The following is a 57,671-nucleotide window of genomic DNA, read 5'->3' on the forward strand; positions in this document are numbered from 1 at the left end:
GGCTTCCACGCGCAGGTCATAGGGCATGACAAACCATCGCCGCATCGCTTGAGGAAGCAGGTACCAGTAATCATGCTCGGCAGTAATTTTGCGGGCGTTGGAAGAGCGCTTGCTGATGGTGAGCTCATCGGCGCGGATGTCATTGAAATGGCGGGCCTCGAATGCCCCTGACAGAAGCGACAAGCAGTTCCGGTAGTCATTCAGGTCGACGAACGCATCCGAGCCATCCATGACCACCAAACCAGGAAGCGGCGGCTGGTCCAGACCTTTTATCAGCCTTCCCAGGGATATCCCCGAAGCGCTATACAGCACTGCTTGGTTTCCAACACGAATGTGCGCGTCGATGGCAGCAAGTACCAGGCGCTTTATCAGCGCGGAACCGCTGCCGATATCACGGATCCAAACGCACGCTGGAACCATGAGTGTCCTGCACTCGTTCAGATTCGCCTGTTCTATTGCCTGTGTGAGGTCGCCATCGGAACGGACAACGTGGATATCGCTGCAGCCCACCTCCATTGCTCGAGCCTTCATCCAGCCAAGCAGGGCACTCCGGCGGTAGTTGACCTCGCCGAACCGCCGATGCCCGATCAGGTCACTGACGGGGGGTGATGCCGTCTGGCGATCGTCAATGACAAGGTGCAACGTCATGCTTGTTCTCCGGAATAGCGCTTCTGCCTATGCTCAATGCGGTAGCTGGTCTGCCTAGAGCGGCGCCGTGCCAGCGAGCTGTAAAGGCAATAGATGCTCGATGGAATGGTTGCCGTGGCGAGAGTCAGGGTGACTACGTTCCAGTAGCCTGCGTGCCAAGGTGAGAATGCCGACTGCAGCAGGACGGATTCGAACATATCGATGAAGCCCGCGAGCTGACCAGGTGCAGGGTCGACGTTCATGGCGATAAGGTAGAACGCAGTGAAATCAAGGATCCAGATTCCAATGGTCACCAGGAGCAGAAGAAGGACGCGGCCGCCCATCATCTGCCGGAATGCGCTGAAGGCTGCCTCGAATGTATTAAGCAAGGTCAATGCATGCAGTCCACGCACGCTGCTGGAGCCAACCAGGATGAGCTGACGAAGTTCTGTGGAAGTTGCGCGACTGGTGAGATAGGCGGCAAGTGCAAACAGAAGCACGGTTAGAAGCACCGCAGCGAGCAGGCCGATTGCTGCATCGCTGTATCCGCTCGAAGTCAGAGCCAGAATGGCCAACAACAGGACCGAGGCATCGAGCACCTTTTCGCTGGCATAGGCTGCCAAGCCAGCCGCAGGCTTGCGGGCGAGCCGCATGATGGCCCATGCCCTGGTGAGCTCACCGAGCTTGAATGGAGCCACCGCACTGAGCCAGGTGCTCCATGCATGGGTCGCCGACACATTTGCCAGCGAAGGCTTCTCGAAGATGAAAAACATCACCAGCCGCGACACGCGCAATAAATGAGAGATGGCGTATGCGATCACCGCTACCCAGATTCCAGGGCCAAGGTGGGTGCGAGTCGTCAGCCAGAAGATGGCCAGCCCAAGCGCAGCCGCAGGTAGCACAAGGTCGAGGAGGCGGGGAAATATCCTCACGCCCCCGTCCTCGATTGGTAGATCACCTCGGTCCTGTAATCCGCAGTTACGCGCTGTCGGTGATCCCTGGATAGAAAGGCGCGTGGCCGCAAGGCGAAGGCGCCCAGCAGTGCCAGCACCTTTGATGCCTGGCGGAAAAGTCTGACATTCGAAATCTGGTCGTCCTCCCGCCAAGTGATCGGAAAGAACGTCATGCTGTGGCGCAGGTGGCTGTGAGCCAGCACCATGCAGTAGTTGAAAGTTAGGTCATCCGGGAAGCGCAGATGGAAGCCACCCCTGAAGATTGCAGTACGGTAGCTGTTCAGGCCTGACCCCAGGTCATGCAGCCGCTTGCGAGCCACGAGCGAGAACAGCAGGTTGAACACTTCGTTGCCGAAGGTTCTAAAAGCGGAGTAACCAGGCAGGGTGCTACCGGGCATGAATCGTGCGCCCAGCAGCGCATCCAGATTTACGCTGTCCCCGGACAACACCGGGACAAGATCGGCAATCGACCCCTGATCGTCGCCATGCAGAATCGTTACGCGTTCGAACCCGTTCTCCAAGGCATGCGCGAAGCCCACCTTCTGCGATCCACCCAATCCATAGTTTTCCACGTTGCGGCAGACCTGAATCTCGCAGCTCGTGAACTGACGGGCTGCGTCGCATGCGACCTGAAGCGTCTCGTCGGTGCTCCGGTTGTCGATCACGAGGACACGATCAACAAAGCCAGTCGGGAGCGATTCGAACTGCCTGAGCACACGGGCAATCTGTCGCGCACAGTTATAGGCGGGGATGAAGACAAGGTGTCTGCTCATGCGTCTCTTTCTGATCGCGGCGGGAATAGGTCGTGCAACAGTGTATTTGAATGGCGCCCCGCAAGATGGCGACACCTCTCAGGCAACGGTTCAGGGAAGTTCCGCGCGGGAGCGAACCGAAGGTGCGGTCAATGGCGTCACAGGACGGGAGATATTAACATCACATGAGGGCATCTCCATGATCCTCCGCCCCTGGTTGGCGACCCGTTGGCATGGAAGGCGCGCGACCCGCCTCCCCTGGAATCGCACCTGCCCCGGGTTGGACGATTGCCTTGGCTCGGGGATCCGGATGCCGAGGAGCTATCAGCGCTGTTGGCTCATTTCACTCAGGCCAGACGGAGGCCGGCTGATTGAGTCTCGCAGGCCTGGATCAGGGATTTTCCTTGGCATTGCCGGAATGGAGAAGAAGTCGAGCAACAACGAAGTTGAGGGTCATTGTGAATGGTGTGATGGCAATCTTGAGAAGCGTCTCCGGGCTGCCTGACGTAATGTCGTACAAGCGAGGACCGAACGTGCTCGTCAGCCAAGCCAAGGCGAGCGAAATCAGCATTATGTGAACCGCCTGCCAGGCCAGCCATGCCAGATACTTGAGCCCATCGTGCCCGCCAGCGCCGTCAAAAATCCTCTGGCGGGAAACCAGAAACACGAAGGTTGCCGCGGAGGTATCTGCGATGGCGTTGGCCCATCCCACCGGCAGGTGTACCAGGTGTACCAGCAGCCACAGCAGGCCCACGGCGATTACAAGCCCGGTGCCTGAAACGATGAAGAAGCCTGCGTACTGCTTCAGTAAATTCCGGAAGCCAGCACGGACGCCGGCCAACGGCGTACTTGTCATGGCGCAGTTCCCCGCCGTGCCAGGAAGGCAGGCGCGCGTGCGCGCGCGCCTTCTTCCGCGACCAGCAGAATCCAACTGCCAGCGCACCTCATCAGAGCAATGTCTCCAGCTCCGGCAGGATCGTGAACAGATCCCCCACCAGGCCGATATCCGCAATCTCGAAGATCGGCGCATCGCCGTCTTTGTTGATCGCCACGATCGTGCCGGCATCCTTGATGCCGGTCAGGTGCTGGATGGCACCGCTGATGCCGACAGCCACGTACAGTTCCGGCGCGATGATCTTGCCGGTCTGGCCGACCTGCAGGTCGCTGGGCACATAGCCGGCATCGACGGCGGCGCGCGAGGCACCGACGGCCGCGCCGAGCTTGTCGGCCAGCTGGAAGATGACCTTGAAGTTCTCCTCCGAGCCGACGCCACGGCCACCGGAGACCACGCGCTTGGCGCTCTGCAGGTCCGGGCGGTCGCTGGCACCGGCGGCCAGGCCGATGAAGCGGGTGTGGGTCGGCAGGGCAGCATCGACGCTGGCCGCTTCAATGGCGGCACTGCCGCCCTGGGCGGCTTCCGGCCACGACGCGGCGCGCACGGTGGCGACCACGATCTGGTCGGCCGGGGCTTCCACGGTGATGATCGCGTTGCCAGCGTAGATCGGGCGCTTGAAGGTGTGGCTGCCTTCGACGGTCATCAGGTCGGAGACCTGGTTGACGCCGAGCAGGGCGGCCACGCACGGCATCAGGTCCTTGCCGAAGGTGGTCGACGGGCCGAACACGTGGCTGTAGCCCTTGGCCAGCTGTGCGATCTGCGGCGCCAGGACCTGCGCGATGGCCTGCGCGTTGGCGGCGTTGGCCACGGTCAGGACCTTGGCAACGCCGGCGATCTTCGCGGCTTCAGCGGCGACGGCGGCCGGGTCGGCGGCCAGCACGACCACATCGATGCTGGCGCCGCTGATGGCGGCGGCGGCGCTGACGGTCTTGGCGGTGGCGGCGTTGAGCTTGCCGTCGTGGTGCTCGGCGATGACGAGAATCTTGCTCATTACAGCAACCCCTTCTGCTTGAGTGCGGCAACCAGTTCGGCCGCGTCCTTGACCATCACGCCCTTGCTGCGCTTGGACGGCGCGGCGTACTGGGTGGTCTTGAAGGTGTCGGCGGCTTCAACGCCGAGATCGGCCAGCTGCAGGGTCTCCAGCGGCTTGGCCTTGGCCTTCATGATGTCCGGCAGCTTGATGAAGCGCGGTTCGTTCAGGCGCAGGTCGGTGGTGACCACGGCCGGCAGGTCCACTTCCAGCGTTTCCAGTCCGGCGTCGACTTCGCGGGTCACCGTGGCCTTGCCATCGGCAATGTCCAGCTTGCTGGCGAAGGTCGCCTGCGGACGGCCCCACAGCGTGGCCAGCATCTGACCGGTCTGGTTGGCGTCGTCGTCGATGGCCTGCTTGCCGAGGATCACCAGGTCCGGCTGTTCCTTCTCGATCAGCTTGAGCAGGGTGCGTGCGGCGGTCAGCGGCTGGATGGCCTGGTCGGTGACCACATGGACCGCGCGGTTGGCGCCCATGGCCAGGCCGTTGCGCAGATGCGCCTGGGCATCGGCCGGAGCAATGGTGGCGACCACGACTTCGCTGGCGATGCCCTTGTCGCGCAGGCGCAGGGCTTCTTCCAAGGCGATTTCATCGAAGGGGTTGGGGGACAGCTTGACGCCGTCGGTGACCACGCCGGAACCGTCCGGCTTGACCTGAATGCGGACGTTGTAGTCCACCACGCGCTTGTACGCGACGAGGATTTTCATCTGGTACGGGGTCCTTCAATAACGGAGAGAGCGTCCGGTCCTCGCACAGCAACCGGTTCGGGGGTGGGATCCCGATTCTAGCGGGTGACGGGGCACCATGCGAATGCGTATGGTTTTGCTGCGATGCAGCAGAATCCGCGAGGCCCTGCGTGTTGTTCACGGTGTGAGGGCAGTAGTGAAGGTGCCCCCGATGTATCCTGTTGCGCTGAGTCGGGCTGCCGGGTGCGGCCCACATGGATCATCAACAGGAGAACAGGTAGTGCCCACATGGCTTGTCACCGGCGGTGCCGGATTCATTGGCGGTAACTTTGTTCTCGAAGCGGTCGCCCGTGGCATCAAGGTCATCAACCTCGACGCACTGACCTATGCCGGCAACCTGACGACGCTGTCCAGCTTGGACGGCAACCCGCACCACGTGTTTGTGCAGGGTGACATCGGTGACAGCGCGCTGGTATCCCGCCTGCTGGCCGAACATCGGCCGGATGCGGTGCTGAACTTCGCTGCAGAAAGCCATGTGGACCGTTCGATCGATGGTCCTGGCGCCTTCATCCAGACCAACGTGGTTGGCACCCTGGGCCTGCTGGAAGCGGTACGTGACTACTGGAAGGCCCTGCCGGCCGAGCAGGGCGCGGCGTTTCGCTTCCTGCATGTGTCCACCGACGAGGTGTACGGCACCCTGGGTGAGACCGGCAAGTTCAGCGAAACCACCCCGTATGCGCCGAATTCGCCGTATTCGGCGTCCAAGGCCGCCTCCGACCACCTGGTGCGTGCGTTCCACCACACCTACGGGCTGCCGGTGCTGACCACCAACTGCTCCAACAATTACGGCCCGTACCATTTCCCCGAGAAGCTGATCCCGCTGGTGATCGCCAAGGCGTTGGCCGGCGAGCCGCTGCCGGTGTACGGCGATGGCAAGCAGGTGCGCGACTGGCTGTTCGTGTCCGACCACTGCGAGGCGATCCGTACCGTGCTGGCCAAGGGTCAGGTTGGCGAGACCTACAACGTCGGTGGCAACTCGGAAAAGCAGAACATCGAAGTGGTGCAGGCCATCTGCGCGCTTCTGGACCAGCGTCGCCCGCGTGAGGATGGCCAGCCGCGCAGCAGCCAGATCACCTACGTGGCCGACCGCCCGGGTCATGACCGCCGCTACGCGATCGATGCGTCGAAGCTGAAGAACGACCTGGGCTGGGAGCCGGCCTACACCTTCGAGCAGGGCATCACCTTCACCGTCGACTGGTACCTGGACAACCAGGCATGGGTCAACGGCGTGCTCGACGGCAGCTACCGTCTGCAGCGCATCGGCACTGCGGCCTGAACCCAGGAGACCTCATGACCCAGCGCAAGGGCATCATCCTCGCCGGTGGCTCCGGCACCCGGCTGTATCCGATCACCAAGGGCGTCAGCAAGCAGCTGCTGCCGGTATACGACAAGCCGATGATCTACTATCCGCTCAGCGTGCTGATGCTGGCGGGCATCCGCGAAGTGCTGATCATCAATACTCCCCATGAACAGGCTCTGTTCCAGCAGCTGCTGGGCGATGGCTCGCAATGGGGCATGGACATCCAGTACGCAGTGCAGCCCAGCCCCGATGGGCTGGCGCAGGCCTATCTGATCGGTCGCGACTTCGTGGCCGGCAAGCCGAGCTGCCTGGTGCTGGGAGACAACATCTTCCACGGGACCGGCCTGCGCGAGGTGCTCAGGCGTGCCGACCAGCGGGATGCAGGTGCCACGGTGTTCGGTTACTGGGTGAATGATCCGGAACGCTATGGCGTGGCCGAGTTCAACAAGGATGGCAGAGTGATCGATCTGGTCGAGAAGCCCGAGAATCCGCGTTCGAACTATGCTGTGACCGGCCTGTATTTCTATGATGGAAAAGCCAGCGAGTACGCGGCCGAGTTGAAGCCTTCGCCGCGCGGCGAGCTGGAAATCACCGATCTCAACAAGCGCTATCTGGCAGAGAGCAACCTGCACCTTGAAGCACTGGGTCGCGGCTACGCCTGGCTGGATACGGGTACCCATCAGTCGTTGCTGGAAGCCTCGAACTTCATCGAGACCATCCAGACCCGGCAGGGCCTGCAAGTGTGCTGCCCTGAAGAGATCGCCTTCGGGCAGGGCTGGATCGATGCGGCCAAGCTTGAGGAACTGGCTGCACCATTGAGCAAGAATGGCTATGGCCAGTATCTGGTCAAGCTGTTGCAGCGTGGTGTCGTGCCGTGAAAGTCATCGAGACGAGTCTGGCTGGATGCAAAGTGATCGAGCCGAACGTGTTCGGCGATGCCCGCGGATTTTTCTTTGAAACATGGAATGCCGACCGGTTCGCTGAGGCGGGGCTGGAGGGCGGCTTCGTACAAAGCAATGTTTCGTCGTCGAGCAAGGGCGTGCTGCGTGGCCTCCATTACCAGTGGCCGCGCCCGCAGGGCAAGCTGATCTCGGTGCTGCAGGGTGAAGTTTATGACGTCGCGGTGGACATCCGCCGCGGCTCGCCGACCTTCGGACGCTGGGAAGCGGTGATCCTGAGCGCCGAAAACAAGCGGCAGTTCTGGATTCCAGAAGGGTTCGCGCACGGCTTCGCTGTGCTTTCTGATACGGCGCTGTTCAACTATCTGTGCACCGATGTCTACGTAAAGGAGGCCGATGCTGGCGTACGCTGGAACGATGCCGATATCGCCGTGGATTGGCCGGTCAGTGCACCGACGTTGTCGGCCAAGGACGAGAACGCGCCGTTCCTGAAGGACATCGCTGAGGACCGCCTGCCGGTCTACACCCCATGACGGTGCTGGTCTTCGGCGGCAACGGCCAGGTCGGTCAGGAACTGCTGCGCGCTTTGGCACCACTGGGTACGGTGGTGCCAACCACGCGCAGTGGCCGGTTGCCAGATGGCCGTGCCTGCGAAACGGCCGATTTCAGCCAGCCCGACAGTCTGCCGGCGCTGCTGGACCGCCTGCAGCCGTCGATCGTGGTCAATGCTGCGGCCTACACGGCTGTGGATCGTGCCGAGCAGGACGCAGAGGCCGCCTTCGCTGCCAATGCGCAGGCGCCGGGTGTGATCGCACGATGGTGTGCGGCGCATGGCGTGCCGTTCGTGCATTACTCCACCGACTATGTGTTCGATGGTCAGGGTTCCGCGCCGTACCGCGAAGATGAGTCGACTGCACCGCTGGGTGTATATGGCACCAGCAAGCGAGATGGTGAGGATGCCGTACGCGCGGCCGGTGGCCGCCACCTGATCTTCCGCACGGCCTGGGTCTATGCCTCGCACGGCGCGAATTTCCTGCGCACCATGCTGCGCGTAGGTGCCGAGCGTGATGCGTTGCGGGTAGTGGCCGACCAGATCGGTACGCCGACCCCGGCCGCGCTGATCGCCGATGTTACCGCGCAGGCGCTGCAGCATCCGGATCAGCTGTCTGGTACCTGGCACCTTACCGCCAATGGCCAGACCAGCTGGCATGGGTTCGCCGAGGCGATCTTCGCCGAAGCGTTGGCCACCGGCGTACTGGTCAAGGTGCCGACCGTCGAGGCGATTCCCAGTTCCGAGTATCCGACCCCGGCCAAGCGTCCAGCCTGGTCGGTGCTGGACAACCGCAAGCTGCAGCAGGATTTCGGCATCGTGCTGCCGACCTGGCAGGACGGCCTGAAGCGGGTGATGGCGGAGATTGCCTGACCCGGTAGGCGACGTGCCGACCAACGGTCGGCACCCGCCCCGACCAACAGTCGGCACCCACCAGCGGGCGCCGCGTCAGTTGCGCCCGTACGTGTCCTCGAACCGCACGATGTCATCCTCGCCCAGGTAGCTGCCCGACTGCACTTCGATCAGCTCCAGTGGCAGCTTGCCGGGATTGCGCAGGCGATGGGTCACGCCCAGCGGGATGTAGGTGCTCTGGTTCTCGCTGAGCAGGATCACCTCGTTGCCGCGGGTCACCTCGGCGGTGCCGCTGACCACGATCCAGTGCTCGGCGCGGTGGTGATGCATCTGCAGGCTGAGCGTGCCGCCGGGCTTGACCGTGATCCGCTTGACCTGGAAGCGCTCGCCGTTGTCGATCGAGTCGTAGGCACCCCAGGGGCGGTACACCTTGCGGTGCCAGGTCGCCTCGCTGCGGCCTTCGGCCTTCAGCTTGGCCACCACGGTCTTGACCTCCTGCATGCGGTCAGCCTTGCCGACCAGCACCGCATCGTCGGTCTCGACCACGACCACATCATCCAGCCCGACCAGTGCGACCAGGCGCTGGGCATAGGCATAGGTGTTGCGGCAATCGATGGCGATCACATCACCCTGGTGGGCATTGCCGTCGCCATCCTGCTGCGAGACATCGCGCAGTGCGGTCCACGAGCCGACATCGTTCCAGCCGGCATCGAGCGGGATCACCACCGCGTCGGCGGTCTTTTCCATCACCGCGTAGTCGATCGAGTCCGAGGGCACGGCGGTGAAGGCGTCCTTGTCCAAGCGCGTGAAGTCCGCATCGCGGCGAGCCTGCTGCCAGGCCTGGCGGCTGCTGGCCAGCATTTCCGGCTGGAAGCGTTCCAGCTCCCGCAGATAGCGCGACGCCTTGAACAGGAACATGCCGCTGTTCCAGTAGTACTGACCGCTGCTGACGTAGCCGGTGGCGGTCTCCAGGTCGGGCTTCTCGACGAAACGTTCGACCGCGCGCACGCCCTGTCCATCAGCGGCCTTGATATAGCCATAACCGGTTTCCGGGCCGGTCGGGACGATGCCAAAGGTCACCAGCTTGCCGGCGTCGGCGGCACTTGCTGCGGCCTGCACTGCACTGCGGAAGGCCGCTTCGTCGGTGATCACATGGTCGGAGGGCAGCACCAGCAGCAGCGCGTCGGTACCGCCACGGGTGGCCTCCAGCGCGGCTACGGCAATCGCCGGTGCAGTGTTGCGGCCCACCGGTTCCAGGATGATCGCGGCCGCCTCGGCCCCGACCTGCTGCAGCTGTTCGGCGGCAACGAAGCGGTGTTCCTCGTTGGCAATCACCAGCGGACCACGCGCCGCCAGTGGGGCGACGCGTTGCCAGGTGGCCTGCAGCATCGTCAGCTCGCCGGCCAGTGGCAGGAACTGCTTCGGGTAGGCCTCGCGCGAAAGCGGCCACAGGCGGGTACCGGATCCGCCGGACAGGATGACGGGCTGGATGCTGCTCATGCGGGCCTCGGTTACTGCTGGATGAGACGGGAGAGTTCGTCGGTACGCGCCTGCATCAGCGACGCGTCACCACGCGCTTCGACGTTCAGGCGCAGCAGCGGCTCGGTATTGGAGCTGCGCAGGTTGAAGCGCCAGTTGCCGAAGTCGGCACTGATGCCGTCGGTGTGGTCCAGCCTGGGCGATTGCGCGGCGAAGTGTTCCATCACGCGCGCGACGGCGGCCTTGGCATCGGCCACCTTGAAGTTGATCTCGCCGCTGCACGGGTAGGCTGCCATGCGGTCTTCGACCCAGTCGGCCAGCGAACGGCCGCTCCCGGAAACCAGCTGGGCGATCAGCAGCCACGGGATCATGCCCGAGTCGGCATAGGCGAACTCGCGGAAATAGTGGTGCGCGCTCATCTCGCCGCCGTACACCGCGTCTTCGGCACGCATCTTTTCCTTGATGAAGGCGTGGCCGCTCTTGCACTGCACTGGCACGCCACCGGCCTGCTCGACCATGTCCACGGTGTTCCAGACCAGGCGCGGGTCATGCACGATCTTGCCGCCGGGATGGCGCGCCAGGATCGCCTTGGCCAGCAGGCCGACCAGGTAGTAGCCCTCGATGAAGCGGCCGCTGTGGTCGAAGAAGAAGCAGCGATCGAAGTCACCGTCCCACGCGATGCCGAAATCGGCGCCATGTTCGCGTACGGCGTCGGCGGTGGCGGCGCGGTTCTCCGGCAGCAGCGGATTGGGAATGCCATTGGGGAAGCTGCCGTCCGGCTCGTGGCAGATGCGGATGAACTCGAACGGCAGGTGCGGTGCCAACAGGTCAACGATGGCGCCGGCGCCGCCATTGCCCGCATTGACCACCAGCTTCAGCGGCTTCAGCTTGCCGGCATCGACATAGCTCAGCAGGTGCTGGATGTAGGCGCTCTTGTCATGCTGGGCGACCTGGCCGGCACGCGGCGGCTGGGCCTCGGCGGTGTCGGCGGCCACTGCATCGGAAATCGCGAACAGGCCGGTATCGGAGCTGATCGGCCGTGCGTTTTCCTTGACCAGCTTCATGCCGTTGTAATCCATCGGGTTGTGGCTGGCGGTGACCATCACGCCGCCGGCTGCGTTCAGGTGGTCGGTCTGGAAATAGACTTCCTCGGTGCCGCACAGGCCGATGTCGATCACTTCCCGCCCGGTACCGCGCAGGCCGGCCGCCAGCGCGTCCTGCAGCGCCGGGCTGGTCAGGCGCACGTCGTGGCCTAGGACCACCGGGCCCGGCGCGAGCTGCGCAGCCAGGGCCACGCCGATGCGGCGAGCCAGGTCTTCGTTCAGTTCCTCGGGCACGCGGCCACGGATGTCATAGGCCTTGAAGGCGGGCAGGGGCATCGAAGCAGTCCATCCGGATAGAGAAACCTGATTATAGCGGGAGGGTCTGCAAACGGCCGGTGAGTCAGGGACGCCCGGCCGGTAGCGCCGACATGGGAGTGGGGCGGGCCGATTCCCCGTCGATGGGCCATGGCCAGCAGGCAGTTCGCATACAATTGCGCGCTGACGACCGAGGACATGGCCCGCGTGGCCATCGCCGATTGGCCTGCTGTTCCAGAAGGATCGAGGTTTGCTTTGAAATTCACTCACGATCAGAAACGCGTGCTGGTGACCGGTGGCGCGGGCTTCCTCGGGTCGCATCTGTGCGATCGGCTCATCGCGGGCGGCCATGACGTCCTCTGCGTGGACAACTTCTACACCGGTAGCAAGGCGAACGTGGATGGGCTGCTGGGCCACCCACGGTTCGAGCTCATGCGCCATGACGTGACGTTCCCGCTCTATGTGGAAGTGGACCGGATCTTCAACCTGGCCTGCCCGGCGTCACCGATCCACTATCAGCAGGACCCGGTGCAGACCACCAAGACCAGCGTGCATGGCGCGATCAACATGCTCGGCCTGGCCAAGCGTCTGCGCGCGCGCATCCTGCAGGCCAGCACCAGTGAGGTGTACGGCGATCCGGAAATCCATCCGCAGGTAGAAGGCTACTGGGGCCGGGTCAACCCGATCGGCATCCGCAGCTGCTATGACGAGGGCAAGCGTTGCGCCGAAACGCTGTTCTTCGACTACTGGCGCCAGCACCAGCTGGAGATCAAGGTCATGCGCATCTTCAACACGTATGGCCCGCGCATGCATCCCAATGATGGCCGGGTGGTCAGCAACTTCATCGTGCAGGGGCTGAAGGGCGAGCCGATCACCATCTATGGTGATGGCAGCCAGACGCGCAGCTTCTGCTATGTCGATGACCTGATCGAAGGCATGTTGCGGCTGATGGACTCGCCAGCTGATCTCACCGGTCCGATCAATATCGGCAATCCGTCCGAGTACACCATGCTGGAACTGGCCGAGACCGTGCTCCGCCTCGTCGGTGGCAGGTCGAAGATCGAGTACCGCCCGCTGCCCTTGGATGATCCACGCCAACGCCAGCCGGATATCAGCCTGGCCAAAGCGGATCTGGGCTGGGAGCCCAAGGTCGGCCTGGAGGACGGCCTGAAGGAGACCATCGCCTATTTCCGCCATCGCTTGCAGGCCTGAGGTGGCGACGATGCGCAAGATCGTGGTGATGCCGGTCTACGAGGATCTGGAAGCCTCCTCGAAGCTGTTTGTCGAGCTCGCCCGCACCCAGGGCCCGGACACCTATGTGGTGGCCGTGGACGACGGCTCGGTGCGGCAGCCATTGCCGATCAGCGCCATTGAGGCTTCGGGGTTGGAGGGCGTGGTGATCCGCCTGCGTCGCAATGTCGGGCATCAGCGTGCGATCGCCATCGGCCTGGGCTATGTGGCCGAACACTTCGATGGCAATGACATTGTCGTGGTGATGGATTCCGATGGCGAGGATACGCCGGAGAGCATCACCGAACTGGTGGCGGGCCTGGATTCGGCCGATGTCGACGTGGTGGTGGCCAGTCGTCGCAGCCGGGTCGAATCGCTGAAGTTCAAGTCGTTCTACATTGTCTACAAGCTGCTGTTCTCGCTGCTCAGCGGGCGCCAGATCAGCTTCGGCAACTTCATGGCGGCGAAGATGCCGGCGGTGCGCCGGTTGGCATCGATGCAGGAGCTGTGGATCCACGTTGCCGCCTGCGTGCTGGGCTCGAAGCTGCGCGTGCAGACCTGTGCGCTGGATCGTGGTCCGCGCTACGCCGGTCGCAGCAAGATGAATTTCGTCGGCCTGGCCCTGCACGGATTCCGTGCACTGATGGTGTTTGCCGAGGACGTGCTGGTACGCGTGGGCATCGCCTGCACCATGGTGGCGGCACTGTCGATCATCGGCGGCATCGTCGCCACCGGGCTGAAGATGCTGGGCTTTGCATCGCAGGGCTGGTTCTCGCTGGCATTCGGCATCCTGGTGCTGGTGTTCCTGCAGACCGCGGCACTGACGCTGATCATCCTGATGTTGTCGGGGATGATGCGCGGCGGTGGTGTCATGAGCGTGGGCAGCTATCGCGAGTTCGTCGACGAGGTCCTGCATGCCGGCCGCCGCAGTGGCTAAGGATGCGCTGGGCGGACAGGCCGTCCGCTACGTGATCAATGGCCTGCTCGCCACCGCAGTGCACTATGGAGTGCTGCACTTCAACATTGAGGTGCTGCACATCCCGTTGGCCGCGGTGGCCAATGCGATTGCAGCGGTCTTCGGCATCACCGTATCGTTCCTCGGCAGCCGCTACTTCGTTTTCCATGGCAGGCAGGGCAGCCTGGCGCGGCAGGGCTCGCTGTTCCTGCTGATCTACGCGGCGATCGCCGTGCTGCATGCGCTGGTGATGTACGTCTGGGCCGATCGATGGGGTCTGGACTATCGCATCGGATTCGTATTGGCCACGGGGATGCAGATGGCTTTCAGCTTCGTTGCCAACAAATTCCTGGTGTTCAAATGAACAAGTATCTGCGTGCCGCGCTGGCAACCCTGGCGTTCATTGCCACCCTGCTGCTGGTCTACTACGTCCACATGCGCCAGTTCCGCGTGAACGTGGTGCTGTATGCCAGCATCCTCGACGCGGTGATCGCCGTGGTGGTGGTGTTTGCGGGCCTGTACGCGTTGAAGTGGTTCAGGGATTTCAGCCGCCTGGAGCTGATCCAGCTGGCGGCCATCTGGTTGCTGGGAGGCTATGTGTTCGCGATCTCGGTCCCGACCGTCATCGACCGCTCGCTGTCCTTCTACATCCTGGAGAAGCTGCAACAGCGTGGTGGTGGGATACGTGAAGACGCGTTCCGCCAGGTGTTCACTGAAGAGTACGTCCGCGAGCATCACCTGGTGGAAGTGCGCCTGACCGAGCAGCTGCAGTCCGGAACCGTGGAGATCCATGATGGTTGTGTGCGATTGACCGCGCGTGGCGAGCGCCTCGCATCGTTCGGCCGCTTCTACCGGCAGAACCTGCTGCCGACCCACCGCCTGCTGATGGGGCAGTACACCGATGCACTCACCGATCCCTTCCGCGACAGCCGGATGCCCTCTGACTACCGTTGCCGATAGCCTGGGCGCTGCTGGCGTATTGATTCTTCCGTTGGTTCCTGAAACGATTCATGGATGACATGACCTCCACCTCTCCCCGCCTGCGCACCCCGCGCCGGGACCTGGCGATTGCCGGGATCCTGGTGCTGCTGTTGGCCGCTTCCCTCGTATCGGTCGCCAAGCGATCGGACTATCAGACGTCGTTGCTGCGCCAGGCCTTCGCTGAGGACGCGGGATTCGAGGCATCCGTACCACGCGAGGTGGTGGATGCACGTGGTCTGGTGCGCGCGCAGCCGATCGCTCCCTCGCTGCTTTCACTCGGGCAGGGGCTGAAGGACGACCCATTGATCCAGCAACGCATGTGGGAGGCGCTGTATCCGGTCCGGTTCAGCGATACCGATACCCCGCAGCGCCTGCTGAGGGCCGGTGATCCGCTGGTTGACCAGTGCCACGTCCAGGGGAGGAGCGGAGATGTCGTTCTTGCCGACTGCCGCTGAACCAGGGCGCCGTGCGGCGCTGGCCATGCTGGTCTCCATTCTTCTCTGCTACGGCCTGGCCGCCGTGGGCCTGATGGGCTGGCCGGTGCAGGTGGCATTTGGCGCGGTCGTGCTCAGCGCGCTGCTCGCCCTGCCGGCTGTGCGTGACCTGCGTACCGCCCCTCTGGTCCTGGCCGTGCTGGTGCTGGTGTTGATCGCACTGGGAAGCCCCAGCAATGGCTGGGACCCGCGTTCAATCTGGCTCTTCCATGCCAAGCGGATCTACCTGGAGGGCACGTTGTACGCCCAGCTGGATGATTACGCGCCGTGGAGCCACAACGACTATCCTGCACTGGTTCCGTTGTTGATGGCCTGTGCAGCAGGATTGGCTGGGCACTGGAACGAGCTGCTGCCCAAGGCGGTGGCACCGCTGCTGCTGCTGCCGGCACTGCTGCTGATCGCCCCGAGTTTCCGCTCGCGCTGGTGCGGCGTGCTGTTCGCAGTGCTGCTGCTGCGCCTGGCGCGCGACATGCTGATCAACGGCTACATGGATCCGCTGGTGGCGGTCTACGCCGTCGCTGCCGTGGCGACAGCGATGCGCCACCGCATGTCCGGGAAGCACGGTGGTAGTCGCGAGCTGGTCGCATTCATGTTGCTGGTGGCCGTGCTGTCGATGTTGAAGAACGAGGGGGCCGTGCTTGCAGCTCTGTTGACGGCCGTGGTGCTGGGCGAAGGCGTGCTGCGTGAGCGTCGCCTGGGCTGGCACATCCTCCTGGCCGCGGTTGTGGCCCTGCTGCCACTGCTGGCATGGAAGCTGGCCGTCGGGCAGGCAGGGGTTGGCAATGACCTGGCGGGAAGCGACATGAAGGTGCAGCTGCTGGCGCGGCTTGGCAGCGAGGGCAGTACCCTGCCGATCGTCGGGCGCCTGCTGCTGGATGTCTGGGTGCTGGTGCCGCTGCTGGTGCTGGCGGTGCTCTGGCGCCCGGAGCTGCGGGTTCCGGCGGCATCGGTTGCCGTGCTGGCGGCGCTGGCGTATGCAACGCTGCTGTTCCTGGTCTACCTGGGAACACCGCATGACCTGGACTGGCACCTGCGCAGCAGCGTCGACCGTGTCCGCATGCCGGTGACACTGCTGCTGGGGTTTGCAGTGCTGCTGGCACTGGAACATCGCGCCACGGCGAAGATGCCGCGCGCGCGTTGAGCCGGAACGCGCCGCGGCGTCATGCTGCGGCGCATCCCAGCGGTAGGCAGGTGTAGCGCTAGAATGCGCTCATTCTTCCCGTGTGGGGCTGTAGAAATGGAACACGTGACTTCCACCGGCAAGCGCGGCAAGCGCTTCGCCAGTGCGGCGCAGGCGCTGGAGGGCGTGGTCGCCGATGGCCAGACCCTGGCCGTGGGCGGCTTCGGCCTGTGCGGCATTCCCGAGGCGCTGATCGCCGCGCTGCGTGACAGCGGGGCCAAGGGCCTGACGGTGATCTCCAACAACGCCGGTGTCGATGGCTTCGGCCTTGGCCAGCTGCTGGAGACGCGCCAGATCAGGAAGATGATTTCGTCCTACGTGGGCGAGAACAAGGAGTTCGAGCGGCAGTTCCTGGCTGGCGAACTGGAGCTCGAATTCAATCCGCAGGGCACCCTGGCCGAGCGCCTGCGTGCTGGCGGTGCAGGCATTCCCGCGTTCTTCACTGCCACCGGCTACGGCACGGTGGTGGCCGAAGGCAAGGAGACGCGCGAGTTCGACGGCAAGCACTACGTGATGGAAACCGCCCTGCGCGCCGACGTGGCGCTGGTCAAGGCGTGGAAGGCCGACGAGGCCGGCAACCTGGTGTTCCGCAAGACCGCGCGCAACTTCAACCCGGCCTGCGCGATGGCCGGCAAGGTCTGCATTGCGGAGGTCGAGGAGGTCGTGCCGGTGGGCGCCATCGATCCGGACCAGGTGCACCTGCCGGGTATCTACGTGCACCGTATCGTGCACAACGCACACCCTGAAAAACGCATCGAGCAGCGCACCGTCCGCGCGGAGGGCAACTGACATGGCATGGACCCGCGATGAGATGGCGGCACGTGCCGCCCGCGAACTGACCGATGGTGCCTACGTGAACCTGGGCATCGGCCTGCCGACCCTGGTCGCCAACCACATTCCCGAAGGCGTGGACGTGTGGCTGCAGTCGGAAAATGGCCTGCTGGGCATCGGCCCGTTCCCGACCGACGCTGAAGTCGACGCGGACCTGATCAATGCCGGCAAGCAGACCGTGACTGCACGCGCCGGTGCCAGCTATTTCGGCAGCCATGACAGCTTCGCGATGATCCGTGGCGGCCACGTCAACCTGGCCATTCTCGGCGCCATGCAGGTCACCGACAAGGGTGACCTGGCCAACTGGATGGTGCCCGGCAAGATGGTCAAGGGCATGGGCGGCGCGATGGACCTGGTGGCCGGCGTGCAGCGCGTGGTGGTGCTGATGGAGCACACCGCCAAGAATGGCGAGCACAAGATCCTGGCCGAATGCACGCTGCCGCTGACCGGCGTCGGCGTGGTTGATCGCATCATCACCGACCTGGCCGTATTCGACGTTACCGACGAGGGGCTGCTGCTGGTGGAAGCGGCACCGGGTGTCGGCGATGACGAACTGAAGGAAAAGACCGGCGTCGCGTTCCAGCGTGCCTGATGTTCCGGGGGCGGCCAAGCGCCGCCCTGTTCTTTGAGGGGCCGCCATGTTGTTCCTCCACGATCTGCCCGATGCGGACGTCCAGCACTTGCCGGGCTGGCTGGCTGCGGCCGACGCCGACCGGCTGATGGCCGCGCTGCAGGCCGAAGTGCCATGGGAGGTACATCGCATCCGCATGCTCGGCAACTGGGTGGAGTCGCCGCGGCTGAGCTGCTGGATCGGCGACCCGCAGGCCCGCTACCGTTACTCCGGTGCCGAGTTCGTGCCGTACTCATGGCCGCCCGTGCTGCAGGCCGTGCGTGAGCAGCTGCAGGACGGGAACATCAGTCGTTTCAACAGCGTGCTGCTGAACCGCTATCGGGATGGGGGAGATCACATGGGATGGCACAGTGACGATGAGCCGGAGCTGGGGCCGGCACCGGTGATTGCTTCGGTGAGCCTTGGTGCTGCGCGCCGCTTTCTGCTGCGACGGCGCGATGAGCCAGCGCGCAGGACCGAGTTCGTCCTGGGCCACGGAGACCTGTTGTTGATGGGCGGGCAGACCCAGCGCTTCTACCAGCACGCGCTCCCGAAGATGGCGCGGGTTCGCGGGGAGCGGATCAACCTGACGTTCCGCTGGATCCATTCACGCACGGCGGGCGCGCGTACCGGAGCCTAGCGCCGGACCAGATCGATGGCGGCGGTCAACAGGCCACGCCCGAAGTAGCCGTAGTTGCCGGAGAACACCTCTGCCATCACCGCGGGAATGCGGCGAATGCGTGCAGGGCCCATCCCCGTGCGTACCGTCAAGTGCCGCTGCTTCCGTTCAATCCACTCCAGGCGCGATACGGGCAGGCCCAGCGCGCGTGCGCGGGCCAGCAGCTGCTCGCACTGCAGTCGTTCGATCTCCAATTGGCGTTCCCGCCTCACCTCGCGCGAGACGCCATCCTGGTCGCCAAGCCCCACCTGGTTGTTGCCGTGCAGGCGGTAGCCGATCAACGGCTCGGGTAAGCTGTCGATCTCCCCTCGCATGGCCGCCAGCGTGCTGATCCAGGCGTCGTGGACCCAGCCCGAAGCAGGAAGAGGCAATGCATCGTCCAGAACCTGGCGACGCAGCGCCATTGCCGCCCCTGTCATCAGCGGACGCTTGAGCAGCAGCTCGAAACCGTGGCCTGCATGCATCCGCACATGCTCCGAAGGCCGGTACCCCAACGCGGAAAACAACCGTTTGGACAACATCCGGCCGGATCCGTCGATCAGTTGCGCATCGCTGTGCAGTGCCAGCAGCTCAGGGCGGGCATCGAACTCGGTGCAGAAACGTTGCAGCTTGTCCGGGTACCAGAGGTCATCCTGGTCGCACAGGAAAATGAGGTCGCCGGTACAGGCGCGGAGCGCGCCGTCGAAGTTCTGCCGATAGCCGACGTTGCGGGCATTCACCTGCAGGTCCACCGCGATGCCCAGGGCCTCTGCACGAGGCACGAACGAACGCAGCAATGCCAGGGTACCGTCGGAGGACGCATCGTCACGGATCACGAGCTGATCCGGATGGCGTGTCTGCGCCAGCAGGCTGTCCAGCTGCTCCTGCAGGAAGCGCTCGCCGTTGTAGGTGCAGACGGCGATGGAAACGGATGAGGTCATCGGGAGACGGTGCAGCCAGGTGCAGCCAGGATGCGTCGAGTATCGCATGCCTCCATCGAGACCCTCCCGCCCTCCGTGGCGCGCACGTCGGCCATTGATCAGTGCAGGGCGCCCGGCTGATCGTTCTGCCCGCTGACCAGCGTCCACCCCACCATGTCCTGCGCCAGCTGCTGCAGGCCACGCTCGAACGCGGCGGTCACGGCCGGCACATCGGTGCTGCCGACCGGCTGCGCCTGGCGGAACGTGCGGTCGGCCACCACGCGCTGGTCGGCGACGTGGATCAGCTTGGCGTTGACCTCGATCACCACCGTCGGCGTGGCCTGGCCCTGGTAGTCCGACTCGAAGCGGCGTACGTCGGTGGACAGCTTGTAGTCGGCGCGGATGCCGGCGGTGCTGCGCGCCACGCCGCGGATGCGGCCGGAGTCCTCGAAGCCACGCAGCAGGGTGTCCTCGATCATGTCGGTGGCCGGTTGCGCCCAGCTGGCGCCCTTGTAGATCTCCAGCTGCGACGGGGTCGGCCGCACGTTGATGCGCGGGCTGTCGACCATGCGCGCGGCGCTGGGCTTGGCCAGCACCAGCTGCCAGCTGGCCTGCGGCCACGCCGGATCGGCCTTCACCTGCACGGCGGGCGAGTACAGCGTCACTGCGGTTTTCTCGCTGCTGCCAAGGATGGAGCAGCCGCCCAGCAGGGTGGCCAGCGAAGCGGCCAGCAGCAGGCGCGGAAGGGGCATCGGGCTCATTTGGGTTCGAACTCCTTCGGTGCGTCGCGGCCCAGCAGATAGCGCGCGGGGTTGTTCTCGAGGCGGTCGCTGACCCGGCGCAGGTCGCGGATCAGGCCGCGCAGTTCGGTCAGCGTCGGGCCCAGCTGGCCGAGGCCATCGTTGGCGAAGCTGTTGATCGCGGCGCGGTTCTCGCCCAGGATCGAATCGGCGTTGCCGGCGGCCGAGTCGAGCTTGGCCAGGGTGCCGTCCAGCTTGTCGATGATGCCCGGCAGCTGCTGCACCAGGTTCTTGTCCAGGCGCTCGATCGTACCGTTGGTGGTCTTAAGGGTGGTGTCCAGGCTGCGGGCGGCGTCGCGCGCGCTGAGCAGCAGCGCCTGGGTACCCTGGTCGCGGTCGGCCAGGCCGCCGCTGATCGTCTCCAGGTTGGCCAGCGTCGCATTGATCGAGGCCACGTTGCGGTCGCTGAGGATCTGGTCCATGCGCTCGACGATGCGGTTGGCAACGTCGGTGATGTTCTGCAGCGCCGATGGCGTGGTCGGGATGATCGGGGCCGGGTCCTTGTTGACCGTGGTCAGCGCAGGCGACTGCGGCGTGCCACCGCTGAGCTGGATGATCGACGGGCCGGTCAGGCTGGTGATCGCCAGCTTGGCGCGGGTATCGGTCTTGACCGGGGTGGTCGAGTTCAGGCGGATGCGAGCGACCACCTGGCGCGGGTCGTCCGGCACCAGGTTCAGTTCGATGATCGAACCGACCGCGATGCCGTTGTACTGCACCGGGCTGCCCACCGACAGGCCGGTCACCGCCTCACGGAACACCACGCGGTATTCCTGCCAGGTACGGTCGGAGGAGTACTTGGCCGCCCACAGGCCGAAGGCCAGAAGGGCCAGGCCGGTGATCAGGGTGAACGCGCCGATCAGCACGTAGTTGGCTTTGGTTTCCATGGCTCAGGCACTCTCGATCTGTTCGCCGCGCGCGGCACGCGCACGCGGTCCGTGGAAGTATTCCTGGATCCACGGATGATCCAGTTTCTCGATGTCCGGCAGCGGCGCGTTGGCCACCACCTTGCGGTCGGCGATCACCGCCACCCGGTCGCAGATCGCGTACAGCGTGTCCAGGTCGTGGGTGATCAGGAACACGGTCAGCCCCAGCGCTTCCTGCAGGGTCTTGATCAGGCGGTCAAATGCCGCCGCACCAATCGGGTCGAGGCCGGCGGTGGGTTCATCCAGGAACAGCAGGGGCGGGTCCAGCGCCAGCGCCCGGGCCAGGCCCGCACGCTTGCGCATGCCGCCGGACAACTGCGATGGCAGCTTGTTGATCGCATCGGCGGGCAGGCCGGCCAGCTTCACCTTCAGCAGCGCGAGCTCGTAGTGCCAGCGCTCGGGCAATTCGCGGTGGTGTTCCTTCAAGGGCACCTGCACGTTCTCGCCCACGGTCAGCGAAGAAAACAGGGCGCCATCCTGGAACAGCACGCCGGTGTTGCGTTCGATGTGCAGTCGGCTCTCGGCATCGTCGGCACGCGCATCGCGGCCGAGCACTTCGATCTGTCCGGCGTCGGGCGTGCGCAGGCCGAGGATCGAACGCATCAGCACCGACTTGCCGGTGCCCGAGCCACCGACCACGCCCAGGATCTCGCCGCGGCGCACGTCCAGGTCCAGGTCTTCATGCACGGTCTGGCTGCCGAAGCGGTTGACCAGCCCGCGCACGCGGATGGCCAGGTCGTGGCCTTCGCCGTCCTGCATGGGGATTTCTTCGGGAGTCGTATGCGTGCTCATGTCACCAGTCCATGTGCATGAACCACAACGCCGCGAAGGCATCGATGATGATCACCAGCGAGATGGTCTGCACCACGCTGGAGGTGGTGCGTTCACCGACCGACTGCGCCGTGCCTTCCACCTTCAGGCCTTCCAGGCAGCCGATCAGGCCGATCACCAGTGCGAACACCGGGGCCTTGGACAGGCCGACCAGCATGTGCCGCACTTCCATGGTTTCGTGCATGCGCGCGATGTACATCTGCGGCGGGATGTCTAGGTCGAACGCGCCGACGGTGATACCGCCGGCCAGGCCGGCAACCATCGCGATGAAGGTCAGCAGGGGCAGGGTGACCAGCAGCGCCATCAACCGTGGCAGCACCAGCAGGTCGATCGGGTCCAGGCCCAGCGTGCGCATGGCATCGATTTCCTCGCGCGCCTTCATCGCACCGATCTGCGCGGTGAACGCACTGGCGGTGCGGCCGGCCAGCACGATCGCGGTCAGCAGTACCGCGAACTCGCGCAGGAAGGCGATGTTGACCAGCTCGACCACGTAGATCTCGGCGCCGAAGTCGCGCAGGATGGTCGAGCCGAGGAAGGCGATCACCGCACCGACCAGGTACGACAGCAGCGCCACCAGCGGTACTGCGTCCAGCCCGACCTGCTCCATCTGGTGCACGGTGGCGGTCAGTCGGAAGCGACGGGGCTCCTTGACCAGCCGGGCTGCCTTGACCAGGTTTTCGCCCAGGAAACTGCACAGCGCCTTGATATTGTGGCCAGTGGCATGGACGCTGACACCGAGCCGTTCCAGCGCGGCCAGCACGCCGAAATCGCGCTTGGGCCTGGGCCGGTCGTCGGCCACTTCCTCGATGGTGCAGACCAGCGCCTGGTGATCCGGGCGGAACTGCAACGCGTCCTCGCCGAGATCGGCGCGATGGGCCACCCGCAGCACCTGCAGCACGCCGGCCGAATCCATCTTCTCGATGCCGGTGGCGTCGATGCCGGTCAGTGTGTCGGGAACGCCGCGCAGGACTTCGGCCGCGGCCAGCGCGGTCTTCAAGGTCCAGGTGCCGGACAGGCGGATCAGGCCCGGGTCATGGGCGTCCTGTTCGAGCTGGGGGGCGTGGTTCGGGGTCACTTGGGCCATTCGGGTCGCAGCATAACCGTTCTGTCTGGGGCATCGCGTCGAACCCGGATGAATTTATCCAGTGCGGCCCGGCAGTAGGTAATACTACGGCGCATGTCCGCAGACGCTCACACGATCCCCACGCCCCAGGCCACCTACGCGCAGCGCGTGGCCTTTGTTTCCGAGATCGCCGGACGCCTGCACAGCTACGGCACCACGGCCCAGCGCCTGGAAACGGCAGTGGTGGCACTGGCTCGCCAGCTCGATCTGGATTGTGAACCGTGGTCGAATCCCACCGGTATCATCCTCAGCTTCAGCGACCCGGCACAGGCGATCGGCTCCAGCGACATCACCCGCGTGATCCGCCTGGCGCCTGGCGAGAACGACCTGCACAAGCTCAGCGTCGCCGACCATATCGCCGAGGAAGTGTCCAACGGCCGGATGAGCATCGCCCAGGGCCACACCGCGCTGCGCCAGCTGGACAAGGATCCCGGCCGGCGCGGCAAGTTGCGCACCATCCTTTCGTTCACCCTCGGCGCTGCCGGCGTGGCCGGCATGTGGAAGCTGCCGTGGCTGGACATCGCCACCGCCGGTGTCATCGGCCTGATGATCGGCCTGCTCGGCATGGTCACCGACCGTCGCCCGGCCACCCGCGAAGCGGCCGAGGCGCTGGCGGCGCTGCTGGCCGGCATGGTCGCAACCCTGGTCGCGTCCTTTGTCGGCGCACTCAACCTCAACACGGTGATCATCGCCTCGCTGGTGGTGTTGCTGCCCGGCATGTCGCTGACCAATGCGGTCAATGAACTCGCCAGCCAGCACTGGGTCTCCGGTACCGCGCGCTTCGCCGGCGCGTTGACCACCATCATGAAGCTCAGCGTGGGCGCGATGATCGCGGTGACCCTGGCCGACGTACTCGGCCTGGACCCGGTGATCCGCGCCACGCGGCCGCAGGGGCCGTGGGTGGAGTGGGGTTCACTGCTGACCGCAGCATTCGCCTTCGCGATGTTGTTCAAGGCCAACCGCCGCGACTATCCCTGGGTAATCGCCGCCTCGGTGGCCGGTTATGCGATCTCCAAGTTCGGCGGCCACGCCTGGGGTGCGCCGGCCGGCATCTTCCTGTCGGCGATGCTGCTGACCGCCGGTGGCAATCTGTTTGGCCGCCTGGTGGGCCGACCGGGCGCGATCATCCGCCTGCCCGGCATCATCATGATGGTGCCCGGCAGCACCAGCCTGCGCGGCGTGCTGACCCTGGTCCAGCAGCAGGATGTCGGCGCTGGCCAGAGCGTGTTCCTCACCGTGCTCAACGTGGTGATGGCGCTGGTGGCCGGCCTGCTGTTCGGCAACCTGCTGATGCCGGCGCGCAAAACCCTGTAGAGCCGAGCCCATGCTCGACTTTGCATATGGATAGCCGAGCGTGGGCTCGGCTCTACAAACAAGAAACGCCGGCTTCCGCCGGCGTTTTTCATTGCAATCTGATCCTGGCCTCAGGCCTTCTTGATCAGGAAATCTTCCGGCTTCTTGTTGCCCTTGGCGGTCAGCTCGGCCATCCAGCGCGGCTGCTTGCCACGACCGGTCCAGGTTTCCTTCGGGTTGGCCGGGTTGCGGTACTTCGGTGCCACCTTGCCCAGCTTGCGGCCGGCGGTCTTGGACGGTGCCTTGGCTGCCGGGGCGGCCTTGCGCGCGCGCGGGGCCGGGGCGCCGCCGAACAGTTCTTCGATGGTGTAACCCTCGGTCTTGGCCAGCTTGGTCAGCTGGGCCCGGACCTTGGTGATTGGCCGGCGCTTGGCGACGATGGTCTGCTGCTTCTTGGCGGTGCGGATCAGGGCGCCCAGTTCGCGTGCCGACAGGCCGGTCAGGTCAATGCTCATTTACGGTTACTCCGGAAACTAATGTGTGGACGGGACGAGCCAGTCCATGGCGTCGCAGCACAGAATAGAGATGAATTATTCCAAGCACAAATGCAGACAGGACAGGGCTTGGCGACGTACCGGCTGCATTGCGTCGATTTTGACCGGATTATGTCCGCTGCAATATCGGTGACGTGGCGGAAACGCAAAAAAAGACCGGGGCATGCCCGGTCCTTTCTGCGATCAGCCCTGCAGTCGCTGCAGCAGGGTGGCCTTGTCCAGGCTTTCCGCTTCGCTGGCGCGGCGCGAGCGGTACTCGTAGGTACCGGCGGCCAGGCCACGCTCGCTCACCACCACGCGGTGCGGGATGCCGATCAGTTCCATGTCGGCGAACATCGCGCCCGGGCGCAGGCCACGGTCGTCCAGCGCGGCATCGAGGCCGGCGTCGCGAAGTTCCTGCAGCAGGCTGGACGCTGCATCGGCGACGGCAACGTCGCCCTTCGGGTTGATCACGCACACCACCACCTGCCACGGCGCCATCGCGTCCGGCCAGATGATGCCGGCATCGTCATGGTTCTGTTCGATCGCGGCAGCCACCACGCGCGAGATGCCGATGCCGTAGCAGCCCATCGCCATCACCGCGGCCTTGCCGTTCTCGTCCAGCACGGTGGCATCCAGTGCTTCGGCGTACTTGCGGCCGAGCTGGAATACGTGACCGACTTCGATGCCGCGGGCGATCTTCAGTTCGCCGCCGTCCAGCGCGCGGTCACCGGCACGCACGTTGCGGATGTCGGCCACTTCCGGTTCCGGCAGGTCACGGCCCCAGTTGACGCCGGCCAGGTGGAAACCAGCTTCGTTGGCGCCGACGACGAAGTCGGACATCGCGGCCACTTCGCGATCGGCGACCACGCGGATGGCCTTCGCAGGCGCGACCGGGCCGAGGAAGCCGGGCACGCTGCCCAGGTACTCGGCGATCTCTGCTTCGCTGGCAAAGCGTTGCTCGTCCAGGCCGGCGACCTTGGCCAGCTTGATCTCGTTGACTTCATGGTCGCCGCGCACCAGCACCAGCACGAACTGCTGTGCGTCGCCTTCGCCGGCGACCAGCGCCACCGACTTCACGGTGCGCTGCAGGTCGATGCCGAGCAGGGCCGCGACGTCCTCGCAGGTCTTCTGGGTGGGCGTGTCGACCTTGCGCATCGCTTCAGCGGCGGCCGCACGCGGGGCCGGATCGGCGCTGATCGCCGCTTCCATGTTGGCCGCGTAATCCGAGCCGGTGGAGAACACCAGCGCGTCTTCGCCGGAATCGGCGATCACGTGGAATTCCTGCGAGGCATCGCCGCCGATCGCACCGGAGTCGGCCTGCACCATGCGGAAATCCAGGCCGAGGCGGGTGAAGATGCGGCTGTAGGCCGACTTCATGTTCTCGTACTCGCGCACCAGGCATTCATCATGCAGGTGGAACGAGTAGGCGTCCTTCATCAGGAACTCGCGCGAACGCATCACGCCGAAGCGCGGGCGGATCTCGTCGCGGAACTTGGTCTGCACCTGGTAGAAGTTCACCGGCAGCTGCTTGTAGCTGGACAGCTCGCTGCGCGCGAAGTCGCAGGCGGCTTCTTCGGCGGTCGGGCTGTAGCAGAAGACCTGGTCCTTGCGGTCCTTGATCTTCAGCAGCTGCGGGCCGAACTTCTGCCAGCGACCGGTCTGCTCCCACAGTTCCTTCGGCTGGATGGTCGGGATCTGGAATTCCACGGCACCGGCACGGTCCATTTCCTCGCGCACGATGCGCTCGACCTTGCGCAGCACGCGCAGGCCCAGCGGCGACCAGGTGTACAGGCCCGATGCAAGCTTGCGGATCATGCCCGCACGCAGCATCAGCCGGTGGCTGGTGAGCTCGGCGTCGCTGGGAGTTTCCTTGGTGGTGTGCAGGTGGAACTGGGAGAGGCGCATCGTCGGCTTCGGATAACGGCAGAGACGCCTATTCTGCCAGCCCGGCCGGGGTGGGGGTACTGGCAGGGCTGCGCCCTGCACCCGCCTCAAGCAACGTCAACTGCAACTGCCGAAGCAACGGCAAAGGCGGACTTCCCGTGGGATGGCGGGGTGGGTCCGGTTGCGGGGGACGCCGTAAATACGTCCCTGTAGGCGCGGTCGCGCCATCCATGGCGCTCACGCCCCCGCAACCGGACCCACCCCGCCTTCGACGGTTTTCCGCGATCTGTCGCCCTTTTGTAGAGCCGAGCGATGCTCGGCTTTTCGATCAATTCTCGAAATATTCGATTTCCATGGAGATTCATCCACGCATGGCGTGGATCTACCACCGTCACCAGGAACCTGTCGGAGGTGGGGTGGTGTGGGCTGGCAGGACCGTTGGCGCCATGGATGGCGCCATCGAGCCCCCATGGAAGGGTTTACGGCGTGTCCTGCCAGCCCACACCGCCCCGCCAAACCCACAGAAAGCCCGTAGCCGGCTGTTGACGTTGCCGTTGCTTGAAGCAGGTGCAGGGCTGCAAGCCCTGCCGATACCCTCACTCCGCCGGGCAATACGCCTTGATGGCCGCTTCCGCCAACCCCTTCTGCGCGCTGCGCTGTTCCGGGGTCAACGCGGTATCGGGCTTGCCGTCGCCATCGGTGTCGTGCATCACATGGCCGGTGCCTTCCAGCAGGGCCAGGTTGGCACGGGCGGTGCTGCACTGTTCCGGCACCGGCGCGGCCGGTGTCTCGGCGCTGGCCGCGGCCTGAGGGCTGCGGGCCTGCTCGCGGGTCTCGAATTTCTTGCCGGCCGGCGGGGTCTCCGAGTACTGGGTCACGCCATTGGCGTCCTTCCATTTATAGACCGGGCCGGCCACGGCGTTGGCACTGGCCAACAGCAGCAGGCATCCAAGGCAGGACAGGGCACGCATGGCAAACTCCATGGAATGGGCGTAGAACGCCGATTGCAGCATTGGCGCCGAGCACTGGCAAGTCGATTAAACTGGATTCCATGGACCCGATCACACCGCCGCCGCGTTCGCGCACGATTTACCTGCTGCCCAACCTGTTCACCACCGCCGGCCTGTTCGCCGGCTTCTACGCGATCATCGCCGCGGCCAACGGGGATTTCGTCAATGCCAGCATCGCCGTGTTCGTGGCAGCGGTGATGGATGGCCTGGACGGGCGCGTGGCGCGCCTGACCGGTACCAGCAGCGAATTCGGTGTGCAGTACGACTCGCTGGCCGACCTGGTCAGCTTCGGCATGGCCCCGGCGCTGGTGATGTACCACTGGTCGCTGTCGTGGCTGAAGTTCGATGACCCGCTGCTCGGGCGGGTCGGCTGGGCGGTGGCGTTCCTGTATGCCGCCTGCGCGGCACTGCGCCTGGCCCGCTTCAACACCCAGGTGGCGGTGGTCGACAAGCGCTGGTTCGTCGGCCTGGCCAGCCCGGCTGCGGCCGGCCTGATGATGTCCTTCGTCTGGGCCTTCGCCGATGGCAACCTGGGCTGGGACGGCAACCAGCTGCGCTATGTGGCGCTGGCGGTGACGATCGTCGCGGCGTTGCTGATGGTCAGCCGCATCCGCTTCTGGAGCTTCAAGGGCGGTGCTGCCAAGGGGGGGCGTTCCGACCGTGTGCCGTTCCTGGTGCTGGCACTGGTACCGGTGGCGATCGCCATCGCGGTCATCGATCTGCCGCGCGTGCTGTTCGCGGTGGGCATCCTGTACGCCTTGTCCGGCCCGGTGATGTGGGCCGTGCAGCGCCTGCGCAAGAAGCCCGAGGCCGCGTGAGCCAGGACCTGCCCGTGCTGTGGTCACCGGCCCAGCAGGCCTGGCTGCAGGCCATGGGTTACACCGTGTATCACGACGGCCAGCTGGCCGCCGAACTGGACGCCGCGCTGCAGTTGAGCGTGGCCGAAGCCGATGCGGCCGCAGCGGCTTCGGCGGAACCAGTGCGGGCGGGTTCGGCCTCCATGCGGGAACACCCTGCCGAAGCCGCAGCCGCTCCTCATCAGGGACGCCCTGCACCGCCGCGTCGCGAGACCCCCGTCACCGCACCGGATACCGCGCCGGCACCGGTCCGTCCGCTGCCGGGCGGCAATGCACGGCAACCGGCGGTGCGGCTCCCGGATCGCCTGCAGATCGCACTGCTGCGTGCGTCCGGCTGCAATCCCAACGATCCCGCCACGCAGGCGCTGATGGACAGTTGGCCGCTGGACCAGCTGCGCCAGGATCCGGCCGCCAAGCGCGCTTTGTGGCCGCAGTTGCGTGCCCTGCGCAAGCGGGGCAGTGCATGAGCGCGGTCAGCCAGCCCGGCCCCGTCGGCCTGCGCGCATTGCGCGAGAGCGACCTCAATGCGGTGATGGCGATCGAAGTGCGTGGCTATCCGTTCCCATGGACCCGCGGCATCTTCGTTGATTGCCTGCGTGCCGGTTATCCCGGACTGGCGATGGAGCGCGATGGCCAGCTGATCGGCTACGGCGTGCTCAGCATTGCCGCCGACGAGGCACATGTACTGAACATCTGCATCGATCCGCTGGCGCAGTCGCGTGGGCTGGGTCGCCAACTGCTGCGCGCACTGGTGCAGCTGGCGGGCAACCGGGGTGCGCACCGCGTGTTCCTGGAAGTGCGTCCGTCCAATACACCCGCGCTGGCCCTGTACCACAGCGAAGGTTTCAACGAGATCGGCCGCCGTCCACGCTACTACCCGGCGGCACAGGGCCGCGAGGATGCGGTGGTGATGGCCATCGAACTGGTCGACGGCGACCTGCAGGCGATGCCGCCGTTGTAAGGGAGAAGGGGTGCCTCCCAGCGGCCGGCACTACCTCTACGCCAGCCGCAAGGCCAATATACCGCCCACGATGAGTGCCGCTGCCAGCCAGCGCGCACGCGGGATCCGCTCGCGCAGCAGGAACACCGAGATCAACAGCGCGAACAGGATGGACGATTCGCGCAGCGCTGAGACCATCGCCACCGGGGCCTGGGTCATCGCCCACAACGCCATCGCGTAGGACGCGGTGGTGCCGACGCCGCCGGCCAGTCCCAGCGGCCAATGCTGGCGCGCATAGTCCAGCACCGCGCCACCGCGGGTGTACAACGCCCAAAGTGGCAGTGGAATGCCCGACAGCAGGAACAACCACAGCGTGTAGCTGAGCGCACTGCCGGATTGGCGCGCACCCTGCGCATCGACCAGGGTGTAGGTGGCGATCATCGCCGCGGTCAGCAGTGGCAGGCGCAGTTGGCCGCCACGTGCACCCAGTGCCATGCACAGGATGCCGGTGCTCACCAGCACCACGCCCAGCCACGCGGCAGGGGGCAGCTGCTCGCCCAGCAGGGTGCCGGCCAGTGCAACCAGGATCGGCGCGCTGCCACGCATCAGCGGATAGGCCAGGCTCATCTCGACCTGCTGGTAGCAGCGTGCCACCAGGCCGTAGTAGGTCACCTGCAGCAGCACGGATGCAGCCAGCCAGGGCCAGCTGTGCGCGGCCGGGCACGGCAGGAAAGGCAGGGCAGCCGCCGACAGCAGCGCGGCGCTGCCGGTCACCAGCACGGTGCCGAGGAGCTTGTCCGGCCCGCGTTTGACGATCGCATTCCAGCTGGCGTGCAGGGCCGCAGCCGCGAGGACCAGCAGGAAGATGGAAAGAGGCATCGGGCGATGATGCCATGCCGGGAAAATGGAAACGCCGGGCATTGCCCGGCGTTTCCGATTCCGCATCGGTAGATGCCAACCTCTCCCGCCGTGGTAATTGCCAACCTTGGCTGGCACGCACCAGAGCGCGGCGCTTACAGCTTCGCGCGCTGCTCGCGCAGGCCGGCCAGTTGGGTATTCCAGTCGGCCAGTCGCACGCGTTCCTGCTCGACCACCGCCGGTGGCACCTTGTCGGTGAACCTGGCCAGCTTGGTCTCGCTCTTTTCCTTTTCGGCATCGACGCGGGCGATTTCCTTGTCCAGGCGCACGCGCTCGGCGTCGAGATCGACCAGGCCTTCCAGCGGCACCAGCAGCTTCAGTTCACCCACGATTGCGGCGGCGGCCGGCGGTGCGCTTTCACCTTCGGCCAGCCACTGGATGCTGTCCAGCTTCAGCAGGAACGACAGCGAGGCGCTGAAGCGTTCAATGCGCAGGCGGTCCTGTTCAAGGCCGGCCTGCAGGCGCAGCGGCACCAGCTTGGACGGGGCGACGTTCAGTTCGCTGCGCACGCGGCGCACCGCACTGATCACCGCCTTCAGCCATTCCACGTCGGCCTCGGCCTGGGCGAAATCGCCTTCGAACTCGGCCGCGGTCGGGTACGGGCGCAGCGACAGCGTGGTTTCGGCCAGGCCCAGGCGCGGGGCCAGCTGCTGCCACAGCTGTTCGGTGATGAACGGGGTCAGCGGGTGCAGCAGGCGCAGCAGCGCTTCCAGCACGTACAGCAGGGTGTGGCGGGTGCTTTCAGCATCGGCGGCGTCGGCACCGTTCAGGGCCGGCTTGCTCAGTTCCAGGAACCAGTCGCAGAACGCGTTCCAGGCGAACTCGTACAGGCACTGCGCCAGCAGGTCGAAGCGGTAGGCGGCGAAATGGCCCTGCGCTTCGGCGGTGGTGGCCGCCAGGCGCGCGAGGATCCAGCGCTCGGCATCGGTGCGCGGCTTGGGCACGCCGGTGAACGCCGCGCCTTCAGTGTTCATCAGGGCGAAGCGGCTGGCGTTCCACAGCTTGTTGCAGAAGTTCTTGTAGCCCTCGGCGCGGTTCATGTCGAACTTGATGTCGCGGCCGTGGGTGGCCAGCGCGGCGATGGTGAAGCGCAGCGCGTCGGCACCATGGGCGGCGATGCCGTCCGGGAATTCCTTGCGGGTGGCCTTCTCGATCTTCTCCACCATCTTCGGCTGCATCAGGCCGCCGGTGCGCTTGGCGACCAGGTCGTCGATGGTGATGCCGTCGATGATGTCCAGCGGGTCAAGCACGTTACCCTTGCTCTTGGACATCTTCTGGCCCTGGCCGTCGCGGATCAGGCCGGTGAAGTAGACGTCCTTGAACGGGATCTTCCCGACCAGGTTGTCGGTGGCCATGATCATGCGCGCCACCCAGAAGAAGATGATGTCGAAGCCGGTGATCAGCACTGACGACGGCAGGTAGCGGTCGAAGCCACGCTCGGCCATGGCCTGCTCGTTTGGCCAGCCCAGGGTGGAGAACGGCCACAGCTGCGAGGAGAACCAGGTCTCCAGCACGTCGCTTTCCTGGTTCAGCACCACGTCGCTGCCGAGGTTGTTCTTCGCGCGCACTTCGTCTTCGCTGCGACCGACGTAGCAGTTGCCGGTGGCTTCGTCGAACCACGCCGGAATGCGATGGCCCCACCACAGCTGGCGGCTGATGCACCAGTCCTGGATGTTGTTCATCCAGTGGCGGTAGGTGTTGATCCAGTTCGGCGGCACGAAGGCGATGCTTCCGTCCTCGACCAGTTCCAGGCCACGCTTGGCCAGGTCGTCCATCTTCACGAACCACTGGTCGGTCAGGTACGGCTCGATCACCTGGCCGGTACGGTCGCCGCGCGGCACCTGCAGCTTGTGCGCCTTGGTCTCGACCAGGATGCCCAGGTCTTCCAGCTCGGCCAGCACGGCCTTGCGCGCTGCGTAGCGGTCCAGGCCCTGGAAACGCTCCGGTGCGTTCTCGTTGAGCGCCGCCACCGGGGTGAACAGGTTGATCATCGGCAGGCCGTGGCGCACGCCCACTTCATAGTCGTTGAAATCGTGCGCCGGGGTGACCTTGACAACGCCGGTGCCGAACGCACGGTCCACGTAGTCGTCGGCGATCACCGGCACGCGGCGGCCGGTCAACGGCAGCACCACGCTCTTGCCGATCAGATGGGCGTAGCGCTCATCTTCCGGGTGGACCATCACCGCGGTATCGCCCAGCAGGGTTTCCGGGCGGGTGGTGGCGACCACCAGGTAGTCGCGGGTTTCGCGCAGGGTTTCCACGCCGTCGGCATCGCGCTCGACGTGCTCGTAGCTCAGGCCTTCATCCAGCGTGTAGGCGATCGACCACAGGAAGCCATCTTCCTCTGCGCTCTCCACTTCCAGGTCGGAAATGGCGGTCTTCAGCACCGGGTCCCAGTTGACCAGGCGCTGGCCGCGGTAGATCAGGCCCTGCTCGTACCAGCGCACGAAGGCTTCGTTCACCGCGGCCGACGGCTGCGGGTCCATGGTGAAGGTGCTGCGCGACCAGTCGGCGGAGGTGCCGAGGCGGCGCATCTGGCGTTCGATGGTGTCGCCGGACTGCTGCTTCCACTCCCAGACCTTGCCGATGAAGCCTTCGCGGCCCAGCGAATCACGGGTCTCGCCCTTGCCTTCCAGCGCCAGGTTGCGGCTGACCACCATTTCGGTGGCGATGCCGGCGTGGTCGGTACCGACCTGCCACAGCGTGTCGTAGCCGCGCATGCGGTGGTAGCGCACAAGTGCATCCATCAGCGTCTGCTGGAACGCATGGCCCATGTGCAGCGTGCCGGTCACGTTCGGTGGCGGCAGCAGGATGGTGTACGGCTCGCCCGTGCCGGACGGCTTGAAGTGGCCGGCCTTCTCCCAGGCCTCGTAGAGGTCGGTCTCGAAGGACTTCGGGTCGTAGCTGGAGGCGAGTTGGGTCATGCGGGGGAACCAGGAGGTAATCGTTGAAGGATCAGGGCGCGGCGGCGGCCCATCAAGGGGGCCGGGGCGCGCTTACATGTCGTGCTTGTTCAGGTCGTAACCGGCGGCCTTGTACTGGCGCCAGCGTTCGCGCAGCGGTTCGCGCGCTTCCGGATCGGCCGGGACCACTTCCAGCACGCGTTCGCACTGGCCCAGCCAGGGCTCATCGCGCAGGTTGATCACCAGCGGGCGTGCCGGCGCGTCGGTGCCTGGTACGGCGATCAGCACCAGGGCCTCTTCCTCGTCCATGTCTTCGCCGGCGATCTGGTGCGGGATGTAGGCATCGTTGTCGAAGGCCCACAGCAGCTCGTCCAGCTCTTCGGCCTGGGCCTGGTCGCGGGCCAGCACCAGGGTGAACAACCCGGCGTCGTTGGCCTTGCGTGCCAGCTCGCAGACCAGGCGCAGTGGCTCGGTCAGGAAGCGGGGCTTGGCGATCAGGTAGAAGTCGGCGCGGGGCATGGCAGGGTCCGGGTCAGGCAGAAGCCCGGTCGTGCCGGGCGAGGCCCTGGCCGGCGTGGGCCGGCCAGGGTCGGGTACGGCATCAGGCGCGGGCGGCCTGGTCCAGCAGCCACTGGCTCAGCAGGCCGACCGGGCGGCCGGTGGCCATGCCACGCTTGCCTTCATCGCTGGCCACGCCGGCGATGTCCAGGTGCGCCCAGCGTTGGCCTTCGGCGAAGCGCGACAGGAAGCAGCCAGCGGTGATCGCACCGGCCCAGCGGCCGCCGATGTTGTAGACGTCGGCGAAGGTCGAATCCAGCATCGGCTGGTACTCGTCCCACAGCGGCAGGCGCCAGGCGCGGTCGAACACGTGCTCGCCGGCAGCCAGCAGCTCGTTGGCCAGGTCGTCGTGCTTGCTCATCAGGCCGGCGGTCTGGTGGCCGAGGGCGACCATGCAGGCACCGGTCAGGGTGGCGACGTCGACCAGCGCGGCCGGCTCGAAGCGCTGTGCGTAGGTCAGCGCGTCGCACAGGATCAGGCGGCCTTCGGCGTCGGTGTTGCCCACTTCGATGGTCTTGCCCGACATCGAGGTGATCACGTCAGATGGACGGTAGGCGTTGCCATCGATCGCGTTTTCAACGGCCGGCACCACCACGACGAGGTTCAGCGGCAGCTTGGCCTTCACGGCCGCGACGAAGGTGCCGATGACGTTGGCGCCACCGCACATGTCGTACTTCATCTCCTCGATGCCGCCTTGGGTCTTCAGGTTGACGCCACCGGTATCGAAGGTGATGCCCTTGCCGACCAGCACATAGGGCTTGGCGTCGCCGCCACCGGTCCACTTCAGCACGACCAGGCGCGGACGGTTGGCCGACCCGCGGGCCACGGCCAGCAGCGAGCCCATGCCCAGCGCTTCCATCTGGGTCTCATCCAGGATCTCGGCCTCGGCACCGTCGTGCTCGCCGGCAAACTTCACGCCCACTTCGGCCAGGTAGGCCGGGGTGCAGTAGTTCGGTGGCAGGTTGCCCAGTTCGCGGGCGAACTCGACACCGGCGGCGATGGCCTGGCCCTGGGCCAGGGCCTGGGCGTCGTCACCGGCAATGGCCAGCTGGGCCAGGCCGGCGTCGTCGGCCTTCTTCTTGCCCAGCGTGGCGGTGTAGCGGTAGGCGGCGTGATCGGCGGCGATCACTGCCTGGCGGATCGCCCAGGCCGCGTCGCGGTCCTTGATGGCCACTTCGGACAGGGTGAACAGTGCGCTGCGGGTAGCGCCGGCCTTCAGCGCGCGCACGGCGTCGCCAACGGCCTTCAGGTACTGCGGCACGCCGAAGCGGGCGGCATCGCCCAGGCCGACCACCAGCACGCGCGGGGCGGTCACGCCCGGCAGGTCGTGCAGCAGGGTGGTGGCGCCGGTCTTGCCGGACAGGTCGCCGCGCTGGGCCAGCGAGGCCAGGCGGCCGCCGCTGGCAGCGTCCAGGGCCTGTGCGGCCGGGGTCAGGGTATGGTCGGCGTAGGCGCCGACCACCAGGCAATCGACGGTGGCGGCGGCCGGAGCAACGTGGTTCAGGGTGAATTCGAGGGCCATTGAGCAGATTCCATTGGCGAGTCCGTACAATCGCAGGCCGTTTACGCCCAGACAGTAGACTGGGCGGCACCGCGAACGAACCCCAGAGTTTAAACCACCGCCCCATGCTGAAGCTCGACCGATACCTGCTGGGCGATTTCGTCCAGAGTTTCCTGGCTACCCTGATCGTCCTGCTGGTCGTCAGCGTAGGCGGCGTGCTGGTGGACATCCTCGGCAACATCGCCGACGGGCGTCTGCCGGCCAAGCTGCTGTTCTCCCAGCTGGGCCTGCAGTTCATCGCCTACCTGCCGCTGATCCTGCCGCTGGCGCTGATGCTTGGCCTGCTGCTGGCGGTCGCCCGCCTGTACCGGGACTCGGAGATGGCGGTCATCACCGCCATTGGCGTGGGCCCCAAGCGCCTGCTGCGGCCGCTGCTGATGCTGGTGGTGCCGGTGGTGCTGCTGGTCGGCGCCTGCTCGCTGTGGCTGGGCCCGTGGGCCGGCCGGGTGGCCGAGCAGATGATCGTCGAGGCCAACCGCAGCGTGCTGATGGCCGGCCTGGAGCCGGGCCGCTTCACCCAGCTGCCCAATGGCGGCGTGGTCTACCTGTCCTCGATCTCGCCCGATGGCACCCAGCTGGGCAAGGTCTTCCTGCAGCGGCAGAAGGATGACCGGCTGGAGGTGGTGTCGGCCAACGGCGGCCGCATGTTCTTCGAGGGCACCCGCCAGCGCTTCCTGGAGCTGGATGACGGCCACCAGGTGGAAGGTCCGGTGGCCGGTGCGCTGGACTACCGGTTGGCGACCTTCGCCCGCAACGACGTGGCCCTGCCTGATGGCGCGCAGACCCGCACCGAGGATGACCCGGAACTGATGCCGACGCTGAAGCTTATCGGTGACGAGCGCCCGCAGGCGCAGGCACAGCTGCACCGTCGCCTGGCACCACCGCTGATCGCGCTGGCGTTCGCCCTGCTGACCGTGCCGCTGGGCCGCAGCTCGCCGCGCCAGCAGCGCTACGGCCGGATGATGCTGGCCCTGATGGCCTATATGGTCGGTACCAACCTGATGTTCATCGGCAGTGGCTGGATTGCCAACGGCAAGATTCCGCCCGCGCTGGGCCTGTGGTGGCTGACTCTGCCGCTGCTGGCGCTGGCGATCTGGATGTATGCCCGTGATGGCCGCCTGGGCCGCCCGAAGGGAGCCCGCGCATGAGGCTGCGCCCGATGCGTTTCGATCTGTACCTGGGCCAGTCGGTGTTCACCACCGTACTGCTTACCTGGGCGGTGCTGGTCGGCCTGGACGTGGTGATGGCGTTCTCCGGCGAGTTCAAGGACATCGGCAAGAACGGCTACACCCTGGGCCATGCCGCCGCATGGGTGCTGTACACGGTGCCCCGCCGCGCCTACACGATGTTCCCCACCGCAGCGGTGATCGGGGCACTGATGGGCCTGGGCCAGCTGGCGGCGACCTCGGAGCTGACCGCGCTGCGTGCGCTGGGCCTGTCGCGGAAGCGCCTGAGCGTATCGGTGGCCATCGCGCTGTCGTTGCTGACCGCAGTGATGGTGCTCAGCGCCGAGACATTGGGCCCCTGGGGCCAGGACCGCGCCGATGCGCTGAAGTCCAGCGCCAAATGGGGGAGGGACATTTCCAGCAGCCGCTACTCGGGCCTGTGGGCGCGCGAAGGCGATACCTTCCTCAGTGCCGTCGCAGGCGAAGAGCAGCTGGTGGGCGACAAGGGCACGCGGCTGATCCTGCGCGACGTGCGCCTGTACCGCATTGCCGAGGACGGCCGGATCGCCTCGTTGACCCATGCCGACACCGTCGAGCATGACAAGGACGGCTGGATACTGACCGGGGTGCGCCGCGACACCTTCGGCGAGCGCTCGGTGACCCGCCAGGAAGTGGCGCGTGAGCCCTGGAATTCGAAGCTGGACCCGGCGGCGCTGGCTACCGGCATCGCCAAGCCACGCAATCTCAGCCTGGCGGAACTGAGCACCAGCATCGCCTATCGCGAGCGCAACGGCCTGGATGCGCGCGATTTCGAGGACGTGTACTGGAGCCGCTGGTTCTACCCGGTGAACGTGCTGGCGCTGTGCCTGGCGGCGGTGCCGTTCGCGTTCGGCTCGCTGCGTAGTGGTGGCATGGGCAAGCGCCTGTTCCTCGGTATCCTGTTCGCGCTGGGCTTCTGGCTGCTGCAGCTGTTCTTCGGCCGCATGGCCGGCGCGTTGAAGTTCGATTTCCGCATTGCCTATGCGTTGCCGCCGATCGTGATGCTGGCGGTATCGGGATTGCTGTTCCGGCGGAAATCGGGCTGATCGTGATTGTTGTAGAGCCGAGCCCATGCTCGGCTGCTTTTCGCTCACCGCTCGTCAGCCGAGCATCGGCTCGGCTCTACAGGTCGTGCATCAGCGCTTCGGTATCCGCATCAGGTGGGTGCCGCTGGCGCGGTCGTGCCAGGTCAGTCGCTGGCGGTCGATCCACGCCCACCAGAATCCCAGGCCGCCCAGCAGCAGTGACAACGTGCCCACGGCGAAACGCAGCCAAAGCTGCGTGCGTCGCAAGGGCGCGCCATCGCTCGATTCCAGCTTCAACCGCCACGGCCGCATGCCCAGTGTCTGTCCGCCGCGGCGCCAGCTGGCCGTGGCATACCCCCCCGTGATCAGCCAGGACACTGCCCACAGCAGCCACTGCCAGGCGCTGAACGGTGCAATGTTCTCGCGCTGGGCGTGGCCGCTGAAGGTGTAGGCCAGGGTGAACAGGGTGCCGGCCAGCATCCACAGCGCCAGCACCGGCAGCGCGTCGTAGACCATCGCCAGCGCACGCCACAGCAGCAAAGCGCGTGGGCGGGGCAGCTCGGTAGCGGCCGCAGGGACCGTATCAATGACGGGACGGGACATGAGCCGAGCATACGCAATGCTGGCCGCATCCGCAGTGGCCCTCGTATCCTGCACGCATGGCTTCTGTTTCCACCCCCGCCGAACGCCGCCAGCTGGTGCAGCAACTGCCGGAACTGCGCGCCGATGACAGCGTGCGCATCCAGCGTTTCCTCGATGCGATCTGGGCCGAGAACGGCCTGGCCCGCGCCACCCTCGACAGCTACCGGCGCGACCTGGAAGGGTTGGCACGCTGGATGGACGGGCGCGACGGTGGCCTGGCCGGCATCGAGCGTCCCGGCCTGTTCGACTACCTGGCCTGGCGCACCCGGCATGGCTGGTCGCCGCGAAGCAATGCCCGCCTGTTGTCGGCGTTGCGCGCGTTCTTTGCCGATGGCGTGCGCCGGGGCGACCGCAGCGAAGACCCCAGCGCGCTGCTGGACCCACCCAAGCTGCCTCGGCTGCTGCCCAAGGCACTGGCCGAGAGCCAGATCGACGCGCTCCTGGCAGCACCCGATGTCGACAGCCCGCTGGGCCTGCGCGATCGCGCCATGCTGGAGCTGATGTATGCCGCCGGCCTGCGCGTGAGCGAACTGGTGCTGCTGCCGGCCACTGCGGTCAACCTGCGCCAGGGCGTGCTGCGGGTCACCGGCAAGGGCAGCAAGGAGCGGCTGGTGCCGCTGGGCGAGGAATCCCAGCATTGGCTGGAGCGTTACCTGCAGCAGTCCCGGCCGCAGCTGGTCGGCAAGGGCAGGGTACAGGCCTTGGCGGATGGGCAGACCCCGCTGTTTGTCGAAGCGACGTTGCATGCGCTGACCCGGCAGGCGTTCTGGCACCTGGTCAAGCGCTACGCGCAGATTGCCGGTATCGACCCGGTGCGGATCAGCCCGCATGGCCTGCGCCACAGCTTCGCCACCCACCTGCTCAATCGTGGCGCCGATCTGCGTGCGCTGCAGATGCTGCTTGGCCACAGCTCGTTGTCGACCACCCAGATCTACACCCTGGTGGCGCGCGAGCACCTGCAGAAACTGCACGCCCGGCATCATCCGCGTGGATGAGCGGTGGCCTGAACCCTGGCCCCGGGCGGTGCGCGGCGTCGCGGCCCGGTGCCGGTGGCTGTGTCAGAATCCGAGGTCTTCTTCTGCCGCGGACCGTTCCATGCTCCGATTTGCCATCGCCGCCGTGTTCGGCGCGCTCAGCCTGACGGCCTGTGCCCAGCCCGCGCCGCCGGCCGCCAAGGCCCCTGCTACCACTGCGGCCAAGGCCAGCCCGGCCGCCAGCGCGTCGGCCGACCAGGCCGTGCGTGCCGCGCTGACCGCGCTCAATCCCGGTTTCCAGGTGGATTACATCGGCGCTGCGCCGTTCCCTGGCTTCCGCGAGGTCGTCGTGTCCGGCCAGTTGCTGTACGTGTCCGATGATGGCCGCTACCTGTTCCAGTCGCAGCCGTATGACACCCGCGCCAAGGGCCCGGCCAACAGCGAAGGCCTGCTGGGCTACCGCCGCGATCTGCTGGCCAAGGCCAACCATGGCGACCGCATCGTGTTTGCTGCCCCGAACGCCAAGTACACCATCAGCGTGTTCACCGACATCGAATGCGGTTACTGCCGCAAGCTGCACCAGGACATCGCCGAGCTCAACCGCAACGGCATCTCCGTCGAGTACCTGGCGTTCCCGCGCATGGGCCTGGGCAGCAAGGACTACACCGACATGATCTCGGTCTGGTGTGCGGCTGATCGTCGCCAGGCACTGACCAACGCCAAGCGCGGTGGCAGCGTGCCGGCCAAGAACTGCACCAACCCGGTAGCGATGCAGTACGCACTGGGCCAGCAGCTGGGCGTGAACGGCACGCCGGCGATCTTCGCCCCCGACGGCACCCAGCTGGGGGGCTACCTGCCGCCGGCACAGCTGCGTGCGGCGCTGGAAAAGCTGTCGGCCAAGCGCTGATCACCGCCGGCCTTTTCCTGTAGAGCCGAGCCCATGCTCGGCTGCGGAAGCATCAGCCGAGCATGGGCTCGGCTCTACAGGTGGGAAGCCGGGAATGCGTGTCGCATCCCCGGCTTTTTTGCTTACTTCAGGCCATCACTGACCGCCTTGGTCAGCGTGCCCTGCGCATCGTCACCACTGAACTCCCAGACGAACGCACCGCCCAGGCCCTGGGTCTTCACGTAACCCATCTTGCGGGTGATGTTGGCCGGGGTGTCGAAGCTCCACAGCGTGCTGCCGTTGTAGATCCAGGTGGCACCGGCGGTGTTGTCGGTGTAGCCCGGCCACGCCAGGTTCTTCAGCACCTTCCAGTCCTCGATGCCGGCCTCGTAGGTACCCGGGGCGGCGCCGGTCGCGGTCTGGTACAGGCCGTTGTTGGCGTTGGCCACGCCGGTCCAGCCACGCCCGTAGTAGCCGATGCCCAGGTTGAGCTTGGCGGCGGGAACGCCTCGGCTGATGAAGGCCTCGATGGCGTCGTTGCTGTTGTACAGCTTCTGGTCGCCGGTGGACGGATCATTCGGCGAATCGAACAGTGCGGACTGGTGATTGGTCTTCGCGTCCCACGCGCCGTGGAAGTCGTAGGTCATCACGTTGATGTAGTCCAGGTACGGGTGGTACGCGGCCGGATCGGTGACGCGGATCTTGTCGATGCCCGCACCCACCGCCACCGTCAGCAACAGGCCCGGACGCACTGCATCGAGCTGGCGGCGGAACTCGGCCATCAGCGCGGTGAAGTTGGCGTTGTCTTCCGGCTTGCCGCACTCGATGCCGCACGCCACCGGGTATTCCCAGTCGATGTCGATGCCGTCGAACACGCCCAGCGCGGCACCGGCGCCACCGGCACCGTCGGTCACCGGCAGGTTGCCCTTGATGTAGGCATCGATGCACGAGGCGACGAAGGCCTGGCGGTTTTCCGGGCGTGCCGCGCTGGAGAAGCCGCGCGACCAGGTCCAGCCACCCAGCGAGATCAGCACCTTCATGCCCGGGTACTTGGCCTTGAGCTGCTTGAGCTGGTTCCAGTTGCCGCGCAGCGGCTGGTCCCAGGTATCAGCGCTGCCGCTGACGCTCTCGGCGGCGCTGAAGGCCTTGGTGTAGTCGGCGAAGGCATCGCCACCGGCACCACTGTTCGGATCCGACGGCTGGGTGATGCCCACTTCGCAGCGGTTGTTGCGCACGTTGCCGAAGGCGTAGTTGATGTGGGTCAGGCGTGCGGCCGAACCGCTGCTGTCGATGTTCTTGACCCGGTAGTTGCGGCCGTAGATGCCCCACTGGGTGAAGTAGCCGATGACCCGCTTGCCGGTGGTGCCGCCGTCGCCGGCCAGCGTGGTGGCGCTGATCTCGGTGCCTTGGGCGGACGCGTTGCCGGCGTTGTCGCGGGCACGCACGCGGTAGCGATAGGTGGTGGATGCGGTCAGGCCACCATCGACATAGCTGGCGCTGGACGGCGAACCGACCAGGCTGCCATTGCGGTACACGTCATAGCCGGCCACGCCGCTGCCACCGGTGTTGTCGGTGGACGGGCTCCAGCTGAGCGCGATGCTGTTGGCGGTACGCGTGCCCACCGTCAGCCCACCGGGCACGCTCGGCGCGGTGGTATCCCCACCGGCGGCGTTGACGGTGATGGTGATGGTCGACGTGCTGCTGGTGGCGTTGTTGTTGTCGGTGGCCACCGCGCGCAGGGTGTGGCTGCCGGCGCTGGCATTGGCCCAGCTGGCCGCATACGGCGCACTGGTGGCGATGCCCAGCGAGGCGCCGTCGCGGAAGAACTCGACCTTCGCGACGCTGCCGTCCGGGTCGCTGGCGTTGGCGGTCACGTTGACCGTGCTGCCGGCGCTGAAGGTGGCGCCGTTGGCCGGCGAGGTCAGGCTGACCACTGGCGGCTGGTTGGTTCCGCTGCCATCGCAGGCACCGAGGTTGGTGTAGTAGGGCGCGCCGGCCGGATGGTCCGGCGGCGCGTTCCAGATGTCCTGGTTCGCCCGATAGAGGACGCCTCCTTTCTGGAGGGTATCGCCGGCCCGGTAGATCTTGGCCTGGTCCCACTGGGCCACGCCGGCACAGCTGGCGGCCTGCGCCAGGCCGGGCAGGGCGGCGGTACCGGCGGCCAGGGCAAGCAGCCAGGCCAGGCGGCGGGGACGACAGCTTCGGGTCGCACGTTCGGCACTGCGCACAATCGGGTCGTACATGGGTAAGTCTCCGATCAAAGGGCGCGCGGGCCCCGATGGCGCCGCGCGTGACGCAGGTCCGGGCGTCGCCCGGGAAGGCGACGGAGGGGGCGGACGGGGTACCTGGGAGGCCGGGGAGAGAGTCCGGCGCCAGGTAGGGACAACGTTGTCATCAATTGTGTGGTCAATCCGTGAGCAAGCGCATGGTTCCGGGATTCAGGCGGAGAGCGCGCTGCGCGCGGTCGGCGGCCATCGGCGGAGCCCCTCGTGGTTGGTCGGCACGCGAATTCAAGGGTTTGGCCGGGCGGGTGGGCATCGCGGGGGACGCCGTAAACCCGTCCATGGGGGCTTGGCCGCGGCATCCATGCCGCGGACACCCCCGCGATGCCCACCCGCCCGACCCCTGACAGGTTCCTGCGCGGCCCAGCCACGAAAGACAGAACAGAAAATCAAAATCAAAAGCCGGTCGCTTCGCTCTTCAATGCCTGATTTCTGACTTCCTCTGGTTGCCGGCCAGCGGCCGGCACTACCGGGGAGCATCCACGCATGGCGGCAGATCGCGGAAATCTGTCGGGGGCGGGGTGGTGGGGGCCAGCAGGACCGTTGGCGCCATGGATGGCGCCATCGAGCCCCCATGGACGGGTTTACGGCGTGTCCTGCTGGCCCCCACCACCCCGCCATCCCACGGGAACCCCGCTTTTGCTTGGGCCGTTGCCGTTGCTTCGGCCCTGGCCTCGGCGGGTGCCGGGCGCCGCCCGGCCAAAGCCCTTCCCCCGCTTCCGGTACAATGTCGGGCCCGTTTCCCAACTACGGTTCCCCGGACATGATGGTCCTCGAGGGCGCGCCCGCCCTGTCGCCGTTCCGCCGCGAACGTCTTGAATCCCGCCTGCAGTCCATCGCTCACTCCCTTCGCATCAGCGGTGCCTGGCACGTCTACTTCGTGCAGCCCGAAGGCAGCACCGCACCCGACCTGACCACCCTGTGCCGCATCCTCGAAGCTGCGCCGCAGGCCGAGGCCCTCGCCGACGGTGCGGTCAGCCGCATCGTGGTGCCGCGCCTGGGCACGCTGTCGCCGTGGTCGAGCAAGGCCACCGAGCTGGTGCGCGGTGCCGGTCAGCCGGTCAGCCGGGTCGAGCGTGGCCTGCGCATCGATGTGCAGGGCTGGCCGGCCGATGCCGATGCCCGGCAGGCGCTGGTCAAGGCGCTGCACGACCCCATGACGCAGTCGGTGCTGGAGACCGTGGAGCAGGGCCAGGCGCTGTTCTCGGCGCCGGCCCGTGGCGAGCTGGAACGCGTGCCGGTGGACCAGTTGGAGGCTGCCAACCAGCGCCTCGGCCTGGCCATGGCGCAGGATGAGATCGACTATCTGCGCGAACGCTTCACCGCGCTGGGCCGCTCGCCGTCGGACGTGGAACTGATGATGTTCGCGCAGGCCAACTCCGAGCACTGCCGGCACAAGATCTTCAACGCCAGCTGGACCATCGACGGCCAGGAGCAGGACCGCTCGCTGTTCCGGATGATCAAGAACACCCACCAGCAGACCCCGCAGCACACGCTCAGCGCGTACAGCGACAATGCGGCGGTGATCGAAGGCCATCCGGCCTCGCGCTATCGCCCGGACCCGGCCAGTGGCGAATACCGCCGCGAGCCGCAGGTGCCCAGCGCGTTCCAGATCAAGGTGGAAACGCACAACCACCCGACCGCGATCGCGCCGTTCCCGGGCGCCTCGACCGGTGCCGGTGGCGAGATCCGCGACGAAGGCGCGACCGGCCGCGGTGGCAAGCCCAAGGCCGGCCTGACCGGCTTCTCGGTCTCGCACCTGCGCATTCCCGAACTGCCGCAGCCGTGGGAAGCGCCGCGCGCGCTGAACCCGCGCATGGCGCCGGCGCTGGAAATCATGACCGACGGCCCGCTCGGCGGCGCCGCGTTCAACAACGAGTTCGGCCGCCCGAACCTGCTCGGCTACTTCCGCAGCTTCGAGCTGCCCGAAGGCGCCGATCTGGTCCGCGCTTACGACAAGCCGATCATGCTGGCCGGTGGCCTCGGCGCCATCGACCGCATCCAGGTCGACAAGATCCAGCTGCAGGCCGGTGATGCGGTCATCGTGCTCGGTGGCCCGGCCATGCTGATCGGCCTGGGCGGTGGTGCCGCCAGTTCGGTGGCCTCCGGCGAAAGTGCCGAGGACCTGGACTTCGCGAGCGTTCAGCGCGACAACCCGGAGATGGAGCGTCGCTGCCAGGAGGTCATCGACCGCTGCGTGGCGATGGGGGCCAACAACCCGATCAAGTTCTTCCACGACGTCGGTGCCGGTGGCCTGTCCAATGCCATCCCCGAACTGCTGCACGACTCCAACGTCGGCGGCGTGATCGACCTGGGCAAGGTGCCCACCGACGATCCGTCGCTGTCGCCGATGCAGCTGTGGTGCAACGAATCCCAGGAACGCTACGTGCTGGGCGTGGCCCAGGAGCGCCTGGCCGAGTTCGCCGCGCTGTGCGCCCGCGAGCGCTGCCCGTTCGCTGCGGTCGGCGTGGCCACCGCCGAGGAACACCTGGTGGTGGCTTACGGTGCCGTGCCGGGCCACACCCCGGCCGATGCGCCGATCGACCTGCCGATGGACGTGCTGTTCGGCAAGCCGCCGAAGATGCACCGCGATACCGCGCATCCGCCGGCACCGCGCTGGCCGGCGCTGAAGACCGCGGGCCTGGATCTGCAGGAAGCGGGCCTGCGCGTGCTCGCGCACCCGACGGTGGCGTCGAAGAACTTCCTGGTCACCATCGGTGACCGCAGCGTCGGCGGCCTGACCGCACGCGAACAGATGGTCGGCCCGTGGCAGCTGCCGGTGGCCGATGTAGCCATCACCGTGGCCGACTTCGAAGGCGTGGCCGGTGAAGCGATGTCGATTGGCGAGCGCACCCCGCTGGCCCTGCTCGATGCGGCAGCTTCGGCACGCATGGCGGTGGGCGAAGCGCTGACCAACCTGTGCGCTGCCCCGGTCGATGCGTTGGATGAGATCAAGCTGTCGGCGAACTGGATGGCCGCGGCCGGCCACCCGGGCGAAGACGCGCTGCTGTACGACGCGGTGAAGGCCGTGGGCATGGAACTGTGCCCGCAGCTGGACATCAGCATCCCGGTGGGCAAGGACTCGCTGTCGATGCAGGCGCAGTGGCACGACCAGGGCGAGGCGCACAAGAGCGTGTCGCCGGTGTCGCTGGTGATCTCCGCGTTCGCACCGGTCGCCGACGTGCGCCAGCAGCTGACTCCGCTGCTCGACCGCGACGTCGAAAGCGAGCTGTGGCTGATCGGCCTCGGCGCCGGCAAGCAGCGCCTGGGCGGTTCGATCCTGGCCCAGGTGCATGCCGACCACGGTGACCTGCCGGCCTTCGCCGGTGCCGCCCCGGACCTGGACGACCCGCAGCGCCTGCGCGGCTTCTTCGAACTGATCCGCGATGCGCGCCAGGCCGGCCTGCTGCTGGCCTACCACGACCGCAGCGACGGCGGCGCCTTCGCCGCGCTGTGCGAAATGGCCTTCACCTCGCGGCTGGGCCTGGACATCACCCTCGATGCCTGGGGCGATGATCCGTTCCGCAGCCTGTTCAACGAAGAACTGGGTGCGGTGGTGCAGATCGCGCGCGAAGACCGCGCGGCATTTGCCGACCTGGTCGAGCGCCATGCATTGACCGAATGCGCACAGCGCATTGCCAAGCCGACCACTGCACCGGTGGTGCGCGTGTCGCTGGCCGGCGAGAACCTGGCCGAATGGCGCTGGGAAGCGTTGTTCGACGCCTGGTGGTCGGTCACCCACGCCATGCAGAAGCGCCGCGACAACCCGGCCAACGCCGATGCCGAGCGTGAGATCGCCCGTGCCTTCAACGCACCGGGCCTGAAGCCCAAGCTCAGCTTCGACATCAATGAAGACGTGGCCGCCCCGTTCATCAGCACGGGTGCGCGTCCGCGCGTGGCCGTGCTGCGCGAGCAGGGCGTCAACGGCCAGATCGAAATGGCGAATATCTTCGAACGTGCTGGCTTCCGTCCCTTCGATGTGCACATGAGCGACCTGATCGAAGGCCGCGTCGCCCTGCAGGACTTCACCGGCCTGGTCGCCTGCGGCGGCTTCAGTTACGGCGACGTGCTTGGTGCCGGCCGTGGCTGGGCGACGTCGATCCTGGAGCGCAGCGCGCTGCGTGATGCCTTCGCCGCGTTCTTCGCGCGCGAGGACAGCTTTGCCCTGGGCGTGTGCAACGGCTGCCAGATGATGAGCCAGCTGAAGGACATCATTCCCGGTGCCGAACACTGGCCGCAGTTCCGCCGCAACGCCAGCGAGCAGTTCGAGGCCCGCACCGCGCTGCTGGAAGTGGTGGAATCTCCATCGATCCTGCTGCGGGGCATGGCCGGTTCGCGCCTGCAGGTGGCAGTGGCGCATGGCGAAGGCCAGGCGGTGTTCGACAACGCGGTCGACCAGGCCGCGGCCCGTGTTTCGCTGCGCTACATCGATGGCCACGGCAACGTTGCCAACCAGTACCCACTGAACCCGAACGGTTCGCCGGACGGCATCACCGGCCTGACCAGCAGCGACGGCCGCGTGACCATCATGATGCCGCACCCGGAACGCACCCCGCGTGCGCTCAACATGAGCTGGGCCCCGGCCGAGTGGCAGGGTGATTCGCCGTGGATGCGCATGTTCCGCAACGCGCGGGTGTGGTGCGGCTGATCGCACCACATCGCGCACGCATCAATGCCGCCGCGTATGGAAAAACCCGCCGTTGACCGGCGGGTTTTTTCTTTGCGCGCGTGAAAATCCTGATGCGCCCGCTAGTTACATGGATTTTCAGGCGACAAAGTATCGTCACGCATCGCTAACAAAATCCTTTTATAAACAGGCGAAAAAGTGAACTGCTTCACGGCAATAGGATTTGTCGTGTCAAAGTCTTGACGATCTGCAAAGTTGCCGTTAACACTTGAACCCCGTTTCAGAATCATTCATTTCGCAGTAACCGGTTGGCGCACGCGCTCGGTTTTCTGTCGCTGCGCGCCGTTCGGCAATACCCCGCAGTAAATCACGCGAATAAACGCCCCCAGGGGACGTTGGGCCGGAAAGCCCAGCGGTGGCGTTGCTTTGCCCAAAACCAGTCCAATCAGGAGCCGTACCGATGAATCGGATTTATCGCAAGGTCTGGAACAAAGCATTGGGTCAGTTGGTGGTGGCCTCGGAACTGGCTTCCTCCGACAGCAGCAGCGGTGGGGTCGTCGACCAGCGCCGCGATGCGACACAGGCCACGCCCGCACTGCTGGCGGTGGCACTGGGCCTGGTATTGGGATTGGGCATGAGTGGCTCTGCCACCGCACAGTCGGTGCAGATCGGCGGTAGCGCCACCTGCGTGGCATTCAGCGGCAAGCTGCTCGAAAAGTGCCTGATCGAAGGCTCGGCCACGGCCAAGGGCAGCAATGCGGTGGCGATCGGCAGCAACAGCAGTGCGAGTGCGGCCAACAGCGTGGCGCTGGGCGCCGGCTCCAGGGCCACGCGTGCCAACACCGTCTCCGTCGGTGATGCCGGCAAGGAACGGCAGGTCACCAACGTCGCCGCAGGCACGCAGGCGACCGACGCAGTGAACAAGGCTCAGCTGGACGCGCAGGCGCGCGCCACGCAGGCCGCGCTGGCCGACGTTGCCGCCGACGGCGACCGCTATTTCAAGGCCGACGGCGCAGGCGATGACAGCGACGCGGCGAAGATCCAGGGCGAGGGCGCACTGGCCGCCGGTGCCGGTGCGCAGTCGCTGGCCAACGCCACCACCGCCATCGGCACCCAGGCCATCGCGGCCGGCATCGGCGCCAGCGCGTTCGGCCAGGGCGCCTTGGCGATCGGTGATGCCAGCGTAGTGGTCGGGCAGAGCGCGGCAGCCTTCGGCCTTGGCGATACCGCCGTCGGCGCCAGTGCGTATGCCGCCAGCGAGAACGGCGCAGCAACGGCACTGGGTGCATTGTCCGAAGCCACCGCAGACGGTGCGACCGCCGTCGGTGGCGGTGCCGTGGCGATGGGTCCCGGCAGTACTGCATTGGGTCGCGGCGCCACCGCCGCCAACGAAGCCTCGATTGCCGTCGGTGCGTTCAGCACGGCGGTCGGTGAATACAGCACGGCCCTGGGCTCCAATTCCGCCGCAGTCGCTACCGGCAGCGTGGCGCTGGGCGCCGGCTCGCTGGCCGACCGTGTCGATACCGTATCCGTCGGTGCCGCCGAATACGGCCTGACCCGCCAGATCACCAGCGTTGCCGCCGGCACCGAGGACACCGATGCGGTCAACGTCGGCCAGTTGAAGGATGTTGCCGCGGTGGCCGATGCCACCGCCAAGCGCTTCCAGGCCACCGGCAGCAGCAACAGCGATGCCGGCGCACTGGCTGAAGGTGATGACGCGCTGGCCGCCGGCGAGGCCGCCAACGCCATCGGCAACGGCACCACGGCGGTCGGTGCCGGTGCCACCGCCGTTGCGCAGAACGCGACCGCGGTGGGCAACAACGCGCTGGCCTCTGGCCCGAACAGCGCAGCATTCGGCAACAACGCGCAGGCCAACGGACCGGGCAGCGTGGCCGTGGGTGGCGCTGCGGTGGATGCCAACGGCAATCCGCTGATCACCAGTGGTGGCGTGCCGGTGGTCACCGGCGCCACCAGTGCCGGCGTGGGTGGCACGGCCGTCGGCGCCAGCGCCGATGCCAGCGGCTTTGCCGCATCGTCCTATGGCGTGGGGGCCTATGCCTCCGGCGCGCAGGCGTCGGCGTTCGGTGCGGTCTCCAATGCCATCGGTGATTACTCCACGGCACTGGGTACGCAGAGCAATGCCACGGGCACCAGCAGCGTTGCCATCGGTGGCCCGGCCGACCTGATTCCCGGCCTGGGCTTCTTCGTACAGACCCAGGCCAGCGGTGAATCGGCGACTGCGGTCGGCGCAGGCGCCATCGCCAGCGGCGACCGTGCCGTGGCCAACGGCAGCCTCAGCGAAGCCTCCGGTGCCGAAGCCACCGCACTGGGCTACTTCGCTTATGCGCCGGGCGAGAACGCCAGTGCGCTCGGCGCGCAGACCTGGGCCAGTGGTGCGCAGAGCACTGCGGTGGGCTACTACGCCACTGCACGCGGCGCCAACAGTGTCGCGCTGGGCGCGAACTCCGAAGCGGTGCGTGCCAACAGCGTTGCGGTGGGCAGCGCCGGCAATGAGCGGCAGATCACCAGCGTCGCTGCAGGCAGCGAAGCCACCGATGCGGTGAACAAGGCGCAGCTGGATGCGGTAGCGAACATCGCCGACAGCACCGCGCGCTTCTTCCAGGCCCAGCCGGAAGCCGACAGCGATGCCGGCGCGCTGGCCGAGGGGGAGGGCGCCATCGCGGCCGGTTCGTCGAGCAATGCGATCGGTGCGGGTGCCGTCGCCCACGGCGCGGCCGCGTCGGCGATCGGCGATGACAGCGTGGCGGTGGGCCGCAACAGTGCGGCCACCGGCAGCGGCGGCGTCGCCATCGGTGGCCTGGGCCAGGCCTACGACGAATTCAACCAGCCGATCATCGGCGCCGACGGCAAGGCGCAGCAGGTCGGCACCACTGCGGTTGCCGATGCCACCGCGGTCGGCAGCGGCGCGCAGGCCACCGGTGTTGCCAGCAGCGCCTTCGGCAATGCGGCCAAGGCCAGCGGTGACAACAGCTTCGCCGCCGGCGGCAAGTCGCGCGCAACTGGCGCGTATGCGGTGGCGGTGGGTGACAGTGCGTTCGCCAGCAGCGATGACAGCACCGCGGTGGGCGGCTACAGCTGGGCCACCGCCAGTGGCGCCAGCGCCTTCGGTTCCGGTGCGTGGGCGACCGCCACCAACGCTTCCGCGTTCGGCAACGCGGCGTGGGCCAGCGGCGCTGGCGCCACGTCGATCGGCTACAACAGCTGGGCCAACGGCACCAGCGCCACCGCCGTCGGCCGCGGTGCCTTCGGCTATGGCGACAACAGCGTGGCACTGGGCTTCCAGGCGCTGGGCAACAGCATCAACAGCATCGCCATCGGCACCAACACGGTGGCCGGCGGCGAAAGTGCGATCGCGCTGGGTGCGGGCAGCAATGCCACTGCCAGCAACGCCGTCGCAATCGGCGCGGGCTCGGTCGCCAACCGCGCACGCACGGTGTCGGTGGGCAGCAGCGGCAACGAGCGCCAGGTCACCAACGTTGCCGCCGGTACCCAGGCCACCGATGCGGTGAACAAGGCACAGCTGGACGCGGTGGCAAGCACCGCCACGACCACCAGCCGCTTCTTCCAGGCCAGCGGTAACGGCGACGATGTGGCGGGTGCGCTGGTGGAGGGCGACAACGCGCTGGCCGCAGGTGATGCGGCCAACGCCATCGGCAATGGCGCCACCGCGCTCGGCAGCGGTGCCAATGCGCTGGCCGGCAACGCGCAGGCGATCGGCTTCAACGCGCTGGCGACCGCCGCCAATGCCAGTGCCGTAGGCGCCAATGCACAGGCCACCGGCGAATACGCCACCGCGCAGGGTGCGGAAAGCGAAGCCAGCGGTGAGCAGAGTGCGGCGTTCGGCGCGGCCAGCATCGCCAGCGGCGCGGGCAGCACCGCCAGCGGTGCCTTGTCCGAAGCCTCCGGCGAAGAAGCCGTAGCCGTGGGCTACTTCAGCAACGCCAGTGGTAGTGGTGCCACCGCGGTCGGCAGCGAGAGCGTGGCCAGCGGCACGGCTGCGGCAGCGTTCGGTATCGGTGCCGAGGCCACCGGTGGTTACAGCACCGCCATCGGCGGCTATGCACAGGCTTCGGCCTTCAATGCCACCGCCTTTGGCAACTTCGCCAATGCCTCCGGTTCCAACAGCGTGGCGCTGGGCGGTGATTCGCAGGCGTCCGGTGCCTACAGCACCGCCACCGGCCAGGGCAGCCTGGCCACCGGTACCAACAGCGTCGCCATTGGTGGTTCGCTGTTCGGCACGCTGGCCACCGAAGCCTCGGGCAACTACTCCACGGCGGTGGGCGGTGGCGCCTGGTCGGGAGGCATCAACAGCACCGCGCTGGGCAATGCGGCGGAATCGCGCGCGGCCAACAGCGTGGCGCTCGGTGCGGATTCGATTGCGGACCGCGACAACACCGTGTCGGTGGGCGGCGGCGGGAACACCCGCCAGATCACCAACGTGGCCGATGGCACGCAGGGCAACGATGCGGTCAACAAGAACCAGCTCGATGCCGTAGCCGCCGCCGCGGAAAAGACCAGCAGGCAGTTCCAGGCCAGCGGCAATGCCGATGGTGAAACCGGCGCGCTGGTGGAGGGCGACAATGCGCTGGCCGCCGGTGATGCGGCCAACGCCATCGGCAACGGCGCTACCGCGCTGGGCAGTGGTGCCAATGCGCTGGCCGCCAACGCCACCGCCGTCGGCATCGATGCACTGGCGACCGGCACCAACGCGGCGGCACTGGGCAGCACCGCACAGGCCACCGGCGAGGACAGCCTGGCCCTGGGCAGTGGTGCCAGCGCCAGCGAAGTGGGGACAAGCGCGGTGGGCGCGCGTGCACAGGCAAGCGGTGTCTACAGCACCGCCAACGGTACTGAATCCAACGCCAGTGGCGCACAGTCCCTTGCCAGCGGCTTCCGCAGCGCGGCCTCCGCCGATGGCACCACAGCGGTGGGTGGCTATGCCGAAGCGACCGGTCGCCTCGGCACCGCACTGGGCTATGGCTCGGCGGCCAGCGGCGCCAACACAACGGCGGTGGGCTTCGGCGCGGCCGCGGCCGGCACCGGCGCGGTTGCGGTGGGTCAGTCGAGTGAAGCCAGCGGTGCGGAAAGCGTGGCGATCGGCGGCAGCACCTTCTTCGGCCTGATCCCATCGCGTGCCAGTGGCACCGGTGCGGCGGCGTTCGGTGCCGGTGCGTGGGCCACCGAGGACTACGCTACGGCCATCGGCTGGAATGCCTGGTCGGCTGGTACCAACGCCACGGCGCTGGGTGCAAACGCCACCGCCAATGGCAGCAACAGCGTTGCGCTCGGTGCCGGTTCCAAGGCTGACCGCGACAACACGGTGGCCGTTGGCAAGGCCGGCAGCGAACGCCAGGTCACCAACGTTGCCGCCGGTACCGAAGCCACCGATGCGGTGAACAAGGGCCAGCTCGACGCCGTTGCCAGCGTGGCCGACAAGACCAGCCGCCAGTTCCAGGCCAGCGGCAATGCCGATGGCGAGGCAGGTGCACTGGTCGATGGTGAAAATGCGCTGGCGGCCGGCAATGCGGCCAATGCGATCGGCAACGGTGCGACTGCGCTGGGCAGCGGCGCCAACGCCATGGCCGCCAACGCCACCGCGGTCGGCTTCGATGCACTGGCCACCGGCAACAACGCTGCCGCACTGGGCAATGCTGCGCAGGCCAGTGGTGTCGACAGCGTTGCGCTGGGCAGCGGCGCCAGCGCCAGCGAAACCGGCGCCAGCGCCACTGGCGCCGGGGCCCAGGCCAAGGGGCCCTACAGCACGGCCAACGGTGCGCAGTCCACGGCTACCGGCACGCAGTCGCAGGCCAGTGGCTTCCGCGCCAGTGCCTCGGCCGATGGCGCTTCGGCGCTGGGCAGCTATGCCGAAGCCAGCGGCCGCCTGGGTACTGCGGTCGGTTACGGCAGCAAGGCCACCGGTTTGAATGCCACGGCGGTGGGTGTCAGTGCCAACGCTTCGGCTGCCGGCAGTGTCGCACTGGGTGGAGGCTCGGTGGCCGATCGTGCCAATACCGTGTCCGTCGGCAGTGCCGTCAACAACCGGCAGGTCACCAATGTCGCCAACGGTACCGAAATCAATGACGCAGTGAATCGCGGGCAGCTGGACGCCGTTGCGTTCACCGCCAACACCACCAACCGATATTTCCGCGCCAATGGCACGGGAACCGCGAACGCCATCGGTACCGATTCGGTAGCGATGGGCTCGGTGGCCAATGCGGCGGGCGCACGCAGCATCGCGCTGGGTGCCAATGCCACGGTGTCTGCCTCCGGTGCACTGGCCGTTGGCGCCGGCGCGGGAGCGGTCGGCGTCAACTCGGTTGCAATCGGTGCCGGAGCACGTGCGCTGGATGCCAATGTTGTGTCGGTGGGCAGTGGCAACCCCACCGATGGCCCGGCCACCCGGCGCATCGTCAACGTGGCCGATGGCCGCATTGCTGCCGGCAGCAGCGACGCGGTGACCGGCTCCCAGCTCAATGTCACCAACCAGCGCGTGGGCGCAGTGGAAACCCGCGTCGGTGATTTCGATTCGCGCATCGCCACGGTGGAGACCACGGCGGCCAGTGCGGTCGGCTACGACGACGCCAGCCGTGACCGCCTGACCCTGTCCGGCTTCCAGGGCACCACCATCGACAACGTCGGTGCCGGCAGCATCGCCGCCGGCAGCCGCCAGGCGATCAATGGCGGCCAGCTGTTCCAGTCGCTCAGCGATGCCGCCAGCTTCCTGGGGGGCGGCGCGAGCGTCGGCATGCAGGGCGTGTTCGTGGCGCCGAACTACGTGATCCAGGGTGCCACCTACAGCAACGTCGGCGATGCGCTGGGTGCGCTGGACCGCAAGGTCAGCGAGATCGACCGCCGCACCGCCGGTGGCACGCGCTCGGGAACGGCCAGCCTGCGTTCGATGAGTGCCTCGCTGGATGAAAGCGCACTGGCCAGCGTTGCCGAAGCCCCGGCGACGGCCGATGCGGCACCGGCCAGCACCGCGCGCGTGCAGGGCACGCCGACCGCTGCGGCGGCGGGTGCGGGCATCCCGGTGGGCACCCCGGCATCGGGGCTCAACGCGGTCGCCATGGGCGACGGCGCGGTGGCCAGCGGCGCCTCGTCCACTGCCATCGGCCAGGGCGCAAGTGCCACCGCTGCCAACGCGGTGGCGCTGGGCCAGGGCTCGGTTGCCGATCGTGCCAATACGGTGTCGGTGGGCAGCGAAGGCAACGAGCGCCAGGTCACCAACGTGGCAGCCGGTACCACCGCCACCGATGCGGTCAACAAGGGCCAGCTCGATCGTGGCATGGCCACCGCCAACAGCTACACCGACAGCCGCGTGCAGGCCGTCGCCGACAGCTTCGATGTGTTCAAGGGCGAGGTCGACGGGCGCCTGCGGCACATGGATCGCCGCATCGACCGCCAGGGCGCGATGAGCGCGGCGATGCTCAACATGGCCACCAGTGCTGCCGGCATCCGTACCCAGAACCGGGTCGGCGTCGGCATCGGCTTCCAGGGCGGCGAATCGGCACTGTCGCTGGGTTACCAGCGTGCGATCAGCGATCGCGCCACGGTGACGGTCGGCGGTGCCTTCAGCAGCGACGACAGCTCGGTCGGCGTCGGTGCCGGCTTCGGCTGGTAAGCCACTCCATCGCGCCGGCGGCCACCCACGCCGGCGCAGCACCTGCAACGAGGGCCTGGGGGGAGGTCACGGCAATCCCGGCTGGGCCGGCCGGGAGTCGTCAAGGAATGATGGCCGCAGTGTTGGTTCGATCCATGACCCAGAAGAGGAATTCGACGTGATCAAGAAGCAGAACCTTCGCATCAATGTGTTGGCAGCCGCCGTGCTGTCGCTGACCGGTGTTGGCCTGGCACAGGCCGCCGACCTGAAAGCAAATGCGCCGTTGTCCGGCCCGAAGACGCAGCAGGTTGATGGCATCATCGTGAAGTACCGCGCTGGCAGCGCCGCAGCTGCCGATGCAAACGCCAAGCTGGCCGTGGTCAACTCGGCCATCGCGCGCGCCGTGCCGGCAGGCACCAACGCGGCTGCGCGCAGTGCCGCGCTGCGCCCGCAGGTGGCCCGCAAGCTTGGCATCGGTGCCGATCTGATCCGCCTGCAGGGAGGGATCGCGCGCGCCGAGCTGGACAAGGTGCTGGGCGAACTGAAGGCTGACCCGACCGTCGAATATGCGGTGGCCGACGCCGTCATGTATCCGATCGATGCCGCGTCGTCGCCGCGCGCTGACGCCGTCGCGAAGTCCGATGCGTCGCCCAACTTCGTGCCCAATGATCCGTACTACCAGAGCCACAACTGGCACTTCCACAACCCGGTCGGCGGCGTCAACGCACCGGCCGCATGGGACGTCTCGCAGGGCGAGGGCATCGTGGTGGCCGTGCTCGATACCGGCATCCTGCCCGAGCACCCGGATTTTGCCGCCGGCACCCTGCTGGAGGGCTACGACTTCATCAGCCAGGCCAGCCGCTCGCGTCGTGCCGCCGATGGCCGCGTGCCGGGTGCACTCGACTACGGTGACTGGATGCCCACTGCCAATGCCTGCTACGACGGTTCGCCGGTACGCGACAGCAGCTGGCACGGTACCCATGTGACCGGCACCATCGCCGAGGCCACCAACAACGGCCTGCATACCGCCGGCCTGGCCTACAAGGCCAAGGTGCTGCCGGTACGCGTGCTCGGCTACTGCGGTGGCACCCTGTCGGACATCACCGACGCCATCACCTGGGCTTCGGGCGGTACCGTGGCCGGCATCCCTGCCAACCAGAATCCCGCCGAAATCATCAACATGAGCCTGGGCGGCTCCGGCAGCTGTGATCCGGCCTACCAGGCGGCCATCACCGGTGCCACCAACCGCGGTACCCTGGTGGTGGTGGCAGCCGGCAACGACTCGATGAATGTCGCCAACGCCCGCCCGGCCAACTGCGACGGCGTGGTCTCGGTCGGCGCGACCGGCATCACCGGCGCCATGGCCTACTACTCCAACTTCGGTACCCGCATCGATCTGTCCGGCCCGGGCGGTGGCGTCACCGACGGCAATCCGAACGGCTATGTCTGGCAGGCGGTGTCCAGCAGCAAGACGTCGCCGCCGGCAGCTGGTTCCACCGAGGGCTACACCCTTGGCGGCAAGGCCGGCACCTCGATGGCGGCACCGCACGTGGCTGCCGTCGCCGCGCTGGTGCAGAGCGCGCTGATCGCCGCCAACCGCGACCCGCTCGCACCGGCAGGCATGCGGACCCTGCTGAAGGAAACGGCACGTCCGTTCCCGGTCAGCATTCCGTCCGCCACCCCGATCGGCACCGGCATCGTCGACGCCAAGGCCGCGCTGGACAAGGCCCTGGAAGAGCCGTGCACCGAGAACTGCGGGCCGGTGGCCAAGCCGCTGACCAACAAGGTGGCCATCGGCGGGTTGAGTGGTACCGCCGGCAGCAGCGTGCTTTACAGCTTCGAAGCTGCGGCAGGCAAGCAGCTCAGCGTCATCACCTATGGCGGCACCGGCAACGTATCGGTGTACCTGGCCAAGGGCCGTGAACCGAGTGCCACCGACAACGATGCGCGCTCGACCCGCCCGGGCACCTCGGAAACGGTGCGCGTAACTGCAGCGACTGCCGGCACCTACTACATCAAGGTGGTGGGCGAAGCGGCATACAGCGGCGTGAGCATTCTCGCCACGCAGTAAGCGCGCATCGCGGTAGTTGAATGGCCGAAGCCCGTCACCCGCATGTGACGGGCTTCGTCTTTTTACGAAAGCGGGCGGCGGGGCGACGGAAATCACGGCGTAACTGCTAAAGTCGAGCCGATTGACAGGAGGGTCACGTGAACGCGCTTGCTGCAACCGCCGCCGACGACGCCGAAGGTCGCATCCTGGATGCGTTGCTGGCGCGTGGCCGCCTCAAGGAGGGCGATCTTGCACGGGCTCGGCCGCTGCACGCGGAGGCGGGCGGCAGCCTGCTCGGCCTGCTGGTGAGGCTGGGGCTGGTATCCGAACGTGACCAGGCGCAGGCCAGCGCCGAGGTGCTGGGTCTGCCGCTGCTGGATGGCAAGCAATTGCCGGATTCACCGCCCCAGGGCCTGGCCGAGGGCCTGCCGCTGTCCCTTCGTTTCCTCAAGCAGTTCCATGTATGCCCGTTGGCGCTGGATGAACAGGGCGTGCGGCTGTGGCTGGCCGACGCCCACGATCCGTACCCGCAGCAGGCCGTGCAGCTGGCGCTGGGCGTACCGGTGACGCCGGTGTTGGGCATGCGTGCGGAGATCGATGACCTGGTCGAGCGCTGGTTCGGCCAGGGCCGCAGCGCGATGGGCGCGATCGTTGAAACCGCAGACGGCGAGGGTGGCGCGGTCGACGATATCGAGCACCTGCGCGACCTTGCCTCGGAAGCGCCGGTGATCCGCCTGGTCAACCTGGTGATCCAGCGTGCGGTGGAGCTGCGCGCTTCGGACATCCATGTCGAGCCCTTCGAGAGCCGGCTGAAGGTGCGTTACCGCGTCGACGGCGTGCTGGTGGAGGGCGAAAGCCCGCCGGCCAACCTCACTGCCGCGGTGATCAGCCGCATCAAGATCATGGCCCGCCTCAACATCGC

The 57,671-nt window shown here is 66.7% G+C and carries 47 protein-coding genes (2 of these 47 running past the window's edge); 25 read left to right on the top strand and 22 right to left on the bottom strand.

The features are described 5' to 3' along the window. The 6 genes from ACZK0Z_RS03065 to ACZK0Z_RS03090 all read right to left on the bottom strand — a co-directional run. Window positions 1-648: the 5' end (the start) of a hypothetical protein gene (locus tag ACZK0Z_RS03065; protein ID WP_049427946.1), read on the bottom strand. It extends 813 nt beyond the left edge of the window; 648 of the gene's 1,461 nt are visible here — the first part of the coding sequence; it begins with the start codon at window positions 646-648; its stop codon lies off the left edge, out of view. Further along, window positions 645-1,448 carry a hypothetical protein gene (locus tag ACZK0Z_RS03070; protein ID WP_414489332.1) on the bottom strand — a complete coding sequence of 268 codons (804 nt, stop codon included), beginning with the start codon at window positions 1,446-1,448 and terminating at the stop codon, window positions 645-647. Before ACZK0Z_RS03070 ends, ACZK0Z_RS03065 begins: the two co-directional genes overlap by 4 nt. Window positions 1,449-1,555: 107 nt before the next feature. Continuing rightward, window positions 1,556-2,353: a glycosyltransferase family 2 protein gene (locus ACZK0Z_RS03075; protein WP_049427943.1), complete on the bottom strand. Its 798-nt coding sequence runs from the start codon at window positions 2,351-2,353 to the stop codon at window positions 1,556-1,558. 370 nt (window positions 2,354-2,723) lie between these two features. After that, window positions 2,724-3,188 (bottom strand): GtrA family protein, encoded by a 465-nt coding sequence (locus ACZK0Z_RS03080; protein ID WP_049427941.1) that lies wholly within the window; start codon window positions 3,186-3,188, stop codon window positions 2,724-2,726. Window positions 3,189-3,279: 91 nt separating this feature from the next. Beyond that, on the bottom strand, window positions 3,280-4,218 hold the full coding sequence (locus ACZK0Z_RS03085; protein WP_197632505.1) for an electron transfer flavoprotein subunit alpha/FixB family protein: 939 nt from the start codon (window positions 4,216-4,218) through the stop codon (window positions 3,280-3,282). Next, window positions 4,218-4,964 (bottom strand): electron transfer flavoprotein subunit beta/FixA family protein, encoded by a 747-nt coding sequence (locus tag ACZK0Z_RS03090; RefSeq protein WP_014035896.1) that lies wholly within the window; start codon window positions 4,962-4,964, stop codon window positions 4,218-4,220. The genes ACZK0Z_RS03085 and ACZK0Z_RS03090 overlap by 1 nt, the downstream gene beginning before the upstream one ends. Before the next feature lie 259 nt (window positions 4,965-5,223). Between ACZK0Z_RS03090 and rfbB the strand changes: the two genes are divergently transcribed. Genes rfbB through rfbD form a run of 4 tightly spaced genes read left to right on the top strand, consistent with a single transcriptional unit; the run spans window position 5,224 to window position 8,625 of the window. Beyond that, window positions 5,224-6,279: a dTDP-glucose 4,6-dehydratase gene (gene rfbB, locus ACZK0Z_RS03095; protein ID WP_049427939.1), complete on the top strand. Its 1,056-nt coding sequence runs from the start codon at window positions 5,224-5,226 to the stop codon at window positions 6,277-6,279. Window positions 6,280-6,293: 14 nt separating this feature from the next. After that, entirely contained in the window at window positions 6,294-7,181 is an 888-nt protein-coding gene (gene rfbA, locus ACZK0Z_RS03100; protein WP_049427937.1) for a glucose-1-phosphate thymidylyltransferase RfbA, read from the top strand. After that, on the top strand, window positions 7,178-7,735 hold the full coding sequence (rfbC, locus tag ACZK0Z_RS03105; RefSeq protein WP_049427936.1) for a dTDP-4-dehydrorhamnose 3,5-epimerase: 558 nt from the start codon (window positions 7,178-7,180) through the stop codon (window positions 7,733-7,735). Before rfbA ends, rfbC begins: the two co-directional genes overlap by 4 nt. After that, a complete protein-coding gene (gene rfbD / locus ACZK0Z_RS03110; protein WP_049427935.1) occupies window positions 7,732-8,625 on the top strand; it encodes a dTDP-4-dehydrorhamnose reductase in 894 nt (297 codons plus the stop codon). The genes rfbC and rfbD overlap by 4 nt, the downstream gene beginning before the upstream one ends. Window positions 8,626-8,700: 75 nt before the next feature. Here rfbD and ACZK0Z_RS03115 read toward each other — a convergent pair whose 3' ends face one another. Both ACZK0Z_RS03115 and ACZK0Z_RS03120 read right to left on the bottom strand, forming a co-directional pair. Next, window positions 8,701-10,104, bottom strand: a complete 1,404-nt coding sequence (locus ACZK0Z_RS03115) for a mannose-1-phosphate guanylyltransferase/mannose-6-phosphate isomerase (protein WP_049427934.1) — start codon at window positions 10,102-10,104, stop codon at window positions 8,701-8,703. 11 nt (window positions 10,105-10,115) lie between these two features. Then, on the bottom strand, window positions 10,116-11,462 hold the full coding sequence (locus ACZK0Z_RS03120) for a phosphohexomutase domain-containing protein (protein WP_049427933.1): 1,347 nt from the start codon (window positions 11,460-11,462) through the stop codon (window positions 10,116-10,118). 234 nt (window positions 11,463-11,696) lie between these two features. On the opposite strand from ACZK0Z_RS03120, the gene ACZK0Z_RS03125 reads away from it, so the two are divergent. The 9 genes from ACZK0Z_RS03125 (at window position 11,697) to ACZK0Z_RS03165 (ending at window position 18,362) form a co-directional block, all read left to right on the top strand. Then, entirely contained in the window at window positions 11,697-12,653 is a 957-nt protein-coding gene (locus ACZK0Z_RS03125) for a UDP-glucuronic acid decarboxylase family protein (protein ID WP_049427977.1), read from the top strand. Between the two features lie 10 nt (window positions 12,654-12,663). Beyond that, the gene (locus tag ACZK0Z_RS03130; protein WP_005412175.1) at window positions 12,664-13,608 is read left to right on the top strand and encodes a glycosyltransferase; all 945 of its coding nucleotides are present in this window, start codon (window positions 12,664-12,666) and stop codon (window positions 13,606-13,608) included. After that, window positions 13,586-13,990: a GtrA family protein gene (locus ACZK0Z_RS03135; RefSeq protein ID WP_049427932.1), complete on the top strand. Its 405-nt coding sequence runs from the start codon at window positions 13,586-13,588 to the stop codon at window positions 13,988-13,990. Before ACZK0Z_RS03130 ends, ACZK0Z_RS03135 begins: the two co-directional genes overlap by 23 nt. After that, window positions 13,987-14,586 carry a hypothetical protein gene (locus tag ACZK0Z_RS03140; protein WP_197632504.1) on the top strand — a complete coding sequence of 200 codons (600 nt, stop codon included), beginning with the start codon at window positions 13,987-13,989 and terminating at the stop codon, window positions 14,584-14,586. Before ACZK0Z_RS03135 ends, ACZK0Z_RS03140 begins: the two co-directional genes overlap by 4 nt. Before the next feature lie 50 nt (window positions 14,587-14,636). After that, the gene (locus ACZK0Z_RS03145; RefSeq protein WP_197632503.1) at window positions 14,637-15,062 is read left to right on the top strand and encodes a hypothetical protein; all 426 of its coding nucleotides are present in this window, start codon (window positions 14,637-14,639) and stop codon (window positions 15,060-15,062) included. After that, complete coding sequence (locus ACZK0Z_RS03150; protein WP_459004471.1) at window positions 15,037-16,242, top strand: hypothetical protein; 1,206 nt, start codon at window positions 15,037-15,039, stop codon at window positions 16,240-16,242. The genes ACZK0Z_RS03145 and ACZK0Z_RS03150 overlap by 26 nt, the downstream gene beginning before the upstream one ends. Window positions 16,243-16,338: 96 nt before the next feature. Beyond that, on the top strand, window positions 16,339-17,070 hold the full coding sequence (locus tag ACZK0Z_RS03155) for a CoA transferase subunit A (RefSeq protein WP_049427926.1): 732 nt from the start codon (window positions 16,339-16,341) through the stop codon (window positions 17,068-17,070). Between the two features lies 1 nt (window position 17,071). After that, window positions 17,072-17,704, top strand: coding sequence for a CoA transferase subunit B (locus ACZK0Z_RS03160; RefSeq protein WP_049427924.1), 633 nt, complete (start codon window positions 17,072-17,074; stop codon window positions 17,702-17,704). A gap of 46 nt (window positions 17,705-17,750) precedes the next feature. Next, window positions 17,751-18,362 carry an alpha-ketoglutarate-dependent dioxygenase AlkB gene (locus tag ACZK0Z_RS03165; RefSeq protein ID WP_197632501.1) on the top strand — a complete coding sequence of 204 codons (612 nt, stop codon included), beginning with the start codon at window positions 17,751-17,753 and terminating at the stop codon, window positions 18,360-18,362. Here ACZK0Z_RS03165 and ACZK0Z_RS03170 read toward each other — a convergent pair. The 5 genes from ACZK0Z_RS03170 to ACZK0Z_RS03190 all read right to left on the bottom strand — a co-directional run bounded on the left by ACZK0Z_RS03170 (window position 18,359) and on the right by ACZK0Z_RS03190 (window position 22,938). Next, on the bottom strand, window positions 18,359-19,321 hold the full coding sequence (locus ACZK0Z_RS03170; RefSeq protein ID WP_197632500.1) for a glycosyltransferase family 2 protein: 963 nt from the start codon (window positions 19,319-19,321) through the stop codon (window positions 18,359-18,361). The genes ACZK0Z_RS03165 and ACZK0Z_RS03170 overlap by 4 nt on opposite strands. A 98-nt stretch (window positions 19,322-19,419) precedes the next feature. Further along, the gene (locus ACZK0Z_RS03175; protein ID WP_049427918.1) at window positions 19,420-20,061 is read right to left on the bottom strand and encodes an ABC-type transport auxiliary lipoprotein family protein; all 642 of its coding nucleotides are present in this window, start codon (window positions 20,059-20,061) and stop codon (window positions 19,420-19,422) included. Further along, window positions 20,058-20,984: an MlaD family protein gene (locus ACZK0Z_RS03180; RefSeq protein ID WP_033835489.1), complete on the bottom strand. Its 927-nt coding sequence runs from the start codon at window positions 20,982-20,984 to the stop codon at window positions 20,058-20,060. Before ACZK0Z_RS03180 ends, ACZK0Z_RS03175 begins: the two co-directional genes overlap by 4 nt. A gap of 3 nt (window positions 20,985-20,987) precedes the next feature. Further along, window positions 20,988-21,815, bottom strand: coding sequence for an ABC transporter ATP-binding protein (locus ACZK0Z_RS03185; protein ID WP_049427916.1), 828 nt, complete (start codon window positions 21,813-21,815; stop codon window positions 20,988-20,990). Between the two features lies 1 nt (window position 21,816). Beyond that, entirely contained in the window at window positions 21,817-22,938 is a 1,122-nt protein-coding gene (locus tag ACZK0Z_RS03190; RefSeq protein WP_049427915.1) for an ABC transporter permease, read from the bottom strand. Window positions 22,939-23,031: 93 nt separating this feature from the next. Here ACZK0Z_RS03190 and ACZK0Z_RS03195 point away from each other — a divergent pair, with 93 nt between their 5' ends. Next, window positions 23,032-24,291: a threonine/serine exporter family protein gene (locus ACZK0Z_RS03195; RefSeq protein ID WP_049427914.1), complete on the top strand. Its 1,260-nt coding sequence runs from the start codon at window positions 23,032-23,034 to the stop codon at window positions 24,289-24,291. A 110-nt stretch (window positions 24,292-24,401) separates the two neighbouring features. Here ACZK0Z_RS03195 and ACZK0Z_RS03200 read toward each other — a convergent pair whose 3' ends face one another. The 3 genes from ACZK0Z_RS03200 to ACZK0Z_RS03210 all read right to left on the bottom strand — a co-directional run bounded on the left by ACZK0Z_RS03200 (window position 24,402) and on the right by ACZK0Z_RS03210 (window position 27,661). Next, entirely contained in the window at window positions 24,402-24,785 is a 384-nt protein-coding gene (locus ACZK0Z_RS03200) for an H-NS histone family protein (protein WP_005408004.1), read from the bottom strand. Between the two features lie 222 nt (window positions 24,786-25,007). Then, window positions 25,008-26,711: a proline--tRNA ligase gene (locus ACZK0Z_RS03205; protein ID WP_049427911.1), complete on the bottom strand. Its 1,704-nt coding sequence runs from the start codon at window positions 26,709-26,711 to the stop codon at window positions 25,008-25,010. Between the two features lie 575 nt (window positions 26,712-27,286). Then, window positions 27,287-27,661: a DUF4124 domain-containing protein gene (locus ACZK0Z_RS03210; RefSeq protein ID WP_197633038.1), complete on the bottom strand. Its 375-nt coding sequence runs from the start codon at window positions 27,659-27,661 to the stop codon at window positions 27,287-27,289. Between the two features lie 80 nt (window positions 27,662-27,741). Between ACZK0Z_RS03210 and pssA the strand changes: the two genes are divergently transcribed. Genes pssA through rimI form a run of 3 tightly spaced genes read left to right on the top strand, consistent with a single transcriptional unit; the run spans window position 27,742 to window position 29,518 of the window. Further along, a complete protein-coding gene (pssA, locus tag ACZK0Z_RS03215) occupies window positions 27,742-28,518 on the top strand; it encodes a CDP-diacylglycerol--serine O-phosphatidyltransferase (protein WP_046983850.1) in 777 nt (258 codons plus the stop codon). Further along, complete coding sequence (locus ACZK0Z_RS03220; RefSeq protein WP_197620107.1) at window positions 28,515-29,024, top strand: hypothetical protein; 510 nt, start codon at window positions 28,515-28,517, stop codon at window positions 29,022-29,024. Before pssA ends, ACZK0Z_RS03220 begins: the two co-directional genes overlap by 4 nt. Beyond that, window positions 29,021-29,518: a ribosomal protein S18-alanine N-acetyltransferase gene (rimI, locus tag ACZK0Z_RS03225; protein WP_049427388.1), complete on the top strand. Its 498-nt coding sequence runs from the start codon at window positions 29,021-29,023 to the stop codon at window positions 29,516-29,518. Before ACZK0Z_RS03220 ends, rimI begins: the two co-directional genes overlap by 4 nt. Before the next feature lie 36 nt (window positions 29,519-29,554). Here the strand turns inward: rimI and ACZK0Z_RS03230 are convergent, their stop codons facing one another. The 4 genes from ACZK0Z_RS03230 to ACZK0Z_RS03245 all read right to left on the bottom strand — a co-directional run bounded on the left by ACZK0Z_RS03230 (window position 29,555) and on the right by ACZK0Z_RS03245 (window position 35,398). Next, window positions 29,555-30,376: an EamA family transporter gene (locus ACZK0Z_RS03230; protein ID WP_197633040.1), complete on the bottom strand. Its 822-nt coding sequence runs from the start codon at window positions 30,374-30,376 to the stop codon at window positions 29,555-29,557. Between the two features lie 134 nt (window positions 30,377-30,510). After that, window positions 30,511-33,339, bottom strand: coding sequence for a valine--tRNA ligase (locus tag ACZK0Z_RS03235; protein ID WP_049427382.1), 2,829 nt, complete (start codon window positions 33,337-33,339; stop codon window positions 30,511-30,513). A gap of 72 nt (window positions 33,340-33,411) precedes the next feature. After that, complete coding sequence (locus ACZK0Z_RS03240; RefSeq protein WP_014645876.1) at window positions 33,412-33,837, bottom strand: DNA polymerase III subunit chi; 426 nt, start codon at window positions 33,835-33,837, stop codon at window positions 33,412-33,414. An 82-nt stretch (window positions 33,838-33,919) separates the two neighbouring features. Next, window positions 33,920-35,398 (bottom strand): leucyl aminopeptidase, encoded by a 1,479-nt coding sequence (locus ACZK0Z_RS03245; RefSeq protein WP_197633042.1) that lies wholly within the window; start codon window positions 35,396-35,398, stop codon window positions 33,920-33,922. A 104-nt stretch (window positions 35,399-35,502) separates the two neighbouring features. On the opposite strand from ACZK0Z_RS03245, the gene lptF reads away from it, so the two are divergent. Together lptF and lptG are read left to right on the top strand one after the other, a co-directional pair. Further along, window positions 35,503-36,585, top strand: coding sequence for an LPS export ABC transporter permease LptF (gene lptF / locus ACZK0Z_RS03250; protein WP_049427375.1), 1,083 nt, complete (start codon window positions 35,503-35,505; stop codon window positions 36,583-36,585). Further along, window positions 36,582-37,688 (top strand): LPS export ABC transporter permease LptG, encoded by a 1,107-nt coding sequence (lptG, locus tag ACZK0Z_RS03255; RefSeq protein ID WP_049427372.1) that lies wholly within the window; start codon window positions 36,582-36,584, stop codon window positions 37,686-37,688. Before lptF ends, lptG begins: the two co-directional genes overlap by 4 nt. 90 nt (window positions 37,689-37,778) lie before the next feature. Here lptG and ACZK0Z_RS03260 read toward each other — a convergent pair whose 3' ends face one another. After that, window positions 37,779-38,270 (bottom strand): RDD family protein, encoded by a 492-nt coding sequence (locus ACZK0Z_RS03260; RefSeq protein ID WP_197633046.1) that lies wholly within the window; start codon window positions 38,268-38,270, stop codon window positions 37,779-37,781. A 56-nt stretch (window positions 38,271-38,326) separates the two neighbouring features. On the opposite strand from ACZK0Z_RS03260, the gene xerD reads away from it, so the two are divergent. Continuing rightward, window positions 38,327-39,304, top strand: a complete 978-nt coding sequence (gene xerD, locus ACZK0Z_RS03265; RefSeq protein ID WP_049427369.1) for a site-specific tyrosine recombinase XerD — start codon at window positions 38,327-38,329, stop codon at window positions 39,302-39,304. Window positions 39,305-39,404: 100 nt separating this feature from the next. Continuing rightward, window positions 39,405-40,190 carry a thioredoxin fold domain-containing protein gene (locus ACZK0Z_RS03270; protein ID WP_197633048.1) on the top strand — a complete coding sequence of 262 codons (786 nt, stop codon included), beginning with the start codon at window positions 39,405-39,407 and terminating at the stop codon, window positions 40,188-40,190. A gap of 122 nt (window positions 40,191-40,312) precedes the next feature. On the opposite strand, the gene ACZK0Z_RS03275 is transcribed toward ACZK0Z_RS03270, so the two are convergent. Next, entirely contained in the window at window positions 40,313-42,412 is a 2,100-nt protein-coding gene (locus tag ACZK0Z_RS03275; protein WP_197633050.1) for a glycosyl hydrolase family 18 protein, read from the bottom strand. Window positions 42,413-43,214: 802 nt separating this feature from the next. On the opposite strand from ACZK0Z_RS03275, the gene purL reads away from it, so the two are divergent. The 4 genes from purL to gspE form a co-directional block, all read left to right on the top strand. Continuing rightward, the gene (gene purL / locus ACZK0Z_RS03280) at window positions 43,215-47,099 is read left to right on the top strand and encodes a phosphoribosylformylglycinamidine synthase (protein ID WP_197633581.1); all 3,885 of its coding nucleotides are present in this window, start codon (window positions 43,215-43,217) and stop codon (window positions 47,097-47,099) included. Between the two features lie 439 nt (window positions 47,100-47,538). Beyond that, window positions 47,539-54,720: an ESPR-type extended signal peptide-containing protein gene (locus tag ACZK0Z_RS03285; RefSeq protein ID WP_336339905.1), complete on the top strand. Its 7,182-nt coding sequence runs from the start codon at window positions 47,539-47,541 to the stop codon at window positions 54,718-54,720. Window positions 54,721-54,877: 157 nt separating this feature from the next. Next, the gene (locus tag ACZK0Z_RS03290) at window positions 54,878-56,770 is read left to right on the top strand and encodes a S8 family serine peptidase (protein WP_197633579.1); all 1,893 of its coding nucleotides are present in this window, start codon (window positions 54,878-54,880) and stop codon (window positions 56,768-56,770) included. Window positions 56,771-56,907: 137 nt separating this feature from the next. Continuing rightward, window positions 56,908-57,671, top strand: the 5' end (the start) of a protein-coding gene (gspE, locus tag ACZK0Z_RS03295; protein WP_049428792.1) for a type II secretion system ATPase GspE. It continues 958 nt past the right edge of the window; only the first 764 of its 1,722 coding nucleotides appear in the window; its start codon is at window positions 56,908-56,910; the stop codon falls past the right edge of the window.

It is taken from the genome of Stenotrophomonas sp. 116085_Sma, assembly GCF_056479585.1.

Coding starts and splice junctions, on each gene's coding strand:
- ACZK0Z_RS03075 (WP_049427943.1), bottom strand. CDS start 2,353: ATGAGCAGACACCTTGTCTTCATCCCCGCCTATAACTGTGCGCGACAG.
- ACZK0Z_RS03080 (WP_049427941.1), bottom strand. CDS start 3,188: ATGACAAGTACGCCGTTGGCCGGCGTCCGTGCTGGCTTCCGGAATTTA.
- ACZK0Z_RS03085 (WP_197632505.1), bottom strand. CDS start 4,218: ATGAGCAAGATTCTCGTCATCGCCGAGCACCACGACGGCAAGCTCAAC.
- ACZK0Z_RS03090 (WP_014035896.1), bottom strand. CDS start 4,964: ATGAAAATCCTCGTCGCGTACAAGCGCGTGGTGGACTACAACGTCCGC.
- rfbA (WP_049427937.1), top strand. CDS start 6,294: ATGACCCAGCGCAAGGGCATCATCCTCGCCGGTGGCTCCGGCACCCGG.
- rfbD (WP_049427935.1), top strand. CDS start 7,732: ATGACGGTGCTGGTCTTCGGCGGCAACGGCCAGGTCGGTCAGGAACTG.
- ACZK0Z_RS03115 (WP_049427934.1), bottom strand. CDS start 10,104: ATGAGCAGCATCCAGCCCGTCATCCTGTCCGGCGGATCCGGTACCCGC.
- ACZK0Z_RS03120 (WP_049427933.1), bottom strand. CDS start 11,462: ATGCCCCTGCCCGCCTTCAAGGCCTATGACATCCGTGGCCGCGTGCCC.
- ACZK0Z_RS03130 (WP_005412175.1), top strand. CDS start 12,664: ATGCGCAAGATCGTGGTGATGCCGGTCTACGAGGATCTGGAAGCCTCC.
- ACZK0Z_RS03135 (WP_049427932.1), top strand. CDS start 13,586: ATGCCGGCCGCCGCAGTGGCTAAGGATGCGCTGGGCGGACAGGCCGTC.
- ACZK0Z_RS03140 (WP_197632504.1), top strand. CDS start 13,987: ATGAACAAGTATCTGCGTGCCGCGCTGGCAACCCTGGCGTTCATTGCC.
- ACZK0Z_RS03145 (WP_197632503.1), top strand. CDS start 14,637: ATGGATGACATGACCTCCACCTCTCCCCGCCTGCGCACCCCGCGCCGG.
- ACZK0Z_RS03150 (WP_459004471.1), top strand. CDS start 15,037: ATGTCGTTCTTGCCGACTGCCGCTGAACCAGGGCGCCGTGCGGCGCTG.
- ACZK0Z_RS03155 (WP_049427926.1), top strand. CDS start 16,339: ATGGAACACGTGACTTCCACCGGCAAGCGCGGCAAGCGCTTCGCCAGT.
- ACZK0Z_RS03160 (WP_049427924.1), top strand. CDS start 17,072: ATGGCATGGACCCGCGATGAGATGGCGGCACGTGCCGCCCGCGAACTG.
- ACZK0Z_RS03165 (WP_197632501.1), top strand. CDS start 17,751: ATGTTGTTCCTCCACGATCTGCCCGATGCGGACGTCCAGCACTTGCCG.
- ACZK0Z_RS03170 (WP_197632500.1), bottom strand. CDS start 19,321: ATGACCTCATCCGTTTCCATCGCCGTCTGCACCTACAACGGCGAGCGC.
- ACZK0Z_RS03175 (WP_049427918.1), bottom strand. CDS start 20,061: ATGAGCCCGATGCCCCTTCCGCGCCTGCTGCTGGCCGCTTCGCTGGCC.
- ACZK0Z_RS03180 (WP_033835489.1), bottom strand. CDS start 20,984: ATGGAAACCAAAGCCAACTACGTGCTGATCGGCGCGTTCACCCTGATC.
- ACZK0Z_RS03185 (WP_049427916.1), bottom strand. CDS start 21,815: ATGAGCACGCATACGACTCCCGAAGAAATCCCCATGCAGGACGGCGAA.
- ACZK0Z_RS03190 (WP_049427915.1), bottom strand. CDS start 22,938: ATGGCCCAAGTGACCCCGAACCACGCCCCCCAGCTCGAACAGGACGCC.
- ACZK0Z_RS03195 (WP_049427914.1), top strand. CDS start 23,032: ATGTCCGCAGACGCTCACACGATCCCCACGCCCCAGGCCACCTACGCG.
- ACZK0Z_RS03200 (WP_005408004.1), bottom strand. CDS start 24,785: ATGAGCATTGACCTGACCGGCCTGTCGGCACGCGAACTGGGCGCCCTG.
- ACZK0Z_RS03205 (WP_049427911.1), bottom strand. CDS start 26,711: ATGCGCCTCTCCCAGTTCCACCTGCACACCACCAAGGAAACTCCCAGC.
- ACZK0Z_RS03210 (WP_197633038.1), bottom strand. CDS start 27,661: ATGCGTGCCCTGTCCTGCCTTGGATGCCTGCTGCTGTTGGCCAGTGCC.
- pssA (WP_046983850.1), top strand. CDS start 27,742: ATGGACCCGATCACACCGCCGCCGCGTTCGCGCACGATTTACCTGCTG.
- rimI (WP_049427388.1), top strand. CDS start 29,021: ATGAGCGCGGTCAGCCAGCCCGGCCCCGTCGGCCTGCGCGCATTGCGC.
- ACZK0Z_RS03230 (WP_197633040.1), bottom strand. CDS start 30,376: ATGCCTCTTTCCATCTTCCTGCTGGTCCTCGCGGCTGCGGCCCTGCAC.
- ACZK0Z_RS03235 (WP_049427382.1), bottom strand. CDS start 33,339: ATGACCCAACTCGCCTCCAGCTACGACCCGAAGTCCTTCGAGACCGAC.
- ACZK0Z_RS03240 (WP_014645876.1), bottom strand. CDS start 33,837: ATGCCCCGCGCCGACTTCTACCTGATCGCCAAGCCCCGCTTCCTGACC.
- ACZK0Z_RS03245 (WP_197633042.1), bottom strand. CDS start 35,398: ATGGCCCTCGAATTCACCCTGAACCACGTTGCTCCGGCCGCCGCCACC.
- lptF (WP_049427375.1), top strand. CDS start 35,503: ATGCTGAAGCTCGACCGATACCTGCTGGGCGATTTCGTCCAGAGTTTC.
- lptG (WP_049427372.1), top strand. CDS start 36,582: ATGAGGCTGCGCCCGATGCGTTTCGATCTGTACCTGGGCCAGTCGGTG.
- ACZK0Z_RS03260 (WP_197633046.1), bottom strand. CDS start 38,270: ATGTCCCGTCCCGTCATTGATACGGTCCCTGCGGCCGCTACCGAGCTG.
- xerD (WP_049427369.1), top strand. CDS start 38,327: ATGGCTTCTGTTTCCACCCCCGCCGAACGCCGCCAGCTGGTGCAGCAA.
- ACZK0Z_RS03270 (WP_197633048.1), top strand. CDS start 39,405: ATGCTCCGATTTGCCATCGCCGCCGTGTTCGGCGCGCTCAGCCTGACG.
- ACZK0Z_RS03275 (WP_197633050.1), bottom strand. CDS start 42,412: ATGTACGACCCGATTGTGCGCAGTGCCGAACGTGCGACCCGAAGCTGT.
- purL (WP_197633581.1), top strand. CDS start 43,215: ATGATGGTCCTCGAGGGCGCGCCCGCCCTGTCGCCGTTCCGCCGCGAA.
- ACZK0Z_RS03285 (WP_336339905.1), top strand. CDS start 47,539: ATGAATCGGATTTATCGCAAGGTCTGGAACAAAGCATTGGGTCAGTTG.